Source organism: Pirellula sp. SH-Sr6A (assembly GCF_001610875.1).
Classification (GTDB): Bacteria; Planctomycetota; Planctomycetia; order Pirellulales; family Pirellulaceae; genus JBKCUI01.
In genome coordinates this window covers 6041695-6099018 of sequence record NZ_CP011272.1, presented here as the reverse complement: position 1 = coordinate 6099018, position 57324 = coordinate 6041695, and the positions used below count along the sequence as shown (strand labels likewise).

The window sequence follows — 57324 nt, the reverse complement described above, 5'->3', positions numbered from 1 at the left end:
TTAGAGCCAATAGACTATGTGAAGAAAAAGCTGCTGGAGTGTGCGAATCGCACTTCGAGAATTCCCTTGATCGCTGAAGATGTCACACGCGAGCGGATTCCTCTCTCGGCAGCGTATTCCGGAGCCGTTCCCAATTGGATTCGGCTTCTGGCACGGTTCCCAGTCTCTGGGGGGAGTCGAGTGGCTACCACGTTAACAGCGGAAGAGAATGGGGATCTAAGTCGTTTATTGAAGGCGCAGATTTCGTGGATCCTTGCGCGTCAGGATCGAGCATGGTATGCCCTCAGTTTGGCCTATGCCGATTTGACCAAGCTGAACCAATCCGAGGAACAGATTTTTGCACTCGATGGAGATTGGAAGTCGTTCACGCCCCGCGAACAGGCCCTGTTCGATATGGTCAAGAAGCTAGGAGATGCACCCGTGGTTCTATCCGCCGCTGAGGTAAAGCGAGCCGTAGATTTAGCGGGGCCGCGGGATACGGTTCAAGCGATCAACTATACCACCACCCGGACGGCGTTCAACCGGATTACCGAAGCGGCGGGACTACCGAGCGAGCCTGCCGCATCGAGCTACAAGATCGATCCCGTCCCTGTCACACGAGACGACGTGAAACGCGTTCTCGATGAATCGAAGATGGCTAAGCCGCGACTCCCCGCTCCACCCCTAACCGAAGCTGAGATTCAATTGATCGCAGCGCAAAAGTCAAAGGCCAAAGAAACGGGCGAGGCACCTCGACGCCTAGGGTTGGCCAATAACGCCAGGACACGGGCATATTATCTGAGCGAGTATGGGTTTTCCCTCGATGCCGACATCCAGCGAGCTTCAAACAACCAACCCCGTGTATCGGAATCAGGACTTGATCCCAGTTTTCGAACCATGATTTTCTGGATTGTCTCTCGGGGCAATAATTGCACCTATTGTTTAGGGCATCAAGAATCCGGATTGGCAAATCGAGGCGTTTCGGACGATACGCTCGCAGCTCTCGACGCCGACTGGAATTACTTTGAACCCCAACAGAAGGCTGCGTTCGAGTTTGCTAGTAAGCTGTCTTTCTATCCACATGAGTTTACGGCAGACGACGTAGCAGCATTGAAGAAGCATTTCAACGAGAAACAGGTGGTTGAGCTAATCGTGACGATCGCTGGTTTCAATGCCACCAATCGTTGGACCGGTCCGATGCGAATTCAGCAAGATGTTCTTTTCGAGTTCACACGCCCCACAAGTGAGAAGTTTGCAAAGAGTCTCAGCCGCGTTGCGCCAACGGCGCGAGGTTTAGGGACAGGTCTTGTACCCGCACACAAACGAACGCGTCCCGAATGGGAGAGCTGGGAAGAAGTACAGAAACAGCTTGCGTCAACCGCGGCACGAACACCATTGGTTTCGATATCGGATGAGGAAACGACTAGGTCATGGCTCGCATCGAATGACATGCCACCAGAATGGAGTAGCCAACACTGGACTAGGCTCCTGTCGACTCTTCCGAAGTCCGGCGCAGAACGCGCTGTTGCACTGTATAAAATTGAAACTTCCGGGACATTGGATCCTCGTTCCAAGGCGATCATCGCTTACGTTTCGGCGCGAGACGATCGAGCATGGTACGCGCTGGGCCATGCAGTCCATGGATTGAAAAAGCTTAGGTGGTCCGATTCGGATATACGCGCGTTGGACTCGCTAGGCGCAGAGTCAAAGTCCGAATCCAAAACTCCTACCAAACAGCAACAGCAAGATAAGATTCTCGTTCGATTCGCAAGAACGATTGCCGCCAATCCTGCCTTGATCAGCGATGAGGATTTTTATGCCATGCAATCGATCATGGACGACAAACGGGTTGCTGAGGCGGTTTATGTGACCACGCAAGCAGCGTTCTTCAATCGTCTGACAGAAGCGACACAGTTACCGCTGGAAGCTCTCGATCGCTGATAGGGGTGGGACTTCGCAGCAGGGTGAGTCATCCTGCTGCGACGCTGGGAGATGAGGAATAAGCCATCGAACGGCTCCATCCGAGATGGAGTTTTTGCAACGAGTTGAAGTCGATTAGGAACTTATCCAAAACACCTAGCGGAATCATCGCTCAAGACATCGGTGGGACACAATAGAGAGGATTGGTGGCCGACCAAGTGGTGGGTGATGGCGTGGCTCAGCACTCAAATCGACGCGTCCAAGTCGTTTTGAATTAACGAGGTTCTAGGCAACCTCCGAAGCTCCCTCGCGTTTTCGGTTCATCACCCGAGATGATCGAGTTTGGGGCGATGAAACGAGCCGTCAGCGATCGTGAGATGGCATCGATTCTAGGTTTATTCTGTTTACTACCAAGCGAAGCACTTACGGATCACCGTGACGGTAAACGCTTCATGAAAAGACAGTAACATCAGGCGAATACTATGAAATACCTTCGATTTGTTTTGGTAGCCGTGTTCTTTTTTGTAGGGGCCATGCAGGCGAGTTTAGGACAGGTACCGTCAAAACCGTGGTTCAATCAGGACTTCTCGTCGCTAGAGCGAGAATGTTTGTCCGTTTCTGACGACGACGAAGCGTGCAAGAGACTTGCGGATCGCATTGAAAAATCGATCGAGGGTAAACCGACTGAAGCGTTGGCAATGTTGCTCGGAATTCTGCGCGACGATGCGATGGGAATCGGAAACGGTTGGTTCAAAGACCCTCAATTGCTGCACTCTTGGAGTTGGTTAGCGGGTCGATTCAGGATTGACGAATCCATGGCTTTGGAAAAGAAGGGTTTCGTTGGAGATCCATTCTTGTTTGATCGCATCGATAGGAACGGAGATGGAAAGCTCGAGTCAGGAGACTTCGATTGGTCCCCAGACAGTATGTACATGCGCGAAATGGGGGTAGCTAATCAATTCTTTCGATTCATAGATCAATCAGGCGACTCGCAGGTCAATCGAGACGAATGGATGGCGTTCTTTGATAGCGCGAGGAAAGACGAAACCCATCTCAGTATCGATTCATTTAGGCGAGCTATACCTATTGGTAAGGGGCGACCTCCCTATTTGCCAGGCGACGAGCCGACTCGAAGGAGATTGCTCGAGGGATTCTTCAAGAGCGAGCTAGGATCGTTTTTCGAAGGTCCATCTCTGAATGAGGTCGCACCGGACTTTGAGTTGAAAACTCAGGATGGTAAGGAGACCATTCGGCTATCTAAACACTATCATGATAAGCCGATCGTATTGATTTTTGGAAACTACACCTGCGGTCCGTTCCGTCGGTTCTACCGCGAGCTGGATGACGTGTGCCATTCCTTGAAGGGACGGATTCATTGCTTTGGAATCTACGTTCGCGAAGCCCATCCCGAAGATGGATGGATTATGGAGTCGAACTCTCGAATGGGTGTTAGGCTTCCTCAACCCAAGACCTTTGAGGAACGAATTGCCGTTGCGCAAACTTGTGCAACCAAACTCAACTATCGCATGCCACTTTTGGTCGACTCTATCGACGATACCGTTGGGAACCAATACAGCGCGATGCCTGGTCGCGTTTACGTCTTAGACCGCAATGGAAGAGTTTTGTACAGATCTTCTCGCGGACCGTTTGGTTTCCGACCCGGAGAAGTCGAGCAAGCAATCATGATGTCTGTTTTGGACAATGAAGCCAAGCAACAGCCTTTTGTTCCTTTGCTCAGTGATCAACAAACTTGGGAACGCTTACCCGAGTTAAAGGCGGGAGTGAAGGGGGCTTTGCCGATATGGGCGCGGGCCGTCGCAGCGGAACTTCCGAGAACTACAGCTGCTATGTTGGAGCTTGACGCCGCCCACCGGTTGCGAAGTCCGCTCGACCCGAAGTTGAGAGCCAAACTCCGATGGTGCATTGCACAGGCAAATCACTGCGACTATTCAATGGCGTATGCCTTAGCCGACCTGCGACGAAGTGGTGGCAAACAAGAGGACATTGGAGCTTTCATGCAAGGATTCCCTGCCGGCTCCAAGCCCGAGCAAGAAGCCATGCAGTTTGTGAAGCAACTTTCTACCGAAGCGTCCAAGATCGACGACGACCTCTTCGATCGGTTGAAGGAGCACTACGGCGATCGCGCGGTTGCTGCCATGGTTCTTCTGGCCGCCTATGGAAACTTTCAGGATCGAATCATTCTGGGACTAAATCTCTCGATAGAGGAAAACGGTCCATTGCCTCCCTGCGATGTTCGATTTGTGGATGGAGCACTGCAGATTGCCCCATTGCTTCCACCCGATAATGGGCAGGATCAATACATAGCAGATGGAGTTGCTATATCGCCTCCAGGTAAGGATTGGAACGGCATCACATTTGGTCAGTTGCAAAAAGGACTTGAGGTTCAGCGTGACCGAAAAGCGAGGCTTCCCATTCCCGCATGGGACCAGGTTCAGGACAAGTTACCGGCACCGATGTCATCAAAACCTACAGCGATTCGCTGGAGTCTTATCAATTATGGGTACGTTCCTGAGCTCGCAATTCCATGGACCATAAGCACGCGAACGCATTGGTCGGAGTGTCCATCGCCACGGATTTTGGAAGAGAGTTTGTTCTGGGTGCAGACGCGGGCTGTGGAATGTAGCTATTGCATGGGGCACTGCGAGATGTTGCTCGAGGTGGCCGGCTTGTCGAAAGAGGCAACAGCGAACCGAACGAAACTACTCGCCGAAAGCGATTGGTCTGCATTCCCTCCAGAAGAGCAGCGAGCGTATGCGTTCGCGAGAAAACTGAGTACTACCCCATGGCTAATCAGCCAGCAAGACTACCAAACGCTTCGCTCTGACTGGGGCGACAAGAAAGCCATGGGAATCTTCTGGTGGCTTTGTCGAGGACTCTACATGACCAGGATTTCGGACGGCTTTCAACTACCCCTGGAGCGTGAAAACGTCTTCGGGCCTTAAGGACTATCCTCCATCTGCGAAAGAACTTGGAAAGTCGCGGTCTCATCATCAGACGGATCCGATGGGAGGCCAACATAGCCACCTGCGCCTCGGGAAGACCATCGCGATCATTGCGTTCGAGAACAGGGCGACTCGATCATCGAGGGTTCTGGAAGCCAAGTACTGTTAAAATGGTCCTACCGTGTGGTTTGGTTTGCTTAACAAGTACATCACTGGTGACCGTGATGCACCGCTGCGCTGAACCACATCGGAAAACGATCTATCTCGTGCATTGCCAAGGGATTGACGCAGAATCGAAATGGATCGGGATGCCAATCCATAGGGATTCGTTATCGTTCGGTTGCAAAAAAGCGTAGCGCTACGACCGTTGCACCGGTAGATCCAATATCCCGTTCACACTCGAACCGGCGGTTCCCCGGGTCAAACTCAATTGCCCGGGAAGCCATGGACAAACCGCCCAGCCCCGGCTGCCCCTCTACCGACTGCGCTTCGTGTCGATGTATTCCTGTACTTGCACAGGGACATCACTGCAGATCGCGTCCACGCCTAAACCGAGCCCAAGAAAGTAATCGTTGAGATTATGGCCCGGCCAACCGGTCACGATGAAACCTTGCTTTTGGGCCTCTTTCACAGCCAATCGCGTCGTACCTTCCATCTTGGCCGCGATTCGCTTCGAGCCGATTGCTCTCGCCGCCGCCATTAGTTCGGGAGTCAGCGGACCTCCTTTGATCAGCATGATGTCGGCATTGGCGTCAACTTGCTTAATCGCCTTTAGGGGGCGTTGGTCGAACGAGGTGAATACGTAGGTAGAGCCTGCGGGAACAAACGCCGTGACTTTCTCATGCAACTTGGCGGCATACTCGGCTATGCGGGAATCAGGATAGAGATCCTTGTTGCTGGTCTTCATCTCAAACTCCACGTACATGCCTGGCTTGTCTTTCAAGAAGGCAAGCAGAGTGTCCAGGAACAGCAGCGGCTCGTTCTGTTTCTTGGAGTGAACTTTCCGGGCCTCGGCGGCCTTCAGCGATTCGACTGGCCCCGTACCGTGATGCGTCCGATCCAGGGAATCATCGTGCAATACGACCAATTCCCCATCGCTGGTCATGCGCACATCAAGCTCGAAACCCCGGATCCCTTTTTCGTAGCAACTTTTGAAAGCGAAGAGTGTGTTTTCTTCAAATTCGTGTGCGCCCCCACGGTGGCCAAAATGGAATGGCTCTTTTTCGGCAGCCTCGAGCGTGCTTACAGTGATCCATACCGTGGCGAGGAAAGCGATTCGGTAGAGAAATTGGGTAGTCATCATCGGTGCTGTATCTCTCTAAGAATACGGGAATTGCAATGCGATCTTGGCGCAGGTCTCGTGGATCCATTCCGTCTCGGAACACATTCGAAGTATTCAAGACCGATGTGGAGGATAGGGGAGGGCTGGAGGAAGGAAGGAAAGGTGGGGTGCATTCAAAGGGATAATACCGAAATGCAAGGCTGGCGACAACTTGGCCATCGATTTTTGCCAGTCGTCGTGGAGGGTGATGGGTGTTGTTTGAACTTTGCGTTTTGGATGGGTGTTCCCTGCGACCCGTATCTTACCATTTTTCGTTGGTCGCGGATCTTCAGTGCCGGACGGCGCGATCTTCGGCCCGGCGATCGGATTGAAGTGCAGTTATCATGGAGAGAAACGACTGCATCGATACCTTGTACATCAGGGTAGGCAGGCGACGAACCCTTTTTGAAATCAAGAAAAAAGAAATCCTTCACCACCATTGTGTAGAACACCGAACAGACCGGACTGCAGGTAGGGAGATGCTGGGGCGTCGAGTTCAGGGCGAAACTCGGGCGATCCGATTGTTTCTACGAGGTGGATGGTGTGTTGCATGAGGTCGTAGACGCCTGACGGCTGATAAGAGGGATGGGACCGGACGCAAACGCCCGCCAGCGGATTGGTGGACGGATGGAACCGCAAGGTGACGTGAAGCGGTGGATGGTGGCGGGAGAAGGAAACGATGGCTAGAAATGCGCCGAGCGAGGAGATTTGCTTAAGGGTAATGGGCCCCGTCTTGATAAAACTTTGATACCTCCGCAGACGCTTTTGATGCGCGCTTAATATCGACATGGCGATACTTCTTCTCAGTTTCTCGTACTGAAGGAGTTCGCAATGCCGACGCTAACCATGTTCCTGATCGCGACCTGTGGGTTCGCACTTCTCTGGTCACTGATCCACTGGATCGAACGATCGCGAGGTGCCCTATGAATGCCATCGTCATTTTGGTGGTTGTTCTGTCATTCGTCTATCTGACCTACGCGATGTTACGCCCTGAGAAGTTTTAGGAGAACGTGATCGTCATGAATACTTGGATTCCATTTGTTCTGATATTGGGCATGGCAGTCGCGATGGCTTGGCCGCTGTCTCGTTACATGCAATGGGCGTTCGATTCCCAGAGCCCCTCACCATTTATTCGACGCTGGCATCACTGGCTCGACTTGGGGCTGGGGCGAATCGATCTGTCTACTACAGGCACTTGGTCTGGCTATTGTCGTAGTATGCTCGTGTTCAACTACGGGATGTTCGTGCTCGTTTACGCTGTACTCTCGTTTCAAGACTACTTGCCCCTCAACCCAGATAAGAAAGTTGGCTTAGAGCCAACGCTCGCGTTTAACACAGCGATTTCGTTTGTCACCAATACGAACCTTCAGCATTACTCCGGTGAAGTCGCCTTAAGTTACTTCTCGCAACTATCTCTTATGTGGTTGCAATTCGTTTCGGCAGCCACTGGTCTCGCAGTGCTCGTGGCGGTTGCACGGGTCATGGCGGGCGCGAAGATTATGGGGGATTTCTATCGTGACGTGGCTACAGCTTCGTTTCTGGTTCTCTTACCCTTGGCAATCGTTGTGGCATTGTGTTTGGCTGTCAGTGGCGTGCCGATGGCATTGGCTGGTGCAGTGGAGGCAACGACGCTCGAAGGAGCGACACAGACCATTGCCCGCGGTCCAGTGGCTGCCTTTGTGGCAATCAAACAATTAGGCACCAACGGCGGTGGTTTTTTTGGCACAAATAGTACGCATCCATTGGAGAATCCGACTTTCTGGACCAACGTCATCAGCAACTTTTCCATCATTTTGATCCCAATGGCTAGTGTATGGATGTTTGGGCGCGTCACCGGACGCTTACGTCACTCGCATGCAGTCTTTGGAGTGATGCTAATCCTGTTCGTTGGATTCATCGCGTACGCGAGCATCTGTGAGCAGCAGTCGACAAAGGCTTTGGATAGCCTGCCCATTGCATCATCAAGCAATTTGGAAGGCAAAGAACTTCGATTTGGAACGTTAGCTGGACCTGTCTGGGCGGTATCAACGACTTCGACATCAAACGGTTCAGTCAATGCTATGCATGACAGCCTAAATCCTATGACTAGCATCGCTCCGTTGACCGGCATGTGGCTCAACGTGGAGTTCGGTGGTGTGGGCGTTGGTATGTTGAATATGTTCATGTTCATTGTTATGTCGGTGTTCTTGGCTGGCATGATGGTGGGGCGAACCCCTGAGTATCTTGCTAGGAAGATTGAAGCCTTTGAGATCAAGTTAGCTTTGCTAACGATTCTGTCCCATCCGCTGTTTATTCTGGGGGGAACAGCTCTTTTCGCTGCTACAGCATGGGGTAGGGGCACAATCAGCAATCCAGGCAGCCACGGCCTGACCCAAATTTTTTACGAGTTCAGCTCAGCCGCAGCCAACAACGGATCAGGCTTCGAAGGACTTGCAGACAACACACCGCCTTGGAACATTGCTACCGGTCTTGTGATGTTGTTCGCTCGCTTCATCCCGATCATCGCACCGCTGGCGATCGCCGGATCGCTCAGTAGCAAGCGGGCGACGCCTGAGGGCGCAGGCACCTTCCGTACTGACTCATGGTTGTTTTGTGTCATTCTGCTTGGAACGGTGTTGATAGTTGGAGCGCTCTTGTTCTTGCCGCTCGCCGTCTTGGGACCGATCGCCGAGCAATTGCAGACTGCTCAATAAACCATCGCAATCAACAATTGGAGTGAAAAAGATGTCTACCGTCTCCGTCGAGCCGAGCTCGAGCCAACCCAGTTCAGGTCAACCGGGACAACCTTCCCATCGACCAAGACCAGAACTGTTTAACTGGAGCATGCTCGTTCCCTCTATCTTCAGATCGTTCGAGATGCTCAACCCCGTGCGCATGGCCAAAAACCCAGTGATGTTCATCGCTGAGGTTGGAGCTGCGTTAACGACTTTGATCACGGCCGAAGCCATCTTTGCAGGAGGAGAGGCCGCTTCGTACTTCTTGGGATTGACCGTCATTCTCTGGTTTACCGTGTTGTTCGCAAATTTTGCAGAGTCGGTTGCAGAAGCCCGTGGGCGAGCTCAAGCTGCTAGTTTGCGCTCCGCTCGCAAAGATGTGACGGCGAATAAAGTAGCGGAGATCGCAGGACGTGTTATCGATGAAGTGCCGGCCTCCACGCTAAAGGTTGGAGATTACGTAGTAGTTCGTCCAGGCGAAACGATTCCGGCTGACGGCGAAGTTGTGCAAGGGATTGCGCTCGTTGACGAGAGTGCCGTCACTGGCGAGAGCGCTCCGGTAATTCGCGAGAGCGGCGGAGACCGGAGCGCTGTGACGGGCGGAACGCGAGTGGTCTCAGATCACATCGTCGTAAAAGTTACCGCCAAGCCAGGGGAAAGCTTTCTGGATCGCATGATCGCGATGGTGGAAGGGGCTAATCGCAGCAAGACACCCAACGAGATTGCGCTCACGATTCTGCTGGCAGGATTAACCATGGTGTTTCTGTTGGTCTGCGTAACGCTGTATCCCATAGCTACCTACTTTAACGTCACGATCGATATTCCTACTCTGGTGGCTCTGTTGGTTTGTTTGATTCCAACCACAATCGGCGCGTTGCTTGCCGCTATTGGGATCGCTGGTATCGCGAGACTTAGCCAAGCGAACGTGATGGCGATGTCGGGACGTGCTGTAGAAGCAGCCGGTGATGTGGACGTGTTGCTACTCGACAAAACGGGAACGATAACGCTGGGAAATCGTCAAGCCGCCGAGTTCATCCCCGCACCTGGAATCGACGAGAAGCGTCTGGCGACGGTCGCCCAGCTTGCTTCCTTGGCAGACGAAACAGCCGAAGGCCGCAGTATTGTTATTCTCGCGAAGAACCAATACAGTCTTCGGGGGCAATCACTCGAGGAAATGGCTGCCGAGGTTGTGCCATTTAGCGCTCGGACTCGAATGAGCGGACTCAATCTCGAAGGTCGCGTCATTCGTAAAGGTGCGGTCGATGCGATCGCAAACCACCTAGCGGCGCACGGTAGGGAACTGCCGCGCGAAGTGAAGTCAGAAGCCGAATGCATTGCAAAAGCGGGAGGGACGCCGCTCGTCGTCGCTGAGAATGATCAAGCCCTAGGTGTTGTCTATTTGAAAGATATCGTGAAGGGGGGAATCAAAGAGCGATTCATCGAACTGCGGCGAATGGGGATCAAGACGGTCATGATCACCGGCGACAACCCACTTACAGCCGCAGCGATTGCAGCAGAAGCGGGCGTTGACGATTACCTAGCAGAAGCGACACCTGAGGCGAAATTGGAACTGATCCGCCGTTACCAAAGCGAGGGGCATATGGTGGCCATGACCGGCGACGGGACCAACGACGCGCCCGCACTTGCTCAAGCCGATGTGGCCGTTGCGATGAACTCGGGAACGCAGGCAGCGAAAGAGGCTGGAAATATGGTTGACTTGGACTCTAATCCGACCAAGTTGATCGATGTTGTCGCGACGGGAAAGCAGATGCTGATGACTCGCGGTGCACTGACAACGTTCAGTATCGCGAATGATGTCGCCAAATACTTTGCGATCATTCCCGCGGTATTCATGAGTGCCATGCCACACCTAGCACCCCTCAATATTATGGGGTTAGCGACTCCCAGGAGTGCCATTCTCGCTGCCGTTATCTTCAATGCAGTGATCATACCGCTACTTATTCCTATCGCCATCAAGGGTGTGAAGTATCGTCCTATCGGAGCAGACGCACTGCTAGGAACGAACCTGCTTGTCTACGGGCTCGGCGGATTGATTGTTCCCTTTGTTGGTATCAAAGCCATCGATTGGATGTTGGTTGCGGTGGGTTGGATTTAAAATTTATCAACTTGAAGGAGAGAATAGGGTGTTTACTGAATTCATTCGTGCGCTTCGGCTGACAGGGCTGACAATCAGCGTTTGTGTTATCGCATACACGGCTCTGGTGCTTGCGGCTGCAACTGTGATTGCGCCAGAGAAACGCCTCGGCAGTTTGGTTTATGGGAGCGACGGAAAAGTCGTCGGTTCTCGACTAGTGGCGCAGAAGTTCTCCCGCCCCGAGTACTTATGGCCCAGACCATCGGCAGTCGATTACAATGCTGCGGGTGCGGGCGGAAGTAATATGTCGCCTACCAATCCTGATATTCGCAAACGGGCGAAAGCGATACTATCGAATTACGCCTTGAAAAATGGGGCTACGATCCCTGCTGATTTGGTCACGGCGTCAGGGTCAGGATTGGACCCCCATATAAGCCTTGCGGCCGCCCTGATTCAAGCAGACCGAATAGCCATGAGCCGACAGGTAGACATTTCCATCCTCCAAGATCTATTGCAAAGGCAGGCAGCTTCTGAGTTGACCAATACCGCAGCTCCCGAGGGGTTCGTCAACGTTTTCGAGTTCAATTTGATGCTGGATTCGATCCATCAACCGAAACGCGTTAGTTCCCGGTTTGGTGATTTGTCAGTTGCTGCAACTTTGTTGGAGAGGGTACCTGACGCTGACACGCTCCCGCTGGTTGCAACGGAAGATGTGGATCGGACGCGATGAACGAGCAAGAGCGACCGACGCCCGAGCAGATGCTGGCTCGAATTCGTTCGGATTCCGATGCAGCTCCATTCGCATCCTCGGCAGGCAAGTTGCGATTGTTCCTGGGCTATGCGGCCGGTGTAGGCAAGACCTATGCAATGCTTCAAGCTGCTCAGGCGATGAAGCGGGAGGGGCGTGACGTTGTGCTTGGATACATTGAGCCACATGCTCGCCCCGAGACTCAGGTCTTAACGGAAGGGCTCAAAGTATTGCCCCCACTAGAAGTTTCATACCGCGGTTCGATACTACGGGAATTTGATTTAGATACGGCGCTGGCCAGCAAGCCTGAGTTCATTCTGGTGGATGAGCTTGCTCATACTAACGCAATGGGTGGGCGTCACGCGAAGCGCTGGCAGGATGTGGAAGAACTACTCGCAGCAGGAATAAATGTCCTTTCAACTCTGAACGTACAGCATATCGAGTCGCTGAATAATGTCATTGCTGAAATTAGTGGAGTCCAGGTCCGCGAAACGGTGCCAGATTCCGTTCTGGAGCGGGCTGATGAGGTTACGCTTATCGACGTTTCCCCCGACGATCTCTTGGAGCGTTTACGCCAAGGGAAAATCTATGTTCCCACACAAGCCGCGTTCGCGCTAGAAAAGTTTTTTCGCAAGCATAACCTCGTGGCACTTCGGGAGTTGGCGTTACGACACGCTGCCGACCGAGTGCACGAAGACGTAGAAATCGCGAGGCTCGGAAGTGCAAGCAATCGTCCTTGGCCAACCAATGAGCGATTGCTGGTTTGTGTTGGTCCGAGTCCATCGTCAGCCAAAGTGGTGCGAGCAGCCAAACGGCTTGCGGATCGTCTTCAATCGCCCTGGATTGCATTGCATATTGAGTCGTCGGCTGCCGCTCGATGGAGCGACGGCGATCGCCAGCAGCTCCATCGCAATTTGAAGCTTGCCGAAAGCCTAGGTGGCGAAATCGTTCAGGCATCCGGTGACGATGTTAGCCAAGCGTTGATCGCGTACGCTTCGAGTCGCAATGTAACGAAGATTGTGGTTGGCAAGACAGGTGATACCGGGCATCACTGGTGGTCTCGCGCAGCGTCGTTGGTCGATCGATTGCTCCGCGACAGCGGCAATATGGACGTCGTTGTGGTTCGAGGTCTCGACGAAGCGCAAGACGCCAGCCCGGGTTGGCACCCAAACACGTCTCATGGTAACGTTTGGACTTGGCTTGAGGCGGGCTGCTACACGATTGTTGCGACCATCATTACGCTATTGATGAATCAAGTTGGGTTTTCAGAAGTCAACTTGGTGATGGTTTACTTGCTTTCGGTCGTAGCGACTGCAGCAAGGCTTGGAAGACTGCCTTCGATTTTTTCCGCCATCGCGTCGGTGTTGGCTTTTGATTTCCTGTTCACGCCACCTCACTACCGGATAACGGTCTACGATAGCCAGTACTTGGTCACTTTTGCCGTGATGTTGATCGTCGGCCTACTGGCCAGCTCTCTTACTGCTCGAATTCGAAATCAAGCGGAAATAGCCCGTCGAAATGAACGGAGGGCCGAGGCGCTTTATCGACTTAGTCGTCGGTTAGCCAATACCGCTAGAACAACGGATTTGTTGCGGGAAACGGAACAAATCATCGCGGAAGTCTTCGACGCACACACGGTGATTTATTTGCCTGACAAAGATCGCCAGGTACGCCCCATGCTGGGACATGCCGCCAGCTTTGCAGCGAGCGCGAAAGAGTTTGCGACAGCACAGTGGGTGCTGGACCATAACGATCCTGCCGGTGCTGGAACAAATACATTGCCCAGTTCCGAAGCGTTCTATATCCCACTCTCTACCCCTGACAACGTGGCTGGAGTGATGGCGATCCAGTCGTCGAAACCCAATCAACAAATTTCGATCGATGCGAAGCAGCTACTAGAGACGTATGCAACACAGATTGCGTTCGCGATCGAACGCAACAATTTGACAGAGAGGTCGCAGCGAGCTGAATTGGAGTCCGAGACAGAAAAACTGCGCAGTTCCCTTTTGAGCGCAGTCTCGCACGATCTTCGGACCCCCCTGGCGGCAATAGCTGGTGCCGCGAGCAGTCTCGATGCGAATATTCAAAGAGAGTCACTCGACGCTGGGAATCACGCATTGCTGGAGACAATCGTCGATGAGTCGCAACGGCTGACACGGTTGGTCGAAAACCTGCTGCACATGACCCGCTTATCAAGCGGTAACATCCAGATCCATCGACAGTGGTTGCCCGTCGAGGAAGTGATCGGTTCGGCGTTGCACCGGCTCAATCCCGTTTTGGAAGGTCGGGAGATCAAAGTGCAAATGGAAGGAGATATGCCACTCATTCATGGTGATGAGATTCTTCTGGAGACGCTACTCGTCAATCTGCTCGACAATGCGTTGAAATACTCGCCAAATCAGACGCCAATCGAAATCAAGAGCGAACAGGTCAACGATGGTATTGCCATCGAAGTTGCTGATCGCGGGAGTGGTATACGGCCAGGGGATGAGATTAAAATCTTCGAAAAATTCAATCGAGGGTCGGGCCCGAATATAGATCGTCGGGGCACAGGATTAGGCTTGGCCATTTGCGAGGCGATTGTACATGCCCACAAGGGTACAATCACGGCGAGAAACCGCGGAGGCGGCGGGGCGGTGATACGCTTTACCATTCCGCACGATTCCATTCCTCCCCGCATCACTCAGGACTTCGACGAGTAAAGTAATGGCTGACTCCAGTGCCCCGGTTATCGTCGTGATTGAGGATGAAGCTCCGATTCAGAAGTTCCTCACGGCTTCACTTCAAGTGGAGGGATTTCGTGTCGTGGCAGCAACCACGGCTAAAGATGGCTTGCGTCTCCTAACCCAGGAGCACCCCGCGATTGCGTTGCTGGATCTTGGATTGCCTGACTCGGATGGCATCACTGTCATTGAGTCGGTTCGCAGCTGGTCCACGATTCCGATCATCGTTCTGTCAGCGCGAGGCGAAGAGAAGAGCAAGATTCAGGCATTGGATGCCGGTGCAGATGACTATCTCACTAAGCCCTTCGGAGTTGGCGAGTTGCTTGCGAGGATACGTAGCGCGTTACGTCGTTCGATGCGTCCTCCGGGCGCAGATCAAGACCATACTTTTCACTTTGGCCAAGTCCATGGTGATCTAGCAACACGACAAGTGTTTGTTGACCAGACCGAAGTAAAGCTCACGAAGATTGAGTTTGATCTGCTTGCGATACTGGTTCGCAATTGCGGTCGAGTCCTGACTCACCAGTATCTTCTGAAGGAAGTGTGGGGGCCTGGCTCGGCTAATGAGCCACACTATGTTCGCGTATTCATGGCCAATCTGCGAAAGAAACTCGAACCCAATCCGAGTCGGCCGCAGTTCCTGCTCACGGAGCAGGGAATTGGGTATCGATTGCGCACTCCGACTTCGTTGTCGGAAAAGTAGCCAATGCGTTCCTGAACACTCCTGATGCGGGGCAACGTGTTAAGGATGGTCTGATTGGGTGATGTGCAATGGGTTTCTGTGCTGTTGGAGTGGAGGCACGACAAATTCGGATACCGTGCTGCGAGGGGAGAGATCCTCTAATGCTGGCCCGACACGTTCTCCGCGCGGGCGACAGTGGTTTCAAACCTCGTCTCGGGCTTTAGTAGTCCGTAGTACGACTCCCGATTCTTTGAGTAGGTTGACCGCGGATGTTGACCGCGGAGGTTGTTGGGGCGAGGGATCGTTCCCTGTTTTTGCCGCTTTTATCTTGATCGCCAAGCCATCGACGCACATACCTGCAGCAACGACTCTTGACGAAACCGGAGTCACGCAATAACATAAGTTGCATGAGACGCGACAGCAAGCTTTCCGGTGTACTTCACATCCTTCTGCACATGGCGGAGCGCGATGGGCCGGTGACGTCTGAAGATCTTTCCCGAATGATGGATACCAATCCCGTTGTGGTGCGCCGGATCATGGCGGGGCTTCGGGATCAGGGGTACGTTCAATCGGAAAAAGGGCACGGTGGCGGTTGGACCCTTTCATGCGATTTCGCCAAGGTGACTTTGAAAGATATCTACGACGCGGTTGGGAGTCCGTCGCTGCTTGCGATCGGCAATCGAACCGATGCTCCTAAATGTCTTGTGGAGCAGGCTGTCAACGCAGCGCTTCAACAATCATTCGACGATGCGGAAAGGATACTGCTGAGCAGGTTGGGTAATGTCACATTGGCCGAATTGAGTGCTGATTGTCGAGCGAGGATCGAATCGAGAGGTGGTGCCAAGCGAACCAAAACGAATTGGCATCGTGCTTCGGAGTAATTCGGAGCTTCACCGTGACGGACAAACACCTCATTTATCTCTGTTGATCTCGGCAGGTTGCATTTCCGAAACCGCGAGAGCATTCCATTTACCGAACGAGTCGTGAATCGATGAGAAGGTTTCAAGTCGTAATTCTATTGTCCGTATGGGTTTTGAATCATACAGGTTGCAGCCGAAAGGAAGATGTCGCCGTGGAAAAGTCGAAGATAAACACAACGCTCCATCAGGAGCTGGCGCACGAAGCCAAATCCACTCGAGACGAGTCCAGCTCTCATGAAAACCGACATGCGGATCATCGGCATGCTTTTGCCAATCCAAAGGAGCTTGCCAAGAAATGGAATGATCCCACTCGTGACGAATGGCAGCATCCCGAGCAGATTATTGGAGCTTTATCGTTGGAATCGGGACAGACAGTCGCCGACATAGGAGCAGGGACGGGGTACATGGTGGCGCATTTGAGCAAAGTTGTGGGGCAAGACGGTACGGTGATCGCCGTGGACGCAGAATCCGCGATAATCGGTTATCTGACCGACCATATGACTCAACTTGGCCCGGCCAAAATCGTACCGAATAAGGTCGGATTCCATGATCCTGAGTTGGCACCTGCAAGTGTCGATGCGGTTGTAACGCTCGACACCTGGCATCACGTGGCGGGTCAAGAAGCTTACGCTCAGAAGGTTTATAACGGATTGAGACCAGGTGGACGTTTCGTAGTTGTGGATTATGCGATTGATGCCGAAACGGGCCCACCGAAAGAGATGCGATTGTCGCCAGATGATGTAATCGTGCAGCTAGAAAAGGGCGGATTTAGGGCAGAGGTTGTGTCGGAAACAATGCCACGCCACTATATGGTTGTTGGAGTCAAGGACAAGAAACTCGAGTAGGAGATTCGGGGTGATTCGATAAGATGGGGATGGATGGAAACCCGTATTGCAATTTCGAATGGCGGGCGGCCCTCGGGTGAAAACTTTACGAGCTACGGCGTCCGGGTTAGCGCCAAGTGACAGTCTCGCTTGAGAATTTTTCTCCTAGTATTGGCCTTTTGAGTTGCCTAAAGAAGAGAGAATGCAATCGGTTGCGGCGTCACCGATAAGGACACGATCCAGCCGTCGATTGCCCGTTAGATCGCAAATCACTTTGTGAGGAGATAGCTAGATGACGAAGGTTCTGGGTGCCTGGATGATTCTGGTGAGTGGAATGCGATGGGATACGTTCACGGTTTTCTGTCGAGTCGCAGGAGTTCTGGTCATCGCGTCTGCTAGCGCGATGGCTCAAGATGAAGCCGACAAACTCCATGAAAGAGCCAAATCGATGTTCGGGGCGGTGGACGAATCGCCTGACGATCAGATGGAACGCCCCATTGTGGAGCTCGGCCACCGCTTGTTCTGGGATGAACGATTGTCTTCCAACGGTAAAGTGGCGTGTGCCAATTGCCACACAACTTCGGCTTGGGGGGCTGATTCGGCGCAATTCTCTTTGGATGCGAAGGGCAAGCGGACAAAACGCAACTCACAGACCGTTTTCAACTCGATGCTTCAACCAAATCTCCGATGGACGGCAGATCGGAAATCGGGAGCTCATCAAGCTGAGAAATCACTGACGGGCTCGATGGGATTCGCCCGTGCCGATGACGTGCTCCCGTTATTGACCCGATATGGTTACGAACCGCTGTTCAAGGCTGCGTTTCCGACTCAACCTAGTCCTGTTACACCCGTTAACTACGCGAAGGCTATCGAAGCGTATGAAGAGACGTTGACGACGCCCGCACCCTTCGATCGTTACCTGGCAGGTAATCGTGTCGCGATCGATGCCAAGCAAAAGGAAGGGCTTCGTCTCTTCTTGGATATTGGTTGTGCAGATTGTCACTCGGGTAAATTACTCGGTGGCGAGGACGTAGCGATGTTCGGAGTTTACGGAGATTATTGGACTCTTACCAATTCACAGGTCCCTGATGAAGGACTCTTCGAATCGAGTGAGAATGAAGCCGACAAGTTTCACTTCCGCATTTCGATGCTTCGCAATATCGACAAAACCGGTCCCTATTTTCACGATGGTTCGGTTTCCGATTTGAAAGCGGCTGTTACCATCATGGCTAGGCTACAAGTCGACCGGGAGTTACGTGGCAATCAGATTGACTCGATTGTGGTGTTTCTTAAATCACTAACGGGAGAAGTCCCGATGAACTACCAAAGGCCTGATGCGTTGATGTCACCACGATGACTGCTTTGCATACGAACGCAATTTCGGGAACATTGCGACGCGAAGTCGGAGTTTTCGGCGCTACGATGATGGGGCTGGGGGCCATTATTGGCACCGGCATCTTTGTAAGCGTGGGTTATGCGATTCGTGAGGCAGGCGATTGGATTGTAGTGGCGATTGGCGTGGCGGCTGTGGTGGCAACACTCAACGGATTGAGCAGTGCGCAGTTGGCTGCAGCACATCCTGTCAGTGGTGGGACCTACGAATACGGATATCGCTGGTTGCACCCGAGCCTTGGATTCACCGCAGGGTGGATGTTCCTATGCGCGAAGAGCGCATCGGCGGCGACCGCAGCCCTTGGATTTGCAAGCTATGGGCTTCGTTTGTTTCAAGTTGAAGCAGACAGCTTCAAAGTTCCGATCGGACTTGTTTTACTAGTTGTCGTCATGGGCATCGTTCTGCTCGGCGTTCGATGGAGCAGCATTTTCAATGCGTCAGTCGTGACAGTCACGCTTACTGCGTTGGCGATTTTTATTGTGATCGGGCTAATGACCGTTTGGTTTGCGCCCGATGGCAAGGCTACACTCGCAGGGATAGGAGAGGCTCGTTCCGATTCGCATTTCATGGGAATTCTCGAAGCATGCGCCCTAATGTTCGTGGCATATACGGGGTATGGTCGGATCGCGACTTTGGGTGAAGAGATTCGTAATCCACGTAAGAACATTTCCATCGCCATCATTTTTACTCTCGGGGTATCGATGGTGCTCTATCTATCGGTAGCGTGGGTTTCGGTCAACGTGGTAGGAGCGATTGCGTTCGAGGGTGGGGCTGTCGAGAGCGGGGCACCGCTCGAGATGGTTGCAAAGCGATTTTTGATCCCACAGGTAAGCTACCTTGTCGGTGTGGGGGCCGTCATGTCGATGCTGGGAGTCTTGATCAACCTAGTGCTGGGCTTGTCGCGTGTCGTATTAGCAATGGGGCGCAGGCGAGATCTTCCCGAGGTGTTCAGTCGGGTCGATATCTCTGGCCGAGCACCTACAGGCGCCGTTTTGCTGGTGGGGGGCTGCATTGCGTTACTTATCGTCATAGGGAATGGGAAGACAACTTGGTCGTTCAGTGCCTTCACCGTCCTGATCTACTACTCCATCACAAATCTGGCTGCGATTCGAATGTCGGATAGCGAACGCCGCTATCCCAGCCTGCTTGCTTGGTTGGGATTATTCTCCTGTCTCTTTCTGGCGTTCTGGGTTGAGCCATCGGTGTGGTTGGTCGGTGTGGGGCTGATCGGAGTCGGTTTGCTGTGGTGGCGGATTCGGAAGTTGCAATCGTGTTGAGTTATCGCTCACGAATCGGAAGCTGAGCTTTGGGGCTTCGATAATTCGGTGAAGGGAATCCAAACAAAGAAAAATCCCCAGAAGGGGTAATGCAAGAACCCAGGTCTGATCCTTTGCAAGGAAAGGGGTGATGCTCATGAAGGTGCAAAGAAATGTTCCGAACGCCAAAATCCACCGCAGAGCAACTGTTCGATGGGCAGGCTCGGCGATGCGTTTCACTGTTATTGTGTATAGAACAAACGTTGCAACGACTCCTATTAGACAGAAGCCAACTGCAGCAAAGGTGATGTGATCCATTCTCAAGCCTCTCGGATAAACCAACGACGTGACCCCTTGGTCCTTGTAATCAATGCATTCAGCGGACAAGAACTATATCGCGGGATGCAAGGTGCCCCAGTCATGAACATTGGCGTTGGGTGCTGTACGTTTGTGTGCGAGATAGAGTTGCTATGAAATACATGATACCACGAAGAAATTCATGCGGGCGAGGGGACCCGTCCATATGGGAGTGGAAGTCGCAGTGTGCATCCTTGGGCAGCATTTGGTCTTTCGATAGGGTGAAGGACATCAATCAACTGGTTAAAAATGGGGGACAGTCACCCAGCTTCGCATCTCCAATTCCTCCGCGTGACGTTGCCGAACCCCGGCGTTCAAGAGCAGTTACTGTTCATTCCCGGCATCAAGGAAGGCAAGCTTGAGATCTCCAAAAAGACTTTCCAACCGATGACTAAGCTCGAGGGTTGGGCGGAACAAAGATACCTGTTCGAACTTGGAGAGTGAGGCACAAATCAACGGGCAGCACATCCCATTCGAACAACTGGATAGCCAATAGCGAAAACGTTGCTCTGGTATTTCCTCGCATCGATCGTGCTCGTACTCGGTGGAACGTTGTTAGTGCTCGTAATCGAACCAAGGCAACCATGGCACATTACTTGTTTGACCATGAACGACTTAATGTTTATCGCCCAACGATCGTGTACGTCGCCGATGCATTTGATGCGTTGTGTTCGCTGAAGGGGCTTCATCGCCATGCCCGCGATCCACGGCTGCGTGTTGCACAATAGATTTTGCTACAATCAAATAGGCGATTCCGAGCACGAGCAGGAAGAATAGGCAGAACAAAACGATGCAGAAGACGGCCACGTTCGGCCGATTTGACTTGTGTTGAACCAACTCCTCGGCTTCGCGGATCGCCAGAGTTCTGCATATTTCAGATCCGTCCATACCAGATTCGGAGGGCTCCGAATGACCGATCGAAAATGGTAGTGCCACATAGCTTTTTCAACACTTGCCTCGTCGGGGGGAATATCACTCTGGCTTTACTCGCCTTTTGTTTTACTTTTGTACTCGGCGCGACAAAGTTACCCCAAATGATTGTGGTTCCTGGTGTGTGCGGGCTTAATCGATTTCGTTCTTTGGCGAGAGGGGAAGATCGGATAACTATCGCCAGACAAAGTGAAAAGGGAATTGGAAGCGAAACTAGATAGGAACGACTGCTCGATCTCCAGCTGACCAGCGTGCTGGTGGGGTGCCGTGTGCGTGGGAAAGAGTCGCCGCTAAATGTTCGAAGTTTCCAAACGTCAGTATTCGTTCCGAAGCAGTGATACCAAATGAAATGCTGTATAGGTTTGTCAATTGCCTTGGTGGTAGTGATGCTCGTGTGCGCCCCCTTGCGCGCTGAAACGATAACGCACTCCGGATCGCTCTTCATAATGGGCGGCTATGAACGATTCGAAAATAAGCTGGTATGGGATGAGTTTCTACGGCTGGCAGGCGGACCGGGCAAAAAGGTAGCTTTGTTGGCTGCGGCTAGTTCGGACCCGCAACACTACACTCGAATCATGGCATCGCATCTGAGGGAACTACAGAGCCGAAAAGCAGGTCGATGAATTCGAGAAGACCTGCAACTGCTGATCGCCCACGATCACGGATTCGAAATGATCTGTCATGTGCTATCGTTGGGATGGCATATGAATGGACGGGAGGGTTTTTGTCTCGTGTATGGAAGCGTGCCAGTCTTACAAGTTTTTGCTCTCATTAGACGCGAGCGGCCCTGCGTGTGAAAAGTGGTTTGTAGTTTGCAGCATCAAGTAGAATCCTCGCAGCTTGGATGCAAAGACTCAGAGGAGAGATGAACTGCGTCTTTGTCGCTGACAGATTTTTGTCGGATATTCACATACGAGCAAGTAGTTTGACCGAACGCAGAATTGGCAAGGATCATGAATCAACCTATGGCACGCGTGCAAGAGATGTTGACCGACGGACTGGCGGAAAATACTTGTTGACGTGCATTGGCCTGTGATGACTTCCTTATGCTGCGGACCATTCAATTGTGGTTCCAGAAGAGCCGATTTAGCGGCTCATTGATCCGAAGGTTTGTGGTCAACACCGATTTGTGATGGGTGTTACGTCGCGATCGCTTGTGAGAACCGAAGGGTTGTCTTCCCAAAGACCGCCTGGTATCTAGCGCGTGGAAATACCGAGCCCTGCATGGATGCGCGGCACTCTGTAAAAGCACTTTTCGGCAACTCGGCGTTTTGAAACTACCTGCGAGATCCATCACGATTACCAAGAATTGGAGGCGATTACCGACCGTTTTTGGCTCTTTGGTCGTTGAGCCTTGTCGGTGGGGGGGCTTCCTTTGAGGCTTTTGAGGAAACGTCGAGGCAGTCTAGAAAATGACTAGCCAAGAAGCTCGCAGACTTTCTGAATGGGATCGCGATCTGCAGATTCGATCGGTGGAAACGCATTCCTACACATCATCGAAAATGATTCACCAACCCGTCTGGCAGCTCGACTGAATTTTTTTGCAGTGACGAGCCCACGATCCCTTTCATAGTGCATCGCGAGGCTTCTTCCTACGAGACACCACTTGTAAGACCTCAATCGGATTCGTCGTCGAATCTTGTGGAATCGTCGATTGTTTCGGATGGGTGTAGAGTGCAACTTCTCCCGGATGCGAGAAGTGATCTTGACACCGGTCGGCCGGATTCGGATTCTGTCGCTCACAAGTTAGCTTAGTGGACGATTACTGCCTATTCGCTGTGAATTGACATCGGGCCTTTGTAGCTTGATTCCCAGGAAATTGCAGATGGCTATTCATCGAACGGCATGGATTGATGCTGCCGCGACGCTCCACGAAACGGTCGAAGTAGGACCGAATGTGGTCATTGATGGCCCCGTCACGATTGGAGCGAATTGTCGACTAGGTCCCTCTGCGGTAGTGCTGGGGGCAACGGAAATCGGCGAAGGCTGCTTGATTCATTCCCATGCAGTGATTGGCGATGAACCTCAAGACCTTAAGTCCGCGCCCGGTTTAACGCGATGTTTGGTCGGGAATCACTGTGTCATTCGAGAAGGGGTGACGATCCATCGCGCCACCATCGCAGGAGGCGCAACGGTCGTTGGAGATCGTTGTTACCTCATGACGAATTCCCACGTTGCCCATGATTGTGTGCTCGAGGAAGGGGTGACGCTGGTCAGTGGTGCTTTGCTGGGCGGGCATGTTCACATCGGTAAACGAGCGATCATCGCTGGTAATTCAGGGGTGCATCAGCACGTACGGATAGGCGAATTGGCAATGATTGCCGCGGTCACGATGATAAGTCAAGACGTTGCACCTTTCACGCTCACAAATCACGCTGGCGAAATTGTTGGACTGAACACGGTTGGGCTGATGCGGGCTGGCTTCACACCTTCGGAACGGTTAGAACTGAAGTCTCTGTTCAAGCTGATTTACCGAACCGATATGCCGCGAACGCAAGCGTTGGAGATTGCGTCCGAACTCGCGACCTTCGATTCTGCCAATCGGTTTTTGGATTTCTTTGCAGCGGATTCACTTCGCGGAATTCGTCGACTTCGAGTTGTCGGCAGCCATGCAGCCTAACAGCCCGTTGAAGATATCGCGATTTCGGGTGACCTGCTCAGTTTTTGAAATGGGCATTCCGAACTTGTAAAGCGGTTCCTAATTCTTCGATCGGCGCGGTAATGTGCGCCTCGATCGATTGGGAAGGCTTCATAATGCATTTGCACAGCCGTAAAAAAGGAAAAAACAGCCCGCATCACCCCCTGCAGGCTTCTCGAAGTGCCGACTCCAAAGAGCATGCGCATGACCACCCCCAGATTGTAAGCCGCTGTCATTAGAAAGTATCGCTTCTGGATCTTCACGGTTCCTCGCAACCGACACCGGCGACCTCCGCCCGTCTCTAGCAAATGGGCAAACGTCCTTTCCACTTTCTCACTTCGCGACCGTTGAAGCTTGCGGCCCTTGTTCCCTTTGGCTCTTCGTCTATTTGCAAGAACCGCTTGGCGTTGCTGGCAAGTGTACTTACTCCACTTACGTCCCCCAGGAAGTTTGGGCTCTGGGATATAGGTTCGGTAGTTGGTGTGCTCAGCCAATTCAGACAAGGTTTCTGTTGAATGGTAGCCCTTGTCGGCTGCTACCTCTTGAATCTCGGTATCGCTTCCAGCCTCGTTCAAGTGGATTTGAGCCTTGTGAAGACTATCTTCCAACGACTGAGAATCGGGGTTGTCAGCAGAGGTCACTTCCGCCCCCAAGATCATTCCCGATTTCATATCGACGACATGTTCGGCCTTGTAGGCAAGATGGGTTGTTCCATCTTTCATCCTTGCGATTTTGGCACTCGGATCCGTGCTGCTCACCCAATCTTCATTAGAAACTTTCTTCCCCTTACGATTCTTATCGAAGCGACGAATCTCTTCATCCGAAGGCTCTTCATTCTCCTTCACGAGGCCCTCAGCTCGCATCAGGCCGATCACATAGGAACGCCAGTCTTCGCCGGTATCCCTTCGAACGATGCTCTTCATAGCAGCATCGGCTTCGAGAGTTGTTGAGTCTACGGCTACCGTCTTCCCTCCGAGAAGCTTCTTTTCGCTAGCGAGTTTTAAAACCCATTCGAAAACAGATTCGTGTACCGTATCGGGTAAGCGTTCACGGATCACAGTCAGCGAGGAGTGGTCCGGCGAGTGATCGGTCAATTTAAGGCCAAGGAACTGTCGAATCGACAGGCTATCTGCACATCGCCAAGCAATACCGCGTTGAGACTGAATCCCTTCGAAGTAGCCTACCAAGAGCATTCGAAAGTAAACTCCGGGTGGAATACCGGGACGGCCGCGGGCTTGGCTGTAATAGGGATTGCAGAGCTTCTCGATCCAGGAATCGAATCCTGCCTCATCGAGAAGTCGATTTAATTTCGTATAAAAAACATGCCCGACTGAGCGGGGAAGATCTTCCGCTGTAATAAAGAGATCTTGCTGCTGAACCGATTTGCGTCGACCAAGGGCCATCGTGCTCTCCTCCATGGCATCTGCGATGATCGATATAACGTAGCGCGAATCCAGACTTTTTCAACGGGCTGCTAAGTGACCGCCTCGTCGCATAGGTAGGATCCCAGGATAGTCGTAGCAGTAGTTTGCAGGATGTTCCCAATCGGTACTGCTCAATGCGCGCCAGCGATCGGGGGAGTGTTCGATTTTATTTTCTAATCCCGTAAACGATCTTCACGGCGCTTCATAGCCGTCCTCAAACTTTAGTCGATCGCGTTTGACCCAAGCACGCCTTGTTGCCAACGGTGAAAGCGCTCTTAGGATATCGCACCAGTCACTCGAATTCGTGCGTTTTTCCATGGACTACATTGGAGTGGAATGTCGTCGCCCTCGTCTTGGATCGGCGAACAGGGGATGTGATAATAATTGTTGAATTCTTGACGCCTCTATCAGGTCCTGATCCATTGTAACTGGCGATTGATCTTCTGTTGTCAGCAGTTGGCTACGGGTGCATTTGCGTTTATGGTTTAAAGCTAGCACGCCTGGTCTGATGCTAGCAAACAGTGTTGCGACGGCTTTCGCATTATAATGATCACTACCGCTTACCGTGCTGTGATGATTGGGGTTTCTTCCCAACGACATGGAGGCGATCATGCGAAGGTGGAATGTGTTCGACCGCGTAGGACCTGAAGTCAATAATCCCAATCAAACAATGGGGATGTTTCTTGCCGAGGCGTATCAAAAAATTGCCCAGCTACAAGTGATTCTCAACAATGACCCCATGCAAATGGAGTTCGTCGAACAGCAGGTCAAAGAATTGTTCGACCTCGGAGCGGGGCTGTGTCTTACTGGGATGATTGCCAATTCCATGAATTCCAAGGAGCACGATAAGCGTTGCGAGGAAACACGATTGGGATACGCAATACCGCTGCGAGCTGGACATGAACGACAAGTCGAAGTCCATCTCGGCGCTGGCCATATCAGCTACGCAGCTACCCTCTACTGTCAACCGAAATCTCCAGCCGCAAGTCGCGAAGATCATACGCCGGGACTCGATATCGATCTAAGCCAGTATGGCTTTTCAGAGAACGTTTCTCCTTGGCTTGTATCGAAAGTGTGTCGGACAGTGGCGTTGGCCCCATCGCTTGATCAAGCATACGTCGAATTGCAACGAGACGGTATTCAGTTAACGCGAACAACGATCGACCGTATCGTCTCTCGCGCAGGATCGGAATCCCTAACCGTCCGGGAACGAATGCTGGAGCAATTTGAGCGCGGCGATATGAAGCAAGGTTGCGAATTCACTGGAAGGCGAGTATCGGTGCAAATTGACGGTGGCCGGACGAGAACACGCGGCGTCCTGGAATGGATCGATCCTGTGGAAAACTTTGGAAAAACCCAATCGCAAGTCACAGGCGAGCTAAGTGCGGGACGCTCCAAGGAAACGCGTAGATCCAGTCGTTTTCAGGCCGATTGGCGAGAACCAAAACTGCTAATCATCTACGCGCACGATGACAATGGACGAAGAGACGAAGCGGTTCGAGTTCTGATCGATGGCTCATTCGGTGACGCAGACTATATGGAACGACTAATCAGCATGCACCTCCATCGCTTGGGAGCCAATAAAGCAAAGACGATTACGTTCAATAGCGACGGTGCGACTTGGATCTGGGGACGGATCGATTCGATACTTGCTAAAGCGAAGGTGGAATCCGCAGTGGTTGTCAATCAAGTGCTTGACGTGTGCCACGCCGTAGAGAACCTAGGCAAAGCCCTCCAGCCCTTGGATCGTTCTTTGAATGCTGCTGGGGAAAGTGAACCATCGAATTCCAATGAACTGCGAAGTCGATTGCGAGATGGTCAATGGTCGCAGGTTGTCGAAGTGCTCACTGCTCGGCTAAGTCAGGCCGAGGATCTATCCTCTGCCGATCGATCAGAAATCAAACGAGTCATCGAATACATTCGTAGCCACGGGGAGGCAGGACGCCTGGACTATCCGAAGTTCAAGCTGATGGGACTCCCACTTGGAAGTGGATCGATTGAGAGTGCGATACGTCGAGTGATCAATCTTCGGATGAAGAACAGCGGAACGTTTTGGCGAATTCAAAAGGCAGAGAAGATACTTACGATCCGATCATCGATACTGAGTGGCAGATGGGATGATGACCGAGCGGTGGTCAAGTACGAAATGAAGCGGAACCGAAAGCAAGCACTCCCAAAACTTGACGAGTCGCCAAGACCGAAATCCGATGCGCGTCAAAGAACTCAGAAATCTCAATGATTACCACACCGCAAAAGTGCCATAAAAGCAAATGCACCCGTTGGTCCACAACTGCACCATCTGTTACGTCAAATACGAATCCGTAACTTGCATCAAATCCAGCGTATTGAGCACCGCTATGAATCAAGGTTGCAGTTTTCGGAATCGCAGACTTAGAGTGAGCACTGAATGCGAGACGCCGGTCCGTGCGATTGCATCCGGTCGTAGCTAGCATCACAACCAAGCCAATGAGAACAAGGGGTCGGATCAACATGGCCTCATTCGGGTAACGCGACGGATCACCAAGTCGACGGAGTGATCGCTCCATTGTCAAAACGCACCGTTCGGCGACTTTGGTGCTTCCAATTGTTCGCCCGATACTTGGGTGATAGCGGAACGGATGAAGTCGTTGACCTCTCGTGGATGTGTCAGCGAAATCACGTGGCCGCCACCAGCAATCTTCGTATCGGCATTAGTATATCGTATTGGCAGAACGAGGTCACGATCACCGTGAATGTGAAACACTGGGCAATCCAACACAGGAGCAACATTCCAGTCAAGAATTCGGGCAAGCGACCATATAAACACCGCTGGATCGGCGCTGCGGAATTGACGAGCTAGACCGCAATGGTGTGGGCACCATTGTCGAGCAAGTTGCGATGCAATCGGAGCACAGAGAATTTGAAGCAGTCGAACCGGAATCAGCGGAATCAACGGTTTCAGTGGACGGCAAAACCGTATCCAACGAGGCAGTTCGGAAGGCGATCGAAGACTACCAATCAAAATCAATGCTGCGGGCCTAAAGTATTGCGCGACATGTATCGCAATGATGCCACCGAACGAAGCACCTCCGATGAGTGTGCCAACGTCCGGTCGAATGATGTCCGCAAGTCGTTCACAGTACGAGTCTAGCGTATCATTTGATCGAGGTTTCGGCCATGCGGGAACGATTAATTGCGGAAAGGTGAGTTTCTGCGAAACGAAGACATTGGCGTCGGCGGCAAGTCCGGAAAACAGTATCAACCGCATTGATTCATGCACTGCCAAAAGGCTTCCTCGATGGGCGAACGGCTGGGTTCAGTGAGCCCGAGCAGTTGACTCTACGCAAGTCGAAACGGCTTATCGAGGGCTTCGTCTGCAACCATTTGTTCTGTTGTGTTTTCGATTTCAATGACGATTGTATAGTTCACTGGACGCGGAACTGCGGATTTACAAGGTGCTCTGCGACTGGTTGAAACGTCGGGCTATCGATATCGATTGGGGTTTTGGTTCCGGAGTAGTAAACCCGCCCCCCCAATTGCACAAACGCTCTCAGTATCTGACGCGTATTCTCTATTGCTAAACTCAATGCCATCAAGGAATCAGTTCCACACGCTCCCATTTCTCGGTACACGTTAAGAGGCAATACGGCTACAGAGCAACTGTAGTCTATCGATCCGCTTTTTGATTCGAACGGTTTTGGGACGCCAATTTCCACTGTTGTCACGAAGGCGTTGCCCTTTTGGTCGATGCAGTCGAAGGATGTTTTGGCAATGATATCGTTCATTGATGTGTCGGCACTAATTCTTCGTCCTGGACCGTACTGCTTGAGGGTTTCACAACGGAACGCCAACATTCCCCGAGCCGCCGAACAAGAATCACCATCCCACAGCGCACCGTCGGCGGCTTCGGTACAATGTTTTGTTATTTGGCTTTTGGGGGTATCTGATCAGTTTGAATCACGTCGATCGGTTTCGCATCACCTGGATATGCAGCAAGGATAATGGGCACGTCATCAGCAGGGACATGCTCTAATTCAAGTCGGGCGAGCACGTCCTTGTCGGGCATCATTGATCGCATCAGGACGATCCTGAAGACCTCTCTTCGTGTCTCAAGTGGCAGTTCGCGTTGGTTGCAGTATGAATTGTAAGCAACCTGCATGTCTTCCCATACGCGGATGTTACCTTCCGGGTCGAGGTCACGCTTGAAGTCGTCAATCCACTTTTCAAGCGGTGTTCCATCGACGTCAGCAAATGTTTCATGGACCGCTTTGATTCGAGTCAGCAATTCAGCCGGTAATGTGTCGTGTAGTGTTGGGCCTTGCTGGATCTTGTTTGGGTCGATCCATTCTACAGTCGATTCAGGTGGTGACGTGGTGGTACCGCAGCCAAGTAAGCAGACGGCTACGGCTGCCGATACGACGAAGTGTGGTATCGTTCGAGGTTTGAGATTCGCTGTCATGCCTTTGCCAAATAACGACCGGCGTCACTGAGTCCGAGCGATTGACTCTACGCAAGTCAAAAACGGCTGATCGAGGGCTTCGTGTGCATGCCATTGTTACGCTTTTAGTACTGGTAGTCCACAGCGATCGCTTCCCAATCCAGCTTTCGAATTGCATTGAGGACAGGGGCATCAATGGGAAAAGCAAAGTCGCTTTGGAACCACACGATGGTCAATTCAGATCCATCCATGTTCTTGTCACGCGCTGGTTGCAAGGATGAGAATCGACCAAAGCAGACCGTACCAGGGAGCATCGCGGGTGTACCAAAAGGATACTTCCCATCGTACTCGATTGGGGTCTCCGACGGTTCGATCAAGTGAACCTTGAGTTTCCACAGATTCTGGGCTTTGTTGCAGAAGTATGGAATCCGTCTCGCATTGCGCTCTCGTGTTGGCAAGCCTTCGATCAGTCCCTCGTAAGCTCTGGACTGATAGATTCGCCCAATCGCGATCTCACGTCCGGACGCAAGTTTGATAGTTGACGGTTCTGTCAATCGCATCTCCTGGCGTAACGGCACCCATCACCTAGCCCCCGGAAGAGATGCCTCTTAAGCTAGTAATGCACCAGCGGGGGCTTAGGTGCATGGGACGGTTCGTCCTGTTTATGCTAAAGCGGTGTCGAACTCCATGGTACAAACCTAAGCGATCTAGTCATTTGCATTCTGCTCGAATTCCTTTTAACGTTGGATGTCATAATTTTCAAGCCGCTTCGAAGTTGAGAGCATAACGGCTACGCATGCGGCGATGGTCGCAACGCGAATATCAAACCAGACTCCAGTGATCTCGAATACATATGTTGTGGCAAGCGTCACGCGTTCAGACGATTCTTGTGGCGGGATTAACGCATTCTCCACCAACTCTTTCACAACAAGAGGAGTAGAATGACACAAGTCCTGCGTAACGACGAAGATCCCCCAAGTAAGGCAAAACACTTGAATCCTACCCGACGATAGAATGCCGGTTGTCAATGCGGCCGCCGAGAGAAAAACCACGATGAATTTCGTGACGTCGAGAATCATCCGTCCGTTGTCCTGGATGGCTGCTGTTATTGTTGTCGCCAATGCAACTCCGACCACTGTGGTCAGAAGAAGCAGCGAAAACAGGGAGAATCGCATATGCAAATAACTATGGCGAGGAACTGCATTAAATTGGACGAACGACTGGATTCAGCAAGTGCGAGCAGTACACTTAAAGCAAGCCGGTGCGGCTGATCGAGCGCTTTGCTGTAATCCTTTGTTCGTCGATTGTACCCCAGAGCAAGCCACATGTCACAAAAACGAGAATTGAATTTGATGCGACGAGTGGATTAGCTCTCCGTCTTGTATTTCGACTTCGACCGCACCGCGGTAGCCCGATTCGAAGTAGCAATCAACTGTGTGGCGCTTGGTCGTTCCGTCAGTTAGCTGGTATGAAATCTCCACGTGTGATTCACTCGTTGGGTTTGTTTTGCATTCTCTTATTGAACCGCTAGCAATGTCACCGAGTTCGCAGGACCTGCCGGTTACATGTACCTTCAGATCAACGAGTGTTGAAAAACCTCTATTTCGTACCGTCACGGTAACACCCGGCGAGAACCAAGTGTATGAAGCAAGTAAAATCGCGATGCAGGCGGGCGTCGCGATCAGAGTTCTTAGCGAGAAGCGAGCCTTCACTCTAGCGATCTTCTTTCGACGAACGCAACCCATCACCTAGCCCCCGCAAGAGATGTCTCGAAAGTCAGTAAAGCACCGGCGGGGGCTTAGGTGCATAGGATTGTTATCGCTTGTCATGTGCTTGGTTGACGCTGATTGAAGTAGTTGATCGTATCGTACCAAGTATAGCACAACCAACAGTCAGTATCGCGATCGCCGAGGCCAACACCCAACGTATCCAAAGCGGGAAATTGGAATTTTCTGTTCTCACGATAGCATCGCCAACAAGTAACGCAGGGGAGATCGAAACTCCCATACAAATAATTAGCATCAACCAACGATTTCGCGAATAAAAGAGTGTGTCAGTCGCCTGCTCGATGTTCGCATCGTTGAGCATCGCCATTGATGCAAACATGAGCATCGCCACCGGACTCATTGATCCTGATGTGGATAGGCTTGCTATCACCGCGAGCGTTACGATCACACCGGCGTATCCCCACCGAATTTGCTGTTCAGGAGTCAATGTGTCCCTCTGAGGTGTGCACTCGCTTCTGCGATAACTAGTAATTCTCCGGCGCCCGCGCCGGAAAACAAAAGTCGCATTGTAGCCCACCAAACAGGTCGAATGGGCTGCCTGCCCTCCTGATTTGCGCTCACCCTCTAGAAGGTAATCTGCGTCTTTTCTTGGGATTTCCGACCCGAAATGGCCTGAAGGCGTTCTAAGGACATCCCCAGCGGGTGCGGATGTGTGGTGGCGGCTCGCCGTACAGTATCTCGAATTATCCGGCGCTGATGGTAATCGGCTATCGAGCGGAGAGTCATTTCGGAGATCTCTTGTTTGCCTTCCGTGATGCGGGAGAAGAACAGTAGCTGCTCTTGAAGGTCCGGTGCAAGCTGAATAAAAACCATGATTTGGCTCATTCGTGGCTGGACTTCTGGGCAAGTATACATGTGCCCGAGACTGGGTCGCTGCGGGGAGATTCACCGGCACGGATAGAGTAAGGTCATCAACCTAACCAAGATGAGTTTGATGGTAAGATACGATCGCAGTCGAGTTCGCTGTTCGAAATGCCGTGGCAGAATGCTTTTCCGCTTCAATTGCAGACCAGTTGAATCGTAGAACGAAAAATTCTTATCTGGAGCAGTGTTCATGCGTCGAAGTTTCGTGGCTTTCATGGTCGGTCTTGTCGGAATGTTTTCCGCCCCAATCGCGTTGGCTTGTACGCGAGTGATATGTGTCGCAGGAGACGACCAAGTGTTTGTCGGTCGGACTCAGGACTGGACGGAAAAAGCTAACTCCGCATTCCGCGTCTATCGGGTTTGCCTTTAGTGGCCGGCAGATTTATTAGAGATTCTTGGATGTCCGGTGCCAGTTGGTTGAGGACCATGGTTTGGCTCATCCGCGGCTTAGTGACTTGCTCGCGGTCAGCTAGCTCGACCATGTCGGATACTTCTCCCGTTCGAAGCATCTTATCGAAATGGATCGCAACAGCCATCAGCCTGGAAATGCGAGCGACTCGGCCTGATGGTCTCTCTCTTCGTTTCGCTTTGTTCGGATCAATGGATCGGATCTGAATCCGGCCATGCGCTGCGATGTGGAGGCTCTGTTTCTATTTGATAGTGATCATCTAGACCTCCATGCCGGCAGCGTGAGCTAGCTAACTTTCCTTTTGGCTTTCCATGAGACGATCCCCCCGTGATACGTTAGGAAACAGGGGTTGTGAAATCGATGGGACCGGCAGCCGCTCCATGGCTTGCCGAGTTCTCGAACGCACTTTCCGAAATGTCCTATAGCGTCGGATGGTATCACGTGCCGCCCTTACGCGGAGCGCGATCCGCTGGCGTTCCGAGCTATAACCACGCTTCCGCATCCGACAGCATTTTTACCGTTGATCAAGGGTCATGACGGCGGGTGCCCATGTTGCCGGAGGAAATTCTAAGTAATCGACCGGTTTGTGTGACCGGAGCGCGTTAAGCGACCGGACAGAACGCACAGGACACGCCCTCCTGAACTAGCTATGCCAATGCAGATTTGGTCGTAAGGCCGCCAATCTACGAGGAAGTGTTTTCGTGCCCCGGTCATCTCCCACACCGCAGTCCAACAATCAGGAAGGTCGAAAAAAGAGAACTGCCCCCATTTATTCCCGAGTAGCGTCAAGCTCTAATTTCGGATTCGTCTATCGACTGGATTCAGGGGACTTTAGCTTCAACTTAAATGGCAGTGACATATGTGCGATCAAGATCATTTTGACGAAGATGCAAAGAAGTACTCACGCAGGGATTTAGGCGTGATGGTTTCAGCTGGCATTGGTGCCGCCTTGTTATTCCCAAGTACGGCACACGCAGTAGAAGTCGCTGAGAATGAAGTCGACATCAAGACGCCGGATGGTGTTTGTGATGCGTACTTCGTTACGCCCAAAAACGGCGCACATGCTGCAGTAACTGTTTGGCCAGATATCTTCGGCTTGCGCCCTGCGTTCAGACAGATGGGCAAGCGGCTTGCAGAATGTGGTTACAGCGTGCTGGTAGTCAATCCATTTTACCGATCCAAGAAAGCGCCAGTAGCACAGGATGCAAGCAGCACACCAATTCAAGATGTTTTTCCACTAGCGCGTACATTGAGCGAGAAGACGCATATCGATGATGCCAAAGCGTTAGTGGCGTGGCTCGACGCTCAGCCGCAAACCGATACGAAGAAGAAGATCGGCACGATCGGATATTGCATGGGTGGTCCAATTGTGATGCGAACCGCAGCGGCAGTTCCCGAACGCATCGGCGCTGGCGGCACGTTTCACGGCGGTGGACTCGTCACCCAAAGACCCGATAGTCCTCATCTGTTGATACCCAAGATGAAAGCGCGGTTTCTGATTTGCATTGCCGAAAACGATGACCAAAAAGAACCAGAGACAAAGAATGTGCTGACGGACTCTTTCGCTCAAGCCAACTTGCCTGCGGAGATTGAGGTCTACAAAGCAGGCCATGGATGGTGTCCTCCAGACACCAAAGTTTACAACCAAGAGCTGTCCGAAAAAGCTTGGGCGCGCCTGCTTGTTCTATTTGAGAACGCCTTGGCGTAACATGGTCTGGTATGCTTCTAGTTGCCAACATCCATAACGGCCTTCGTTTTTTGGGCCAGTTGATTTGGCAAACCTAGAGGCAAAAGCTCTCGGCGTTGTACACCCTCAGGACGAACGGTCCTGCCCTAGCCACTCGCACTTTTTAGTTTCCGATTCACTGAAACGTGTTCTGGAAACGCTACCCCAAGCCGAGGATTTCACTTTGACCGCCAACTCGCACCGGTTTGGCACGCCGGAGCGTCGGAGTCAATAACTTGTTTTGGATTGGCTACACGACCTCATGATTTCCGACGCTCTTCTCTGCTCGTCCCAGTCGTCAAGCATGGTTATTCCGCGGAGATTCTTCTCAGAGATCTCCGGTTTGCCTTCGGTGACGCGTGGCAAGAACAGTAGCTGCTCTTGAATGTCGGGTGCCAGCTGGTTGAGGGCCATGATTTGGTTCATACGTGGCAGAGTGACTTGCTCGCGGTCAGCTAACTCGACCTTGTCAGATACTTCTCCCGTTCGAAGCATCTCATCGAAATGGATCGCAAGGGCCATCAGCCGGGAAATGCGAGGGACTCGGCCTGATGGTCTTTCTCTTCGTTTCGCTTTGTTCGGATCAATGGATCGGATCTGAATTCGACCATGCTCTGCGATGTTGATGCTGAGTTTCTGTTTGATAGTTACCATTTAGACCTCCATAGGTTGTTGCTCAAGCGACTCGACGCAGCTGTCGTGACACGAGATGACGATGGTACTATCGCTATGGTCGAACTCGACTTTCGGAACAACCAAAGCAAGGAGCCGTGCTTTTTCCCGAGTCGTGAGAGGTTCCCAGATCCGATCGAAGTCGATGAGTGCCTCGTCGATCTCTTGAATGAAAAGCTCCCGCTTCTCCCAATCCGCGAGCTCGCGATTGACGTTGGCAAGACTCCTTTCCGCACCCTCGATGCGTAACTGTACGTCGGCGATTCGATGCGAGAACCACCACAGGACATTGAGGAGCAACCCGACTACGGAAACCACAGCTCGATGGAGGTTTGTATTAGCCGTACCAAGGGCGGCGACTAGAAAACTGCTGGGAACCAAAAAGATGTCGGTGATTTTGATCAGGTCAGGGGCCGGTGGAGGACGATCCATGTAGTCGATCATCATCAGGTTCGCGAACCAAGTATTTAGTATGGAAAGATTTTTTTGCCATAGGACTCACAACCTCAAGTCCAACAATCAATTTGCCCCTGAAGTGGCTGGTTTCTCTTGAAACCAGCTATACATCCAGCGCACTCGCTCATTCCGAGCTCTTCGCCAATGTGCCGATCAATAAACGACCGTCGGTATACCACGGGTCGCCGCCACCATTGCGCCCCTCCCGTATAGTGTGAAAATTCTTAACTTCCTGTTCGCTGGCAAGCCCACCGCTGGCTCGCAAGGTTTCGAAAAGATGGTCACGCTCGGCGTCAACGTCTGCTGCGATATGGTGAGTGATTTGGCCTGTCGTGTGACTAAGTCCAACATGCTTGTCGTAGGAGGCAGAACCCATCCAGGCTGGTTGCGAATCGGCATCGAGCTCAGATGATTGCCAGAATCGAACATGATGCCGTTTCCGTGGATCGTTGCCGACGGGTTGTTCAAACGCCACATCTTCCTTTCGCCCCCAAAGAAACAGATTGCTGACCGGAGCGTTGACGTAGGATTCCCCGAGCACCGTGTCCGCTGCGATCCTCAAATCGTCTTTGATGCTTAGTGGGTCGGCAACCAGCCACCCCGAAGCGAGCATGACTCGTCTCAAATCGCGTTCGGATCCAATCAAAGCTAAATTGATCGGATCGCCCGGATGATGATCCCTGGTAGTTATAACGCCTGGAGTTTGATCAATCGCCGGGTGTCGATATGCATAACCCACCCAGCCCAACGGAAGTACCACGTATGCAATGACGAAGTAGGCGGTAGCGATGACGCCAGATCAACTAATCGAGTTCGTGCTTGCGGAGCAACGGGAAAACGAGAAGCAACAGAAGATCTATAAACTGTTGTCGGATGATGCAATGAGTCATCTTGGCCGTGCGATCACGGGACTCATGGTGACTCGGACCGAGAAATCACCTGTGACCCTTGAATGTAAGCATAATGAATCACGCATCCGGCCGGGTAGCCATGTTGTGCTTAGTGCATCGGAACATGGACGCCTCACTGGTGAAGTGACTGATGTTGAAGAAGCGGGGCGAGTGTTGCGCATCACACTTTCTCGGGTGCCAGAGGATGTTTTCGCAGGGCCCTGGACATTGGTCGAACTCGATCGCGATTTTACACCACTTATCGTTCAATCGATTAAGAAGTTGCAACCTGGGCAGGCGGGGTGGTCATTCTTTCGGTGGCTAACAGAGGACGGCGCGACACCGCTGGTGAAAAAGATTACGAACGCGAATGAACGCCAGATGGTGGTTGAGAAAGTCGTTTCGGAGTTCCCCTTCGGTGTTGATGCTTCACAGAGGTGTGCACTCGAAGCGTGCGTCAACGAACCTTCTATTCTGGGAATCCAAGGCCCGCCAGGAACCGGTAAGACCAATCTGTTGGCCATGGTGGCAGAGGCACTCTCTCGGTTAGGCCGAAGAGTGCTGATCCTCGCGCCTACACACCAGGCGGTGAACAATGCCCTATCGGCCATCCGATCGTCATTCCCGAAACGAAAGTTGGTCAAGGTTGGTAACGCATTGCGAAGAGAGTCGCTGCCTGATGACATCGAGTGCCTTCTATTGAAAGACGCTGTCCGCCAAGACAGCAGTAGAACTGGTAGTGAGCAAATCATCGGTATGACGTTCCTGTCAGCGCTCCAGCACCTTGCCGTGCAATCTAGCGGGCTTGCGCCAAACGTCGTTTTGATCGACGAAGCCGGACAGTTGCCGTTTTGCCAAGGAATATGTGCTGGGCTTTTCGGCGCTGGCAGCACACTGCTATTTGGCGATGATCAGCAGATGCCGCCTGTCTTCAATTCAGAGGTGAGTTCCAGTCCATTGGCCACTTCACTTTTCGAGAAACTAAGACAGTCGCATCCTAGCTCGATTCTAATGTTGAACACATCCTACCGATTGAACGAGCCGATCTGTAATTTCATCGCCGATAGTTTCTATGGGGGAGTTGGCAAGGTTATTTCGGCGGCTTCATCGCGCCATCGCCGACTGGCGTTACCTGTGGGTCCAAATTCCACAACGGAATTCCCGGTCCTCGCTGTGTTAGAGAGCAAGGAATCGTTGGTCTGGATTCGATCTGAAGACAACGGATCGCAACAACTGAATCTCGCTGAAGCGGATGCCGTGGCAAAGCTAGTTTCGACGGCGATCAAGTCGGGACTACCAAGCGATCAGCTAGCTGTTGTGACACCGTATCGGCGACAAGCAGCAGCGATTCGACGATTGATCCAGTATGAGGTCGGCTCCGCTGTCGATGTTCCCATCGTTGACACGGTTGAACGCGTGCAAGGCCTTACAGTTGAATTGGTCACAATCTCAATGTGCACCACAGATCCAGAATATGCATCTGAAACGGCATCGTTCATCTTCTCGCCGAATCGCCTGAACGTCGCAGTAAGTCGAGCCAGAGCCAAAGTGGTCATCTTCGCGTCCGAGAGTTTGCTCGACGCCCTTCCTACCGAATACGACGGTCTCGTTGCGATGAAGAAGTTTCAAACAGCTTTGAATCGCATTGCGACTAAAGAGCCGTCCACCATCTGAAGTCCTTGCCACTAGCGACCGTTTGCTGGATTACCGGGTTCTGCCTTCCCTGTTCAGCAAATGCTGCGGAAAGACATCACTGGCGACACCAATCACTAGATACTCTTCAAATGCGAGTCTTGTAGTGCCATACTCTTTCCAGATACTCTGGCATTCGGGCCCCCAAAGCTTCGCCCAAAACAGCAATTCAGTCTTTGGCTTGACCACATCATTCTCGACAGAAAACAGTTTGTCTCGCCATGCTTTGTACTTGATCGATGCCTTCGTGTCTGGATGGCCAGAAAGAGTGACTGCGCTGAGGTCCCCTATGTGGTAAGCATAGTTGTATCCCCATCGTCCGAACATGGCGGTTCCGTTTGCCAAGTCTCTAATGTTCGCAGATAGATTGCGATCGCCCTTGCCGAAAGTCTCCGCCTTTCCGATGTAGAGCGGGACGAGGGTTTCGCCCTCGCGAGCCAGCATCATGTAGAGAATGCCATCATGAACGGACTTACCCTCTTTGTGTTCAGCGATCAACTGAGTACCGAGCTTGCGGAGACGCTGTTCCATTTCGTCTGATCGCTTCAGTACTTTGCGTTTGTTTGATCCATAGTTCATGACAACCACATTACCGTCTTGCATTGCGAACAAGGGAACACTTTGATCGTGAACTTGGTGCGCTGTGACAAATGTGTTCCATAGATCGAGTTTAGCTGGTTCAGATACTTCTACTTGCATAACGAGCAGGCTCATAACAATGAAAGAGAACATGACGATCTCACAAGATGTTGTCCCTTTTGAAAAAGAAGCATTCTACCATATCCCACTTGCAAGGCGGACGGCTTTCCATATGGCCCAACATCGGAGGCTAGCATTTTGTCCTGCGCAGGTGGAGCATACCTCTTGAGCTCGGTTTTCTTGAAATCAAAAACGCCCCAGTACAAATAGATACTGGGGCGTTTGGTTTCAGAGCAGGTTTACGACTTTGTCGGCAAGGCCTTTCTCGCCTAGCACGATGTTCATCTTTCCTGCCGAAGCGATCTTCTCGAGGACTTCGAGTTCACGAAGTCGCATCAAGGTTGGGTTGTCGGCCAAGAGCTTTGCCGTGTTGGCTTGGCTTCGCATCGCAGCTGTTTCCTCGCGGCGGGCGATCAAGTTGGCTTCGGCCGCTTTCTTAGCTTCGGTGACTCGGTTCATCAGATCCTTCATATCGCCAGGCAGGATCACGTCCTTGATACCAACCGAACGAACTTCTAAACCTAATGCTGTTGCCTGCTCACGGACTTGCTGTTCAAGTTCCTGAGCGACATCGTCCTTACCGGTCAGAAAACTATCGAGCTCTCGACCACCGATCACTGCTCGCAAAGCCAACTGTACTTCACGGTAAAGCGACTGACGCACATCACTGGCTGCCGAAACAGCTCGACGCGCATCCTTGATCACATAGGTCACCAGCGCGTTCATACGTAAAGTTACCTTGTCGAGCGTCATGATCTCCTGACCGCTAACGTCGATTTGTGCTTCTCGCATATCTAACTCGACCACGCGGGCATCTGCAGCTTCCTTCCAGAAAGCGTGCAAACCCGGATCGAGATGATCGACATATCGACCATCAACGAACAGGACGCCAACGCAATCGCGTTCGACTTTGCAGACGTCCAGCCAACGAGTTGCTTCGTTAGCTCGTACGATGGACTTGAGATCGTCATGCTCGAACTTGGCTTTTCGCGCGTCGATCACTTCAACTCGAACATCGCGAGTTCCAAGCCAGTAGGCATGTAGCCCTGGACCAAGTACACGAGCGAACCGACCGTCGATCCATACGAGTGCCCGCTGGTAATCTTTCAAATCGATAACTTCTGCCCGCCCCTGAATCGCTCCCGACTTCACGATCATATCTAGTTGATCATCGACCAACCAAGGTTCGCGAGCGGAGACTACGCGAACTCGGATCTTGTTCCATGGGTCGACGATCCAGTGCTTTCCAGTATGGAGTATTCCCTTGAACTCGCCATCGCTGAACTTAAGGCCGACCTCGTAGCTGCGGACCATAATCTTCTTAACTAACATTGGGATCGCCACCTTTCACGATGCGAGTGACTTACTTTGATTTCAGATGGATTCTAGAGACGCCTTAAGGCAACAGATTGTTCACTGATCGCAGTTTGACAACGCGGAGAAGAACTCTGTCTGCTGAGCTATGGGATTGCTTTCGAGGCTTTGAGGCAACGGTTGCTTTCGCATCCATTTCACATACTCTCGATTGAATCGCACTTATCAACAGCTTGCAGTTCATCTGCAAAGCTTGCTAGTCTGTTGCCTGTTTGGAACAGAGTCGTCCGATTCGGAGTTAGTTCACTCGTTAGAGTGTCGGTGTTCCTATCGGGTTTCTCTGTTCAACCAGGCGGATCAATTAAAACAACTGTTGCCCGCCAGCTACTTGGTGAACGCTTTCGCGCTCGGGTTGGTTTGCAGCCAACTTGTTGCGTCAGACGGGAGTCGAACCCGTGACCGTCAGTTTTCTAGACTGATGCTCTACCCACTGAGCTACTTCAATCGATGTCGTTTCTAGAGCCCGTTCCCGGAACACGATGATCTAACTGCCTATCAGCAGAGGCCACCGCGCCGTCGGAACCACATCGACCAAACGCTTGCTTATAAGCAGGAACGCAGTGATTCGAACACTGTCCATCGGCTTTGGAGACCGAGTCCGCTCCCAGGCGAACATTCCTGTATGACAGAAGCCCAGCGTGCTGAGCTTCTGCGTTGATTAATCTTCGAGCTCTACTATCCAATAGGCTTCGCTAATGAACTTGGACCAGCTCTTCACGCGATTCATTCGATCGGCGTAGATCGGCTTCCAAGCTGGACGCACTGGTTCCTTGCGGAGTTTCATGTGCGCCTGAGCCGGAGTACGATCTGCTTTTCGCGAATTGCAGTCGATGCAGGCTAATACGCAGTTCGTCCAAGTCGACTGTCCACCTTGGGCACGCGGGACAACGTGGTCAATCGTGAGCTCTTCGCTGCCAGGCTGCTTTCCACAGTATTGGCAGGTCATCTTGTCACGCTTGAATACGTTTCGGCGGCTGAAGGTAACCGTCTGCGTTGGCATTGCATCGAACTTGGTCAATGCAATGACCTCTGGGATACGGATACGCTGGCGTACCGACTGGATGAACGGCTCATCCCGATCCGGTACCAATCGGCTCCAATCGCTCCAGTCATACAGCTGGTAATCGATCGTGTCGACGATCTTGGCCGAATCGTTCCAAAGCATGACCAGAGCACGCGCAACCGTCGCTACGTTGATCGGCTGCCAGTTACGGTTCAGCACCAACGTTGGACGCTGAAGCGTTGGGCTCAGTCCGATAGGCGTTATGTAGTTGTCGAGGGTTGCTGCGATAGTGTTCATGCTTAGTCCATGGACGGTGTCCGATAAAAAAGGGTTTGCGAAACGTCAGTTACAAGAACAGCTCCAGCGTTCTTTGGTTCAGTAAAATTGAAAAAACACTTGACGAAATTGTGACCAGAGATATTCCCCCGACGGACGCTACGCGACCATCAAGGTTCCGGCCCATTGTTGAATCAACGAGTGGACCGGGCGGGAATCGAACCTGCTAAGCCATGTACTCCAAATCGGCAGTCAAGCGTTGTTTCAAAACGATCAACGAAGTTATGTGTCAGAGGATTTACGGCGCTCTACCACTGAACTACGGCGCAATGATCTAAATCAAAGTCGCGCCGGTGGGACTCGAACCCACGACTTCCGGCTTATAATGCTGTACTCCAACTCGGCAGTCGATCGTTGTCTCCATGTGTTTTCTATCGCAGCGGAAGGAGAGGGAGTCGAACCCTCAAGGCCTGTCATGCAAGCTCGGCCGGCTTCCAACCGGGTCCCGTCGCCTATCGGTTTGCCCTTCCATAGTGTGTTTCAGTAGCTCGACCAGGAATCGAACCTGGAACTTCTCGTTAGAAGCGAGAGATGATATCCGCTTCACCATCGAGCCATGTAGTCTTCGACAATCGGTTGAGCCAACGGAGCGGAAGGCAAGGGAGTTGAACCCTCACAACTTTTACGTTGCACTGTTTAGCAAACAGGCCCGGCAAACCATATCCGGCTACCTTCCATAAGTTTAAAGTGGAGTCACCGAGATTCGAACTCGGGTCCTTGCCATGCCATGGCAATGTCTTCCCGCTGGACCATGACCCCATTTCATGCAGAGGTTCGTTCGAGAATCGAACTCGATCTTCGTTCTTACCAAGAACGCGTGCTCCCGGAACACTTACAAACCATTTACCATCAGTGATCGCGGAAGGAATCGAACCTTCGATTTCCTGCGTGTCATGCAGGTGTCTTAGCCGCTGGACCACGCGATCATAAAACAAGGTGGTTGAGACAGGAGTCGAACCTGCAGAGTCACTTGGCTCTCGACCAAGTCGCTTTTCCGGTTTGCGTACTCAACCATATAAGTGGCGGGTCCAGGAGTCGCACCTGGCAGTCCGAGCTTATGAGACTCAGATGAGCACTAGCCCACCCGCAAGTTGCAAGCCCCGGAATCGAACCGGGTTGCCGACCTTATGAAAGTCAGCTCAGTCCCAACTAGCCTGCAATGAGAAAGTCACGAAGAGGAGAGTCGAACTCCTACGCCTTGATGGCACGACGTTCTGAGCATCGCGTGTCTACCAGTTTCACCACATCGTGATTAAGTAGTGACTCGGACCGGAATCGAACCGGTGAAGGCCAGCTTGAGGGGCTGACTGCAAATACCAACATCGCACCGAGCCATATTCACATGAGTGGGCGAGAAGGAATCGAACCTACATTGCTCATCGAGAGCGACTGTTTTACAGACAGCTTGGACTCCCAAGTCCAATCGACCCATGTAATACCGAGTGACGCAGGCGGGATTCGAACCCGCAATCGCGAAGGTTTAAGCTTCGCCGCTGTACCAGTTCGCGTACCACGTCATCCATTAGTGGTGAGGGTGGGACTCGAACCCACAAACACTGAGGTTTGAGCTCAGCCGCTATGCCAATTAGCGCACCGCACCATGCTAAAGTAGCTCGCCAAGGAATCGAACCTTGTCTAACGGTTTCGAAGACCGTCGTGCGAATCCATCACACTCGCAAGCCATGTTGTTTCCATCAGTGTCCATGTCAGGAATCGAACCTGATCTTCGACCTTCGCAGGGTCGCGTGCGTATCCACTACACTTCACAGACATTTTTCAAGCAGTGGTGCAGGAGGGATTCGAACCCACAAACACTTGTTCCTAAGACAAGCCGCTCAGCCGTTGGCGTACCACACCATTCTTCGAGAGACGCTATTGAGATTCGAACTCAAGTGAGCATGTTTTGCAGACATGTCCCGCACCAAGCGGAGTAGCGCCATCTATCAAGTAGTCCTGGACGGACTCGAACCGTCGATCGACTGGGTGTAAACCAGGTGCCTTCGCCGCTGGGCCACAGGACTATTTGTTTCTATCAAAGCGGAAGACCAGGGACTCGAACCCCGAAGCGCGTTAACGCCAGCTGTTTTCAAGACAGCGCCCTAATCCAGCCGGATGTCTTCCATAGGATTAAGCGCCCTTGACGAGGATCGAACTCGCCACGACTTGATCGACAGTCAAGCTCCACCACCAGATGGATTCAAGGGCTTCAATGTTGAAGGGTGACCGATCGGAATTGAACCGACATAAACTTGGTTCACAGCCAAGTTCCTGAACCAATACAGGACGGCCACAGCACCGGAGACAGGAATCGAACCTGCGAGCTTCTGGTTCAGAGCCAGACGCAACGACCAACAGTTGCTACTCCGGAGTATTGATTTGTTCTTTCAGCCCGGGCGGAAGGAGTTGAACCCTCATACCACTGCTTCAAAGGCAGCTGGCTTACCGTTAGCCGACACCCGAATATCTCTCTTCAAGCAGAGTGCCATGTCGGAGTCGAACCGACCTGACCGGATTGGAAGTCCAGGACCTTTGCCGCTCGGCCAATGGCACATTCATCTAACACAAGGCGGAAGGCGCGAGAGTTGAACTCGCAAGGCTTTAACGCTCGCTCCGCTTCGAACGGAGTGCCGTCGCCAGTCGGCTTGCCCTTCCACATAAAAAGCTCCGGCAGCAGGAATCGAACCTGCGTCTGGGCGATTAACAGTCGCCTTCCCGTACCAACACAGGACCCACCGGAATATGTTTCTCTAAAGTCAGGATGGTCGGATTTGAACCGACGATCTCGTGCTCCCGAAGCACGCGGAGTAGCCAGGCTTTCCCACACCCTGATAATTGAAGAGCGTCCAGCGAGAATCGAACTCGCAATTCCTCCTTGGCAAGGAGATGGGTTACCACTACACCATGGACGCCTTTTGTTGGCTCAACCAAATTGTCAAAGATCAAGAGCACCGAGTGAGAATCGAACTCACGCAGCCGCTTTACGAAAGCGGTGTCATTCCACTAGACCATCAGTGCTTATTCATTCAGTGGGATCGGTGGGTATCGAACCCACATCGACCGAATTAAGAGTCCGGTGCATTACATTGTCTGCCACAATCCCATTTGTGTTTGTTTGTCTTCCAAGTCGGCGTGGAAGGAATCGAACCTTCGACCTTCGTCTTATAAGGACGCTGCTCGGACCATCGAGCTGCACGCCGAACAAGTGAGGCCGGTGGGATTCGAACCCACGCTTTGCGGATTAAAAGTCCGCTGTGCTGCCGCTACACCACAACCTCATGAATGGTTATGGCTATGCGTTTCAAACGACTAAGTGTTTGCATCGTGTTCTACTTTATGGTTTGTTGTTAAGTGGTAGCCCTGAGAATTGAACTCAGCGCGATCCGCTTATCAGACGGATATGGGCTCCAGCCCTCGACTACCATCACTTCAGTCGGGTGTGTCGGAATCGAACCGCTCTCGATCGCCCCAAACGACCTGTGCCAGCCATTACACTTCACGCCCGATAGTTGTTATGTCAGTGGACAAGCAGGGAATCGAACCCTGTCGCCTTGATTGCAAATCAAAGCTCCGTTCCTACGGACAAGCCCATTAGTTTTGTCAGTGACTCGTGTGGGATTTGAACCCGACCTAGCTGGCTTGAAAGACCAGTGACCTCACCAGAAGTCGAACGAGCCGTTGTTGGTTGTGTAGGTGCGCACCTCTAGCGCAGTTGTTCTCATGTGAGTTTTTGCCAGATGCGCATCCAGTGGACTGGGAGGTGCTCGAACCCTCCTCTGCGGTTCTTCAGACCGCCGCTATACCGTCTCAGCTACCAGTCCATCTGTATGTAAAACGTTGGAAATAGGCATCGGGTAGGAGGCGGGATTACTCCCGCCGTCCTCCCACACCACCGTACGTACGGTTCCGTATACGGCGGTTCAGGTCTAACGACGATTCAGCTCAGTGCCTTTCTGGACGAGGCTTATCAGCCCAAGTTGCGTGAGGTGGCGAGTAGGCAGGGCCTGATTCATGTGGCTAGCGCCAGCATTCCACCAGGGGCCATGACCATTGCCAGCACAGACCCACGCTCGCACGCGGTCAATGCCAAGGCGAGTCAGTTCGCGGGCTCGTTTGGGCGGACGCTTCCATTGGCGCCAGTAGATGGCGCGTAACTTCCTGCGTAACCAGCTATCAAGTTCCTCGAACGTTTTCTTCACTTCACTCTTCCGGTAGTACGACACCCAACCGATCAGGACCGGCTGCAACTGAGCAAGCACCGTACGCACATTGCGACCTCGTGCCTTGCGGAGTTCCTCGCGTAGGCGACCCTTGAAGCGTTTGACCGATTCAGGAGACACCTTAAACTTCGGTTGGTGATGGTGCGTGAACGTATAGCCCAGGAACTTGCGGTTCCAGGGGCGGTCCACGGCACTCTTGGCTCGATTCACTGTCAGTCGCAGTTTCTCGCTCAGGAAGCGTTCGACACCATTAAGCACTCGCTCACCGGCGCGGTGACTGCGAACGTAAATGTTACAGTCATCAGCGTAGCGAACGAATTTGTGGCCTCGGCGTTCCAGCTCCTTGTCCAGCTCATCGAGCAGGACGTTGGACAGAAGCGGTGATAAGGGACCGCCTTGCGGCGTTCCCTCGCTGCGTGGACTCACGATGCCGCCTTCCATGATGCCAGCTTGCAGATACAAGCGGATCAGTTTCAGGATGCGTTTGTCTTGGATCTGACGTGCAAGGCGACTCATCAGGATGTCGTGATTGACGCGATCGAAGAACTTTTCCAAGTCCATGTCGACAACCCAGCGATGCCCTGAAGCAATGTGTTCCTTGGCACGATCCAACGCCTGATGCGTACTCCGGCCTGGGCGAAACCCAAAGCTAGAATCCGAAAACATTGGATCGTAGAGCCTCGTGAGCACTTGCAGTAAAGCTTGCTGGATCAAGCGATCTAGCACTGTCGGTATGCCCAGCATGCGCATCCCTTTGCCACCGGGTTTAGGTATTTCTACCTTTCGCACAGGGCTCGGACGATACGTTCCGCTGAACAGTTCTTCCCGGTGGCGTTCCCAATGCTCTCGGCAGTAGCCTGGCAGTTCATCGACGGTCACCCCATCAACGCCTGCGGCTCCTTTATTACCGACAACACGGCTCAACGCCTGCAACATATTGCTGCGGCTTAGCACCTCCTCCATCGTGACGGTGACTGAATGTTCAGTGTTCTCATTGCATGCCGGAAGTGTTTGACGCGCGTACGAATTACCCTCAGCGGTTCCGCCGCATACTCTTGTTCGCCGCTCAGGCTTCTCAGCCGTCATCTCTGCGTCTACCTCACATCACGAATACTTTGCACCAAACGGTTAAACTTGTTCGGCCCTTCGTCAGCTAAAGCCTCCGACTACTATGGCCTCTGCTGACTTCTACGGTGACATCGTAACCTCTTGCGAGGCAACTAGCTTTGCAGCATCCCCGTAGATCTCTCAGGGTAAGACGCGTAACTTTCCTCTCGTATATTCGCCGCATATACGCCGACTCGGTCCGAATGACATTGGGCTTTGAATCTTCGTGCCTTCTCGCCCACCGGGTCGTCGCCTCGTATACGGTTCGTGTACCTCGAACCGAGAGTTTGCCTGCTGCTTCCTTCAGATTCAGAGTTGCCCCTGACACCCTTGCAGTCGACTAGGAGTTCCTGTCATCAAGGCCTCCATCGGGACTTGCACCCGACAAGTTACTTCCTGGTTCACTTTCGCTTGCCAGTTGCGAGCGTCAGTCAATGACGCTCCGCGTCATGCCTGACGCACACGAAAAAACCCGGTGTCACTTTGGGGTAACACCGGGTTCGCCAACGTTTGCTTCGTTAGTACGGCCGAGTGTTACCTCCGATGTGGATGTAAGGGGAACGCATTCGCGTCTTGCAACACGATACAACCCTCATATCCATTAACTCGTTCGGTACTCAGCCGTATTGAAGTCATGATCTCGTATCCAGTGATTGATTGCTTTTCAGATTCCTTGTTCCGCGACCGTATTCGTCGCGTGCTGCAGATATAGACGCTCTACTCCTGCATTGGTTCGCGAAAATTTCTCGTTCACGAAAATAATCGCAGGTGACTTTCGTCAGTAGATTAAACGCATGTCAGCAGCAAAAGTATCCATGCGTTGAGATTATTTTTGCAACTTCCTAGTCAACGCTTACTATTGCCTAACCTCCGAGAACGCAAGCATCACGGAGCAATCACAGGATACGGTGGCATGCCTGGGTAGTAGTGACCTGGATGACCTTCGGGCAGATTGTCGGGGTAGTGATAACCTGGTGGCAAGTGATAAGGATGATCTGGTGGGAGCCGCGGCCAAATGATATTGGGTAGTGGTGGCGGCGCTTCGATAACCACTGGTTCATCTGGCGGTGGCGGCCAAGGCCAATCCTCAGGCCACCATGGTGGACGTGGGCCCGGGTCTTCGCTTGAGGATCCTTCATCGTCGCCTCCAGAACTCTCCGGTGGAATATACGGTGGTTGTTCTGCCGGCGGATCGAAGGGTGGAATGAACGGATACGGCAAACGAGGTAGTTTGGGCTTGAACTTATCAATCATTGCAAGTTACTCCTTTGCAAGGGACTGGGATGACGAAACGCGACGCGCCTACTGGGGCACAACGCGCACTGGGGAATCGACTTGGTTTCGAGAAATGAGCGAAGCTCGTCGTCGCTCGCTGTTGGCGGGCAAGCTTCATAACTACGGAACAAATCCCACTCCGAAATAGATTCGAGGCGGGCTTTTGTCTCTAGCTGTGGCCAGTAAGCAAGCGCAGGACATTTTGCGAGGCGGCCATTCACAAGCTGAGTGCAAGTGCGCTGCATACAGACGCGATACGCAGCGTCTGGCTCGGAATTGAATGGCATCGGCATGCCATCGACGATCTTGTATTGCCGCATCCAGCCCTTGTGCGACTTGCGAATGTTGATGCAAAGCTTGGGATACTGCGTACGCCAACTCCACACTATCGCTTTCACGTCGCGGAACCTTTCGAGGTAGTCTTGATGTGTTCCATGCTGGCTTATTTCAAGTTGACACTCCGTATCAACGAGAACCCGCGGCAACTCAGGGAAGCGGTGCAGGAAGAATCCATTGGTGACCAGCATCAGGTCGCTGTCGTACCAGTGTTTCCGTGCTAGTTGAATGTGCTCCAAGATCGCAGGGTTGAGCAACGGCTCACCTCCAAGTAATGCGAATCGCGTTGGCTTAAGTCGATGAGACCACCGCGAGTACTCGGACTCCGCGTCAGCAAGCGTTGGCAACTTGCCTGCCAAGTGAAAATTGCCGTAGTGGCTACACTGCTGGCAGGACAAATTGCAACCATGAGCAACGTGGTACTCAAGAGCGAGCAAGCTGAAGCGTTGCATCGTCGCCCTCCTTAATACGAAGTTTGAATCGACGAGCATTCACGCCAAGACGGATGAGAAATCGAGTAAGCACCAAGTGAGACGAAAACGTTTCATCCAAGCTGCTCAGTCTTTCGTCGTAAACCGTCAGCTCATCGGACCACGTTCCTGAGACAATCAGATTCGGATAGGTCGCCAGTAGGTTCGCCGCTAGATCTGGTCGAAATATCGAGCCAATGTCGTAGCTCGCTGGCGGATCATCTTTCCACTCGCTTATCAGTTCGATCGATTGACGGTTGTCGGGAAAAGGCAATTCAGTTGGATTGCTTCGCTGCCAGCGACATCGATCCAGATGCGGCTTGCTGGGACCGATGAAGTGGTAGACAAAGGACTGCATCACTGGATTGGTTGCCCACTCGGGCGTCTGCAACATGCTGACGTTGAAGTCAGGCGGCAGGAAAGCAATCAAATCAGCGTGATCGTTCCACAATTGGTTGATGATCAACGACTCGTCGGTGGCTTGATCGTTGGCTCCGAAGGTGACGATCAAGTACTGAATGATGCGCTCGAACATGCAAGCGAACGTTTCGGTGTCATAGAGATACAGTCCACCGTTTGGATGCATCCAGGTCGGCGCGGGATTGAGTCGACAGCGTTCGGCCCAAATCTCGTGCGCTGTCTTTTGCCACCCGCCGTTGTCGATTCGGTTCTGGGCGCACTGCCTTTCGGCAACCATTGCGAACTTGCCAGGCTTAGCCAAATCGAACGGAGATGGGCAGTCGCTGCGAATAACCATGTCGTTGTCGATTTGCAGGACATGCGACGGACCGAACCGCTTTGCAACATCACCACAGACGAACATCTTTTGCCAAAACGGATGGCATGGCTGCAGAGGACGGCGAATCCATTGCAGCTCGGCGTTCCATCGCTCAGCAGCCGCTTCGACACTCTCCCGTACTGTCGGTACCGCACGGCGCGGTGGCAGATCCAGAATTGCGATGACTCGTTTCATTTCCAAAGTACCTTCCTTAATCCGTGTTTGCGAAGTGCAGCTCTTAAGAACACTGGTCGATGCCGCTTGTAGGCCGGCGGATCGACGTGGATGTGCGGGAATACATGGTCCATCGCCACGCCAACCTTGACGCCGGCAATCTTGGCTCGCCAGAAGAAGTCCCAGTTCTCATCGACCTTGAGGTCTTCATCCCAGCGAATCGCCTGCAGGATGTCGCGATATGCAACGAAGCAGTTACAGACGAACGCGCACACGGCAATGTCGCCGATGCGTCGATACTCGCCACGCGGAATGTGAAGCACTCCGCCTGACGAATTGAGCAACCTGGGCGTTCCGTCAGGATTAGGACGATGGGGTTGCTTGCTGAGTGTTGCGAGTAGATCGAGGCGACTCGATTCGAACTTGCGAACGAGATCATTCAGTCGCGTCTGCGGACCAACCACATGATCGTCATCGGAAAAGATCACCATGCGCGTCTGTGCCGCTTCCACGAGGCGATTGCGACCAGCAGATAATCCAATGTCGTATTCAGTCTCGATTAGCCGGTCGACCATCGCCGCTTCGTCAGGACAGGTCAGCGAGAATCGCAACTCAGGCTTCCCATCGTCTAGGACGTAGATCAGCGGACGATCATCGCCACAGTGTTCGTAAATGCTACGCACAAGCGTTGCGCAGCAATGAGGACGATGGATGGTCTTGATGCAGAATGTGACGCGATCACGCATGAACGATACCTCCTCCTGGATAACGCAGTGAATCAAAGCCGTGTTTACGAAGCCCCAATCGGCGGAACTTGGGTCGGGCTCGCAGAGCTCCATAAGGCTTGGCCGCCACATGGTCGTGGACTACCGAGCAATCGAGTGCCACAGCTATTTGCAGATGTTCAATTTGGGACGCCCGGTAGAAGAACTCCCAGTGCTCGTACGTCTTGATCTCATCGTCCCAACGAAGGCGGGCGATCGTGTCGCGACGGGCGAGGAACGCGTTACTGACCATGTCGCACCAGCAAGTTTCGCCGATGCGTTTGCGTTCGCCTCGATGCATCCAAATCCGTGTGCCATTCATCAGGGGGCTAAAGAGCATTGGCCGGCCGCCATCTCCCTGTCGCACAGCCAGGATGTTGAGGTCGTACTCCATGAACCTCTGGTAGACTCGATCGAGGTGTAGATCGGGCGTTACAATCTGATCATCATCGAGCAAGAAAATGAACTCGGTTTCTGCCGAGTCGATTGCTGTATTGCGCCCGACGCCGACGCCCACATCGTGTTGCTCGAGATCAATCACTTTGCAGTGCTTGGCGGTCTCGGGATACTTAAGCGAGAACCAATGTTCGGGCAGACCATCGTCCACGACGACGATCTTGGGATCGCCGAACTCCTTTCGAAGCGACTGTACGAGTCGATGGCAGGCCCAAGGCCGATGAATGGTCTTTATGCAAAAAGTAATGTCTTGCAGGGCAGGCCCGAGGCGTGAGGCTTGAGGCGTGAGATTGTTATGATGTTTTATTTCCATTTTTATTCTCTCTCGTGAGGCAGATATGCGGGACCACAGAAAGCTGCGGGCATTTGAATTGGCGGATGATTTAGTGATTGCGATCTATCGAGCTACCAAGTTATTTCCAAAGGAAGAAGTGTTTGGACTGACGTCGCAGCTGCGCAGAGCTTCGGTTTCAATCGCATCGAACATAGTCGAAGGCAGCGCAAGAAATTCACTTGCTGACTACATTCGTTTTCTGGATATGGCATTCGCCTCGACTCGCGAAGTTGAATATCAAATCTCAATCGCCCATCGGCTCGATTACTTCGAAGCTACTGTGTATTCCGAATTACAACAGAAGGTCGAAGAGACCGCCAAAGTTATGGCTGGCCTAATTCGCTCATTGCGATCGGATAAATAACCTCAGGCCTCAAGCCTCGGGCCTCACACCTTCTAGCCGAACTTCCTCAATTCCGGGTTCACGTGTGCGATCGCTGAATCGATCTCTTCGGCAGTTGGTGAGATTCCCAGGAATGCGATCAGTTCATTGATCACGGTCTCAGGATCTTCAGTAAGCTTGGCGAAGTTGATCCGATGTACGGGGACTTCGGGATGTTCTTGGATAAACCTTTCGCGATGTTCCAGCAGCGAACGCTGGAGTTTGTCGCAGGCATCATCGCCGGCCGCGAACCATTGGCCTGGATGTCTGCTACTTCGATCTTGGAGCGAACGAATCGAGGCTTCGATTGGTCGATCGACGGCGACGATTCGCAGCGAGTTACCGAGGGCTTCGTAGAGGTGATTTGCGAATCGGCAAAGGTGCGGATACTTGCCACCAGCCACAGTTCGATCGCGAATGGCTTCTGCTTTGCGGGTTACGATCCAAGCTTTCAGTTGCTTGGCGAGCTGACCGTCAGGGAGCTTGGGATCAATCGCTGGGAATCGCATTGCCTTTTCACAAAGGTTCGCCGTACAGTATCTCGAATTATCCGGCGCTAATGGAAATTGGCTAACCCGCTCGAATTAGCCATTTCAGATGGCATCAGAATCGTTGCGGCTAGGTGTCCCGAACACAGTCTCGAACAGGTATCGTTGTTCCTCCCAATCATCGAGCAGGGTAATCGGGCGGAGAGTCTTTTCGGAGATCTCGGGCTTGCCTTCGGTGATGCGAGGAAGGAACAGCAGCTGCTCTTGGATGTCCGGGGCCAGCATCGTCAAGCTGAGGATTTGCGAGATACGAGGCTGGGTGACTTTGCCTATCCGGGCAAGTTGAGTCATGTCCCGCACCTTGCCCGTTCGAAGCAACTCCTCACCGCGAATCGCTAAGGCCATCAACCGGGTGATACGAGGCAGTCGGCCAGGCAATTTTGGATCGTCACACTCGGGGCGCTCTTCCCTGCGCGTGCAGGGGATCTCGATCTTCTTCTTTTTACGAACCATCAGGCTACCTCCTCCACGTTTTCTAACAATGCGGAAATGGCTGTCGGGTGATAGTCGATCGAGAGTGTTCCATCCGTGCGATCGTACTCCACTTTGGAGATCAGTAACCCGAGAAGCTCGTGCCGCTCTCTGGCCTTCATCAGCCCCCAGAGACGATCAAAGTCCGTGATCGCTTCTTCCACATCGGTTCTCTCGAACCTGCTGTCCATCAGGCGTTCCAGCTCCGATTCCAATTCCAACAACCGAGCATTCGTTTGGGAAATCCTGTTGATCAGTTCTTGCCGGCGCACCTCATTGAGATCGCCAAACTCCACCTCTGTGGACATGCGTTGTAGTTCAGCCTGGTCGCGCGAGCGTTGCATCTTCGATTGACGCAGCTGGATCTCTTGCCTTTGGATCTTGGCCTGCCGCAGGCGTTCCGATTGTTCAAAGATTTCACGTCTCAAACCCTCGTCCGTCACAAGGCATTTGATTTCTTCGATAACCGCGTTCTCGATGGCTGGGGCGGAGATGGAACCCGTTTGGCAAAGCTCCCGCCCTCGTTTGATCGATGTCTGGCAAACGTAGTAGCGATAAATCTTGCTCTTCTTCTTGGTTGGACAATGCACCATCGAGTAGCCACAGTTGGGACAGTACAAAAGTCCCTTGAGTAGCGCATTGTGACGATTGGTCAGTCGGTTCCCTAACCCTTTCCCATGTTCCTTCAGCTGCGCTTGCACCCTTTGGAACTGTGCCTTATCGATCAAAGGCTCGTGCTGACCATCGTATACTTGGTCTTTGTGTCGAATCATTCCAATGTAGATTTGGTTGGTGAGCAGGGCGTGCAACGAGCATTTATCGAATGGACGTCCCCCCTTCATTCTCCCTTGGCGAGTGAGCCAGGTTTTGTTGCTCCAACCAACCTCGCTCAGCTTTTGGACCACGGGAAGAAGAGAACCCAGCTTCAAATACAAATCGAAGATGGTCCGAACCATTTCGGCTTCCTTTGCATTGATCACCAGCTTGGGGCTCGTCGAGGATCGATCGACGTCGTATCCCAACACGGGTTGGCCTCCACACCACAAGCCCCTCTGTCGTTGCAGAGCGATTTTGTCGCTGATGCGTTCGCTAATGATCTCGCGTTCGAACTGTGCGAACGACAGGAGAATGTTCAGCGTGAGACGCCCCATCGAATTGGTCGTATTGAACTGCTGGGTTACCGAGACAAAGGATACGCCATAGGCATCGAATGCTCTCATGGTCTGTGCGAAGTCGAATAGCGAGCGACTTAATCGATCGGCCTTGTAGACAATGACACAGTCGATTCTCCCTGCCTCGACATCCTTCATCAATTCGTTGTACGCAGGTCGATCGAGGTTACCCCCTGAGAAACCTCCGTCGTCGTAGCGTTTGGGCAAACAGACCCAGCCTTCGGATTTCTGACTCGCAATGAACGCCTCGGCCGCTTCGCGCTGGGCGTCGAGCGAGTTGAGTTCAAGGTCCAATCGCTCTTCGGTCGATTTGCGTGTGTAGATCGCGCAGCGAACGATTCGCCGATCCTCTTCTGGTTTTTTACGATTCATTTGGACTCCGTGACTGAGACAAAGGTTATCCCACAGGCTTCGAAGACGCTCATGATGTGGGCGAGGTCCGATGGAGACCGACTTAATCGGTCAACTTGGTAGACGACCAAGCAGTCGATCTCTCCTGCCTCGATATCCTTCATCAGCTCGTTGTAGGCAGGTCGATCGAGGTTGCTCCCTGAGAAACCTCCGTCGTCATAGCGATTAGGCAAACAGACCCAGCCTTCGGATTTCTGGCTTTCGATGAAGGCCTCGGCCGCATCTCGCTGAGCATCGAACGAGTTGAGTTCGAGATCCAATCGCTCCTCGGTCGATTTGCGTGTGTAGATCGCGCAGCGAATGACTCGGCGATCCTGTTCTGGTTTTTTACGATTCATTTGGATTGTCCTAACTTGAAAAAGAGAAAGCCGTTGCAATGGGAGCCGGTGATCGCACGCGCCACGGCTGTTAGCGACTTGTACTGCTGCCCGTCGTACTCAAAGCCATCGGTTAGAACCGTGATGCACAAGGTCTTCCCCTTGTAGGTTCGCTCGATGACATGGCCAGGGGGTGGGAGCCGTTTGTCCCAATTGGCGGGTCGAGCCACCTCCATGGTCGGTTTCTTTGCTCGAGGCGGGGTAACTCGAAAGAGGGACTCTCCCGCAATCGCGTTGGCTCGGAGAAGGGTACGCTCGCTTAGTCCGCCTTCATCATCGGCCTGCAGCTTCCAAGCAAGTCGGCGGTAGATGTAACGCCTGTTTCTCGAACGGCATTGCTCTCCGAAGAGAGTCTCGTACTTGGAAACCAGCTGTCGCATAGGAAGCTCGGACAGCTCAATCAATTTCTTCTTCGTATCAGGACTCATCGGATACCTCCTTGTTGCTGCTCGCTCGCTGTCGCTGCTGCGACGTGGACTTGGCGGCTGCCGCTATCTCGTCTGCTCGCCTGCTGGCTTGTCGCCAAATGGCTTCGACGATCAAGTTCGCGATCCTCTCTCTTTTCTCCTCGCACATGGTTCATCGGTTTGTTTGCAGTCATGGAACTGGTCTGTTGGGGGCCCGTTGCCCCGGGTTTTGGACCAGTCACAGAGAGCGAGGAAACCGAACGAGAATCAAGGCGTTCGGGTAAAGAGTCGGAGAGATTCTCCGAGGTTTCTTCCACAAGTTGTTGTTGTTGTTGTTGTTGACGTTTCCATCGCAACACCGCGTGCCCCAACAAAGTAGCCACGCGTGTGATCTGGTCTGCAGGGGAGACCGTCTCGCTCATATAACCTCCTGAGGTGGGTTGAAGTCTTTTAGAACTCCTCCGAACCGGACTAAACCGCTTCTCAGGACTATCTATGCAAATTGGTGGATCGAGCGCCCCAAAAATCGATTGAAAGATGCCAGAGAGGGACGTCTTGCGCCGAGCCATGGAGAGTCTCTAGCTATTACCCGTAGCTTATAACCTCGCGGTTCGAGAGGCGAGAGAGTGCTGAGAGGTTTGGGCTAAAGGGACGGAAGAAGGGGGGCGACCGTTTTTGTAGAGAGTCTCTCTGCAGAGACGATCCGTCGCGTGAGAGATAGGGGGCGAGTGCGTTCGGCCTTGTAAAACACTGGGGAAATAAATCGGGTAGGAGGCGGGATTACTCCCGCCGTCCTCCCACACCACCGTACGTACGGTTCCGTATACGGCGGTTCAGGTCTAACGACGATTCAGCTCAGTGCCTTTCTGGACGAGGCTTATCAGCCCAAGTTGCGTGAGGTGGCGAGTAGGCAGGGCCTGATTCATGTGGCTAGCGCCAGCATTCCACCAGGGGCCATGACCATTGCCAGCACAGACCCACGCTCGCACGCGGTCAATGCCAAGGCGAGTCAGTTCGCGGGCTCGTTTGGGCGGACGCTTCCATTGGCGCCAGTAGATGGCGCGTAACTTCCTGCGTAACCAGCTATCAAGTTCCTCGAACGTTTTCTTCACTTCACTCTTCCGGTAGTACGACACCCAACCGATCAGGACCGGCTGCAACTGAGCAAGCACCGTACGCACATTGCGACCTCGTGCCTTGCGGAGTTCCTCGCGTAGGCGACCCTTGAAGCGTTTGACCGATTCAGGAGACACCTTAAACTTCGGTTGGTGATGGTGCGTGAACGTATAGCCCAGGAACTTGCGGTTCCAGGGGCGGTCCACGGCACTCTTGGCTCGATTCACTGTCAGTCGCAGTTTCTCGCTCAGGAAGCGTTCGACACCATTAAGCACTCGCTCACCGGCGCGGTGACTGCGAACGTAAATGTTACAGTCATCAGCGTAGCGAACGAATTTGTGGCCTCGGCGTTCCAGCTCCTTGTCCAGCTCATCGAGCAGGACGTTGGACAGAAGCGGTGATAAGGGACCGCCTTGCGGCGTTCCCTCGCTGCGTGGACTCACGATGCCGCCTTCCATGATGCCAGCTTGCAGATACAAGCGGATCAGTTTCAGGATGCGTTTGTCTTGGATCTGACGTGCAAGGCGACTCATCAGGATGTCGTGATTGACGCGATCGAAGAACTTTTCCAAGTCCATGTCGACAACCCAGCGATGCCCTGAAGCAATGTGTTCCTTGGCACGATCCAACGCCTGATGCGTACTCCGGCCTGGGCGAAACCCAAAGCTAGAATCCGAAAACATTGGATCGTAGAGCCTCGTGAGCACTTGCAGTAAAGCTTGCTGGATCAAGCGATCTAGCACTGTCGGTATGCCCAGCATGCGCATCCCTTTGCCACCGGGTTTAGGTATTTCTACCTTTCGCACAGGGCTCGGACGATACGTTCCGCTGAACAGTTCTTCCCGGTGGCGTTCCCAATGCTCTCGGCAGTAGCCTGGCAGTTCATCGACGGTCACCCCATCAACGCCTGCGGCTCCTTTATTACCGACAACACGGCTCAACGCCTGCAACATATTGCTGCGGCTTAGCACCTCCTCCATCGTGACGGTGACTGAATGTTCAGTGTTCTCATTGCATGCCGGAAGTGTTTGACGCGCGTACGAATTACCCTCAGCGGTTCCGCCGCATACTCTTGTTCGCCGCTCAGGCTTCTCAGCCGTCATCTCTGCGTCTACCTCACATCACGAATACTTTGCACCAAACGGTTAAACTTGTTCGGCCCTTCGTCAGCTAAAGCCTCCGACTACTATGGCCTCTGCTGACTTCTACGGTGACATCGTAACCTCTTGCGAGGCAACTAGCTTTGCAGCATCCCCGTAGATCTCTCAGGGTAAGACGCGTAACTTTCCTCTCGTATATTCGCCGCATATACGCCGA

General features: G+C 52.6%; 48 protein-coding genes and 28 tRNA genes (1 of these 76 only partly in view). 19 read left to right on the top strand and 57 right to left on the bottom strand.

Annotated features, from left to right (window positions below; translation table 11 throughout):
- Both VN12_RS26290 and VN12_RS23760 read left to right on the top strand, forming a co-directional pair.
- A protein-coding gene (locus VN12_RS26290) for a hypothetical protein (protein WP_205855132.1) crosses the window boundary here: on the top strand, window positions 1-1920 show its 3' portion. It extends 972 nt beyond the left edge of the window; only the last 1920 of its 2892 coding nucleotides appear in the window; the start codon falls outside the window, past its left edge; its stop codon occupies window positions 1918-1920.
- A 461-nt stretch (window positions 1921-2381) separates the two neighbouring features.
- The gene (locus VN12_RS23760) at window positions 2382-4862 is read left to right on the top strand and encodes a deiodinase family protein (RefSeq protein ID WP_146679299.1); all 2481 of its coding nucleotides are present in this window, start codon (window positions 2382-2384) and stop codon (window positions 4860-4862) included.
- A 475-nt stretch (window positions 4863-5337) separates the two neighbouring features.
- On the opposite strand, the gene VN12_RS23755 is transcribed toward VN12_RS23760, so the two are convergent.
- A complete protein-coding gene (locus VN12_RS23755) occupies window positions 5338-6165 on the bottom strand; it encodes a glycerophosphodiester phosphodiesterase (RefSeq protein ID WP_146679297.1) in 828 nt (275 codons plus the stop codon).
- A 429-nt stretch (window positions 6166-6594) separates the two neighbouring features.
- Window positions 6595-6972 carry a hypothetical protein gene (locus tag VN12_RS23750; protein ID WP_146679294.1) on the bottom strand — a complete coding sequence of 126 codons (378 nt, stop codon included), beginning with the start codon at window positions 6970-6972 and terminating at the stop codon, window positions 6595-6597.
- A 134-nt stretch (window positions 6973-7106) separates the two neighbouring features.
- Between VN12_RS23750 and VN12_RS26930 the strand changes: the two genes are divergently transcribed.
- The 13 genes from VN12_RS26930 to lpxA all read left to right on the top strand — a co-directional run bounded on the left by VN12_RS26930 (window position 7107) and on the right by lpxA (window position 23445).
- Window positions 7107-7187 (top strand): potassium-transporting ATPase subunit F, encoded by an 81-nt coding sequence (locus tag VN12_RS26930; RefSeq protein ID WP_146680057.1) that lies wholly within the window; start codon window positions 7107-7109, stop codon window positions 7185-7187.
- Window positions 7188-7202: 15 nt separating this feature from the next.
- Complete coding sequence (kdpA, locus tag VN12_RS23740; RefSeq protein ID WP_146679292.1) at window positions 7203-8876, top strand: potassium-transporting ATPase subunit KdpA; 1674 nt, start codon at window positions 7203-7205, stop codon at window positions 8874-8876.
- A gap of 31 nt (window positions 8877-8907) precedes the next feature.
- Window positions 8908-11013, top strand: coding sequence for a potassium-transporting ATPase subunit KdpB (kdpB, locus tag VN12_RS23735; protein WP_146679289.1), 2106 nt, complete (start codon window positions 8908-8910; stop codon window positions 11011-11013).
- A gap of 28 nt (window positions 11014-11041) precedes the next feature.
- Complete coding sequence (locus VN12_RS23730; RefSeq protein ID WP_205855131.1) at window positions 11042-11722, top strand: potassium-transporting ATPase subunit C; 681 nt, start codon at window positions 11042-11044, stop codon at window positions 11720-11722.
- Window positions 11719-14442, top strand: coding sequence for a sensor histidine kinase (locus VN12_RS23725; protein WP_146679287.1), 2724 nt, complete (start codon window positions 11719-11721; stop codon window positions 14440-14442). The genes VN12_RS23730 and VN12_RS23725 overlap by 4 nt, the downstream gene beginning before the upstream one ends.
- Before the next feature lie 4 nt (window positions 14443-14446).
- Entirely contained in the window at window positions 14447-15166 is a 720-nt protein-coding gene (locus VN12_RS23720; RefSeq protein WP_146679285.1) for a response regulator, read from the top strand.
- Window positions 15167-15552: 386 nt separating this feature from the next.
- Entirely contained in the window at window positions 15553-16026 is a 474-nt protein-coding gene (locus VN12_RS23715; protein ID WP_146679283.1) for an Rrf2 family transcriptional regulator, read from the top strand.
- 110 nt (window positions 16027-16136) lie between these two features.
- Window positions 16137-16910 carry a class I SAM-dependent methyltransferase gene (locus VN12_RS23710; RefSeq protein ID WP_146679281.1) on the top strand — a complete coding sequence of 258 codons (774 nt, stop codon included), beginning with the start codon at window positions 16137-16139 and terminating at the stop codon, window positions 16908-16910.
- A gap of 271 nt (window positions 16911-17181) precedes the next feature.
- The gene (locus tag VN12_RS23705; protein WP_146679279.1) at window positions 17182-18246 is read left to right on the top strand and encodes a cytochrome-c peroxidase; all 1065 of its coding nucleotides are present in this window, start codon (window positions 17182-17184) and stop codon (window positions 18244-18246) included.
- Entirely contained in the window at window positions 18243-19559 is a 1317-nt protein-coding gene (locus VN12_RS23700; RefSeq protein ID WP_146679277.1) for an APC family permease, read from the top strand. Before VN12_RS23705 ends, VN12_RS23700 begins: the two co-directional genes overlap by 4 nt.
- Window positions 19560-20479: 920 nt before the next feature.
- Window positions 20480-20623, top strand: coding sequence for a hypothetical protein (locus tag VN12_RS26095; protein ID WP_168164610.1), 144 nt, complete (start codon window positions 20480-20482; stop codon window positions 20621-20623).
- Between the two features lie 1614 nt (window positions 20624-22237).
- Window positions 22238-22360, top strand: a complete 123-nt coding sequence (locus VN12_RS26665) for a hypothetical protein (protein WP_256388115.1) — start codon at window positions 22238-22240, stop codon at window positions 22358-22360.
- Window positions 22361-22650: 290 nt separating this feature from the next.
- Window positions 22651-23445, top strand: coding sequence for an acyl-ACP--UDP-N-acetylglucosamine O-acyltransferase (gene lpxA, locus VN12_RS23690; protein WP_146679272.1), 795 nt, complete (start codon window positions 22651-22653; stop codon window positions 23443-23445).
- Here lpxA and VN12_RS23685 read toward each other — a convergent pair.
- Entirely contained in the window at window positions 23442-24866 is a 1425-nt protein-coding gene (locus VN12_RS23685) for a transposase (protein WP_240491250.1), read from the bottom strand. The genes lpxA and VN12_RS23685 overlap by 4 nt on opposite strands.
- 631 nt (window positions 24867-25497) lie before the next feature.
- On the opposite strand from VN12_RS23685, the gene VN12_RS23680 reads away from it, so the two are divergent.
- On the top strand, window positions 25498-27126 hold the full coding sequence (locus VN12_RS23680; RefSeq protein ID WP_146679270.1) for a hypothetical protein: 1629 nt from the start codon (window positions 25498-25500) through the stop codon (window positions 27124-27126).
- A gap of 309 nt (window positions 27127-27435) precedes the next feature.
- On the opposite strand, the gene VN12_RS26925 is transcribed toward VN12_RS23680, so the two are convergent.
- From VN12_RS26925 to VN12_RS23645, 7 genes are all read right to left on the bottom strand, one after another.
- Window positions 27436-28134, bottom strand: a complete 699-nt coding sequence (locus VN12_RS26925; RefSeq protein WP_146680055.1) for an alpha/beta fold hydrolase — start codon at window positions 28132-28134, stop codon at window positions 27436-27438.
- 157 nt (window positions 28135-28291) lie between these two features.
- Window positions 28292-28651, bottom strand: coding sequence for a hypothetical protein (locus VN12_RS23670; protein ID WP_146679268.1), 360 nt, complete (start codon window positions 28649-28651; stop codon window positions 28292-28294).
- 137 nt (window positions 28652-28788) lie between these two features.
- Window positions 28789-29325, bottom strand: coding sequence for a hypothetical protein (locus VN12_RS23665; RefSeq protein WP_146679266.1), 537 nt, complete (start codon window positions 29323-29325; stop codon window positions 28789-28791).
- A gap of 104 nt (window positions 29326-29429) precedes the next feature.
- A complete protein-coding gene (locus VN12_RS23660) occupies window positions 29430-29858 on the bottom strand; it encodes a hypothetical protein (protein ID WP_146679264.1) in 429 nt (142 codons plus the stop codon).
- A 183-nt stretch (window positions 29859-30041) separates the two neighbouring features.
- Window positions 30042-30425, bottom strand: a complete 384-nt coding sequence (locus tag VN12_RS23655; RefSeq protein WP_146679262.1) for a hypothetical protein — start codon at window positions 30423-30425, stop codon at window positions 30042-30044.
- 694 nt (window positions 30426-31119) lie between these two features.
- Window positions 31120-31518, bottom strand: a complete 399-nt coding sequence (locus VN12_RS23650) for a hypothetical protein (RefSeq protein WP_146679260.1) — start codon at window positions 31516-31518, stop codon at window positions 31120-31122.
- 137 nt (window positions 31519-31655) lie between these two features.
- A complete protein-coding gene (locus tag VN12_RS23645; protein WP_146679258.1) occupies window positions 31656-31904 on the bottom strand; it encodes a hypothetical protein in 249 nt (82 codons plus the stop codon).
- Window positions 31905-33223: 1319 nt separating this feature from the next.
- Here VN12_RS23645 and VN12_RS23640 point away from each other — a divergent pair.
- Window positions 33224-34072 (top strand): dienelactone hydrolase family protein, encoded by an 849-nt coding sequence (locus VN12_RS23640; RefSeq protein WP_146679256.1) that lies wholly within the window; start codon window positions 33224-33226, stop codon window positions 34070-34072.
- Window positions 34073-34318: 246 nt separating this feature from the next.
- On the opposite strand, the gene VN12_RS23635 is transcribed toward VN12_RS23640, so the two are convergent.
- From VN12_RS23635 to VN12_RS23625, 3 genes are all read right to left on the bottom strand, one after another.
- A complete protein-coding gene (locus VN12_RS23635; protein WP_146679255.1) occupies window positions 34319-34744 on the bottom strand; it encodes a hypothetical protein in 426 nt (141 codons plus the stop codon).
- Window positions 34745-35209: a hypothetical protein gene (locus VN12_RS23630; RefSeq protein WP_146679252.1), complete on the bottom strand. Its 465-nt coding sequence runs from the start codon at window positions 35207-35209 to the stop codon at window positions 34745-34747.
- Between the two features lie 133 nt (window positions 35210-35342).
- The gene (locus tag VN12_RS23625) at window positions 35343-35957 is read right to left on the bottom strand and encodes an LssY C-terminal domain-containing protein (RefSeq protein WP_256388152.1); all 615 of its coding nucleotides are present in this window, start codon (window positions 35955-35957) and stop codon (window positions 35343-35345) included.
- 49 nt (window positions 35958-36006) lie between these two features.
- Between VN12_RS23625 and VN12_RS23620 the strand changes: the two genes are divergently transcribed.
- Complete coding sequence (locus VN12_RS23620; RefSeq protein ID WP_146679248.1) at window positions 36007-37782, top strand: DEAD/DEAH box helicase; 1776 nt, start codon at window positions 36007-36009, stop codon at window positions 37780-37782.
- Between the two features lie 30 nt (window positions 37783-37812).
- Here VN12_RS23620 and VN12_RS23615 read toward each other — a convergent pair whose 3' ends face one another.
- From VN12_RS23615 to VN12_RS23480, 37 genes are all read right to left on the bottom strand, one after another.
- Entirely contained in the window at window positions 37813-38532 is a 720-nt protein-coding gene (locus tag VN12_RS23615; RefSeq protein WP_146679246.1) for a hypothetical protein, read from the bottom strand.
- A 195-nt stretch (window positions 38533-38727) separates the two neighbouring features.
- Window positions 38728-39831, bottom strand: a complete 1104-nt coding sequence (locus tag VN12_RS23610) for a slipin family protein (RefSeq protein WP_146679245.1) — start codon at window positions 39829-39831, stop codon at window positions 38728-38730.
- 700 nt (window positions 39832-40531) lie between these two features.
- Entirely contained in the window at window positions 40532-41173 is a 642-nt protein-coding gene (locus VN12_RS23600) for an HNH endonuclease (protein ID WP_146679243.1), read from the bottom strand.
- A 523-nt stretch (window positions 41174-41696) separates the two neighbouring features.
- Window positions 41697-41768 (bottom strand) — tRNA-Arg (locus VN12_RS23595).
- A gap of 34 nt (window positions 41769-41802) precedes the next feature.
- Window positions 41803-41888 (bottom strand) — tRNA-Ser (locus VN12_RS26090).
- A gap of 12 nt (window positions 41889-41900) precedes the next feature.
- Window positions 41901-41971, bottom strand: a tRNA-Ala gene (locus VN12_RS23590).
- Between the two features lie 94 nt (window positions 41972-42065).
- Window positions 42066-42138: transfer RNA gene (locus VN12_RS23585), tRNA-Val, on the bottom strand.
- Between the two features lie 11 nt (window positions 42139-42149).
- Window positions 42150-42225, bottom strand: a tRNA-Leu gene (locus VN12_RS23580).
- Window positions 42226-42380: 155 nt separating this feature from the next.
- Window positions 42381-42463, bottom strand: a tRNA-Leu gene (locus tag VN12_RS26085).
- 9 nt (window positions 42464-42472) lie between these two features.
- A tRNA-Glu gene (locus VN12_RS26080) sits at window positions 42473-42546 on the bottom strand.
- A 13-nt stretch (window positions 42547-42559) separates the two neighbouring features.
- Window positions 42560-42642 (bottom strand) — tRNA-Tyr (locus tag VN12_RS26075).
- Window positions 42643-42655: 13 nt separating this feature from the next.
- Window positions 42656-42729, bottom strand: a tRNA-Leu gene (locus VN12_RS23575).
- 9 nt (window positions 42730-42738) lie between these two features.
- Window positions 42739-42812, bottom strand: a tRNA-Leu gene (locus VN12_RS23570).
- A gap of 184 nt (window positions 42813-42996) precedes the next feature.
- Window positions 42997-43069 (bottom strand) — tRNA-Leu (locus tag VN12_RS23565).
- 91 nt (window positions 43070-43160) lie between these two features.
- A tRNA-Val gene (locus VN12_RS23560) sits at window positions 43161-43233 on the bottom strand.
- Window positions 43234-43250: 17 nt separating this feature from the next.
- A tRNA-Ser gene (locus tag VN12_RS26070) sits at window positions 43251-43333 on the bottom strand.
- Between the two features lie 11 nt (window positions 43334-43344).
- Window positions 43345-43417: transfer RNA gene (locus tag VN12_RS26065), tRNA-Asp, on the bottom strand.
- Between the two features lie 13 nt (window positions 43418-43430).
- Window positions 43431-43503 (bottom strand) — tRNA-His (locus VN12_RS26060).
- Between the two features lie 2 nt (window positions 43504-43505).
- Window positions 43506-43579 (bottom strand) — tRNA-Gln (locus tag VN12_RS23555).
- Window positions 43580-43600: 21 nt separating this feature from the next.
- Window positions 43601-43672 (bottom strand) — tRNA-Gln (locus VN12_RS23550).
- 18 nt (window positions 43673-43690) lie between these two features.
- Window positions 43691-43762, bottom strand: a tRNA-Gly gene (locus VN12_RS23545).
- 17 nt (window positions 43763-43779) lie between these two features.
- Window positions 43780-43864, bottom strand: a tRNA-Ser gene (locus VN12_RS26055).
- 10 nt (window positions 43865-43874) lie between these two features.
- Window positions 43875-43949 (bottom strand) — tRNA-Asn (locus VN12_RS26050).
- A gap of 16 nt (window positions 43950-43965) precedes the next feature.
- Window positions 43966-44040, bottom strand: a tRNA-Pro gene (locus VN12_RS23540).
- Window positions 44041-44050: 10 nt separating this feature from the next.
- A tRNA-Gly gene (locus VN12_RS23535) sits at window positions 44051-44121 on the bottom strand.
- A 35-nt stretch (window positions 44122-44156) separates the two neighbouring features.
- Window positions 44157-44227, bottom strand: a tRNA-Thr gene (locus VN12_RS23530).
- 12 nt (window positions 44228-44239) lie between these two features.
- Window positions 44240-44312: transfer RNA gene (locus VN12_RS23525), tRNA-Lys, on the bottom strand.
- 24 nt (window positions 44313-44336) lie between these two features.
- Window positions 44337-44409, bottom strand: a tRNA-Ile gene (locus VN12_RS23520).
- Window positions 44410-44415: 6 nt separating this feature from the next.
- Window positions 44416-44487: transfer RNA gene (locus tag VN12_RS23515), tRNA-Lys, on the bottom strand.
- Between the two features lie 326 nt (window positions 44488-44813).
- Window positions 44814-44886, bottom strand: a tRNA-Glu gene (locus tag VN12_RS26045).
- 72 nt (window positions 44887-44958) lie between these two features.
- Window positions 44959-45030: transfer RNA gene (locus tag VN12_RS23510), tRNA-Phe, on the bottom strand.
- A 105-nt stretch (window positions 45031-45135) separates the two neighbouring features.
- The gene (gene ltrA, locus VN12_RS23505) at window positions 45136-46392 is read right to left on the bottom strand and encodes a group II intron reverse transcriptase/maturase (protein WP_205855087.1); all 1257 of its coding nucleotides are present in this window, start codon (window positions 46390-46392) and stop codon (window positions 45136-45138) included.
- Between the two features lie 1029 nt (window positions 46393-47421).
- On the bottom strand, window positions 47422-47790 hold the full coding sequence (locus tag VN12_RS23500) for a hypothetical protein (RefSeq protein WP_146679241.1): 369 nt from the start codon (window positions 47788-47790) through the stop codon (window positions 47422-47424).
- Window positions 47787-48599 (bottom strand): radical SAM protein, encoded by an 813-nt coding sequence (locus VN12_RS23495; protein ID WP_240491248.1) that lies wholly within the window; start codon window positions 48597-48599, stop codon window positions 47787-47789. The genes VN12_RS23500 and VN12_RS23495 overlap by 4 nt, the downstream gene beginning before the upstream one ends.
- Window positions 48571-49590, bottom strand: coding sequence for a hypothetical protein (locus tag VN12_RS23490; protein ID WP_240491247.1), 1020 nt, complete (start codon window positions 49588-49590; stop codon window positions 48571-48573). The genes VN12_RS23495 and VN12_RS23490 overlap by 29 nt, the downstream gene beginning before the upstream one ends.
- Complete coding sequence (locus VN12_RS23485; protein ID WP_146679235.1) at window positions 49587-50315, bottom strand: glycosyltransferase family 2 protein; 729 nt, start codon at window positions 50313-50315, stop codon at window positions 49587-49589. Before VN12_RS23485 ends, VN12_RS23490 begins: the two co-directional genes overlap by 4 nt.
- A complete protein-coding gene (locus VN12_RS23480) occupies window positions 50308-51102 on the bottom strand; it encodes a glycosyltransferase family 2 protein (protein WP_146679233.1) in 795 nt (264 codons plus the stop codon). The genes VN12_RS23485 and VN12_RS23480 overlap by 8 nt, the downstream gene beginning before the upstream one ends.
- Window positions 51103-51127: 25 nt before the next feature.
- Between VN12_RS23480 and VN12_RS23475 the strand changes: the two genes are divergently transcribed.
- A complete protein-coding gene (locus VN12_RS23475) occupies window positions 51128-51487 on the top strand; it encodes a four helix bundle protein (protein ID WP_146679231.1) in 360 nt (119 codons plus the stop codon).
- 32 nt (window positions 51488-51519) lie between these two features.
- On the opposite strand, the gene VN12_RS23470 is transcribed toward VN12_RS23475, so the two are convergent.
- The 7 genes from VN12_RS23470 to ltrA (VN12_RS23440) all read right to left on the bottom strand — a co-directional run bounded on the left by VN12_RS23470 (window position 51520) and on the right by ltrA (VN12_RS23440) (window position 56987).
- Window positions 51520-52014: a sulfotransferase gene (locus VN12_RS23470; RefSeq protein ID WP_146679229.1), complete on the bottom strand. Its 495-nt coding sequence runs from the start codon at window positions 52012-52014 to the stop codon at window positions 51520-51522.
- Between the two features lie 84 nt (window positions 52015-52098).
- On the bottom strand, window positions 52099-52506 hold the full coding sequence (locus VN12_RS23465; protein WP_146679227.1) for a hypothetical protein: 408 nt from the start codon (window positions 52504-52506) through the stop codon (window positions 52099-52101).
- Window positions 52506-54068, bottom strand: coding sequence for a recombinase family protein (locus VN12_RS23460; protein WP_146679225.1), 1563 nt, complete (start codon window positions 54066-54068; stop codon window positions 52506-52508). The genes VN12_RS23465 and VN12_RS23460 overlap by 1 nt, the downstream gene beginning before the upstream one ends.
- Window positions 54065-54445, bottom strand: coding sequence for a recombinase family protein (locus VN12_RS23455; protein ID WP_146679095.1), 381 nt, complete (start codon window positions 54443-54445; stop codon window positions 54065-54067). The genes VN12_RS23460 and VN12_RS23455 overlap by 4 nt, the downstream gene beginning before the upstream one ends.
- Window positions 54442-54912, bottom strand: coding sequence for a DUF2924 domain-containing protein (locus tag VN12_RS23450; protein ID WP_146679223.1), 471 nt, complete (start codon window positions 54910-54912; stop codon window positions 54442-54444). Before VN12_RS23450 ends, VN12_RS23455 begins: the two co-directional genes overlap by 4 nt.
- On the bottom strand, window positions 54909-55313 hold the full coding sequence (locus VN12_RS23445; RefSeq protein WP_146679222.1) for a hypothetical protein: 405 nt from the start codon (window positions 55311-55313) through the stop codon (window positions 54909-54911). The genes VN12_RS23450 and VN12_RS23445 overlap by 4 nt, the downstream gene beginning before the upstream one ends.
- Before the next feature lie 417 nt (window positions 55314-55730).
- Window positions 55731-56987, bottom strand: a complete 1257-nt coding sequence (gene ltrA / locus VN12_RS23440) for a group II intron reverse transcriptase/maturase (protein ID WP_205855087.1) — start codon at window positions 56985-56987, stop codon at window positions 55731-55733.
- Window positions 56988-57324: the final 337 nt, after the last annotated feature.

What these genes read in the sequence shown, in the direction of transcription:
- VN12_RS23620 (WP_146679248.1), top strand. Translation starts at nt 36,007, where the DNA reads ATGACGCCAGATCAACTAATCGAGTTCGTGCTTGCGGAGCAACGGGAA.
- VN12_RS23495 (WP_240491248.1), bottom strand. Translation starts at nt 48,599, where the DNA reads ATGCAACGCTTCAGCTTGCTCGCTCTTGAGTACCACGTTGCTCATGGT.
- VN12_RS23645 (WP_146679258.1), bottom strand. Translation starts at nt 31,904, where the DNA reads ATGGTTTTTATTCAGCTTGCACCGGACCTTCAAGAGCAGCTACTGTTC.
- ltrA (WP_205855087.1), bottom strand. Translation starts at nt 46,392, where the DNA reads ATGGAGGAGGTGCTAAGCCGCAGCAATATGTTGCAGGCGTTGAGCCGT.
- VN12_RS23755 (WP_146679297.1), bottom strand. Translation starts at nt 6,165, where the DNA reads ATGATGACTACCCAATTTCTCTACCGAATCGCTTTCCTCGCCACGGTA.
- VN12_RS23455 (WP_146679095.1), bottom strand. Translation starts at nt 54,445, where the DNA reads ATGAATCGTAAAAAACCAGAACAGGATCGCCGAGTCATTCGCTGCGCG.
- VN12_RS26095 (WP_168164610.1), top strand. Translation starts at nt 20,480, where the DNA reads ATGGCACATTACTTGTTTGACCATGAACGACTTAATGTTTATCGCCCA.
- VN12_RS23470 (WP_146679229.1), bottom strand. Translation starts at nt 52,014, where the DNA reads ATGCGATTCCCAGCGATTGATCCCAAGCTCCCTGACGGTCAGCTCGCC.
- VN12_RS23635 (WP_146679255.1), bottom strand. Translation starts at nt 34,744, where the DNA reads ATGGTAACTATCAAACAGAAACTCAGCATCAACATCGCAGAGCATGGT.
- VN12_RS23500 (WP_146679241.1), bottom strand. Translation starts at nt 47,790, where the DNA reads ATGATTGATAAGTTCAAGCCCAAACTACCTCGTTTGCCGTATCCGTTC.
- VN12_RS23610 (WP_146679245.1), bottom strand. Translation starts at nt 39,831, where the DNA reads ATGTTAGTTAAGAAGATTATGGTCCGCAGCTACGAGGTCGGCCTTAAG.
- VN12_RS23640 (WP_146679256.1), top strand. Translation starts at nt 33,224, where the DNA reads ATGTGCGATCAAGATCATTTTGACGAAGATGCAAAGAAGTACTCACGC.
- VN12_RS23490 (WP_240491247.1), bottom strand. Translation starts at nt 49,590, where the DNA reads ATGAAACGAGTCATCGCAATTCTGGATCTGCCACCGCGCCGTGCGGTA.
- VN12_RS23465 (WP_146679227.1), bottom strand. Translation starts at nt 52,506, where the DNA reads ATGGTTCGTAAAAAGAAGAAGATCGAGATCCCCTGCACGCGCAGGGAA.
- VN12_RS23445 (WP_146679222.1), bottom strand. Translation starts at nt 55,313, where the DNA reads ATGAGCGAGACGGTCTCCCCTGCAGACCAGATCACACGCGTGGCTACT.
- VN12_RS23715 (WP_146679283.1), top strand. Translation starts at nt 15,553, where the DNA reads ATGAGACGCGACAGCAAGCTTTCCGGTGTACTTCACATCCTTCTGCAC.
- lpxA (WP_146679272.1), top strand. Translation starts at nt 22,651, where the DNA reads ATGGCTATTCATCGAACGGCATGGATTGATGCTGCCGCGACGCTCCAC.
- kdpB (WP_146679289.1), top strand. Translation starts at nt 8,908, where the DNA reads ATGTCTACCGTCTCCGTCGAGCCGAGCTCGAGCCAACCCAGTTCAGGT.
- VN12_RS23630 (WP_146679252.1), bottom strand. Translation starts at nt 35,209, where the DNA reads ATGATGATCGACTACATGGATCGTCCTCCACCGGCCCCTGACCTGATC.
- VN12_RS23750 (WP_146679294.1), bottom strand. Translation starts at nt 6,972, where the DNA reads ATGTCGATATTAAGCGCGCATCAAAAGCGTCTGCGGAGGTATCAAAGT.
- VN12_RS23615 (WP_146679246.1), bottom strand. Translation starts at nt 38,532, where the DNA reads ATGTTCTCTTTCATTGTTATGAGCCTGCTCGTTATGCAAGTAGAAGTA.
- VN12_RS23680 (WP_146679270.1), top strand. Translation starts at nt 25,498, where the DNA reads ATGCGAAGGTGGAATGTGTTCGACCGCGTAGGACCTGAAGTCAATAAT.
- VN12_RS23710 (WP_146679281.1), top strand. Translation starts at nt 16,137, where the DNA reads ATGAGAAGGTTTCAAGTCGTAATTCTATTGTCCGTATGGGTTTTGAAT.
- kdpA (WP_146679292.1), top strand. Translation starts at nt 7,203, where the DNA reads ATGAATACTTGGATTCCATTTGTTCTGATATTGGGCATGGCAGTCGCG.
- VN12_RS23485 (WP_146679235.1), bottom strand. Translation starts at nt 50,315, where the DNA reads ATGCGTGATCGCGTCACATTCTGCATCAAGACCATCCATCGTCCTCAT.
- VN12_RS23665 (WP_146679266.1), bottom strand. Translation starts at nt 29,325, where the DNA reads ATGACAGCGAATCTCAAACCTCGAACGATACCACACTTCGTCGTATCG.
- VN12_RS23720 (WP_146679285.1), top strand. Translation starts at nt 14,447, where the DNA reads ATGGCTGACTCCAGTGCCCCGGTTATCGTCGTGATTGAGGATGAAGCT.
- VN12_RS23475 (WP_146679231.1), top strand. Translation starts at nt 51,128, where the DNA reads ATGCGGGACCACAGAAAGCTGCGGGCATTTGAATTGGCGGATGATTTA.
- VN12_RS23480 (WP_146679233.1), bottom strand. Translation starts at nt 51,102, where the DNA reads ATGGAAATAAAACATCATAACAATCTCACGCCTCAAGCCTCACGCCTC.
- VN12_RS26665 (WP_256388115.1), top strand. Translation starts at nt 22,238, where the DNA reads ATGACTAGCCAAGAAGCTCGCAGACTTTCTGAATGGGATCGCGATCTG.
- VN12_RS23670 (WP_146679268.1), bottom strand. Translation starts at nt 28,651, where the DNA reads ATGAACGATATCATTGCCAAAACATCCTTCGACTGCATCGACCAAAAG.
- VN12_RS26925 (WP_146680055.1), bottom strand. Translation starts at nt 28,134, where the DNA reads ATGCGGTTGATACTGTTTTCCGGACTTGCCGCCGACGCCAATGTCTTC.
- VN12_RS23685 (WP_240491250.1), bottom strand. Translation starts at nt 24,866, where the DNA reads ATGGCCCTTGGTCGACGCAAATCGGTTCAGCAGCAAGATCTCTTTATT.
- VN12_RS23450 (WP_146679223.1), bottom strand. Translation starts at nt 54,912, where the DNA reads ATGAGTCCTGATACGAAGAAGAAATTGATTGAGCTGTCCGAGCTTCCT.
- VN12_RS23460 (WP_146679225.1), bottom strand. Translation starts at nt 54,068, where the DNA reads ATGAATCGTAAAAAACCAGAAGAGGATCGGCGAATCGTTCGCTGCGCG.
- VN12_RS23705 (WP_146679279.1), top strand. Translation starts at nt 17,182, where the DNA reads ATGACGAAGGTTCTGGGTGCCTGGATGATTCTGGTGAGTGGAATGCGA.
- VN12_RS23700 (WP_146679277.1), top strand. Translation starts at nt 18,243, where the DNA reads ATGACTGCTTTGCATACGAACGCAATTTCGGGAACATTGCGACGCGAA.
- VN12_RS26930 (WP_146680057.1), top strand. Translation starts at nt 7,107, where the DNA reads ATGAATGCCATCGTCATTTTGGTGGTTGTTCTGTCATTCGTCTATCTG.
- VN12_RS23600 (WP_146679243.1), bottom strand. Translation starts at nt 41,173, where the DNA reads ATGAACACTATCGCAGCAACCCTCGACAACTACATAACGCCTATCGGA.
- VN12_RS23760 (WP_146679299.1), top strand. Translation starts at nt 2,382, where the DNA reads ATGAAATACCTTCGATTTGTTTTGGTAGCCGTGTTCTTTTTTGTAGGG.
- VN12_RS23725 (WP_146679287.1), top strand. Translation starts at nt 11,719, where the DNA reads ATGAACGAGCAAGAGCGACCGACGCCCGAGCAGATGCTGGCTCGAATT.
- ltrA (WP_205855087.1), bottom strand. Translation starts at nt 56,987, where the DNA reads ATGGAGGAGGTGCTAAGCCGCAGCAATATGTTGCAGGCGTTGAGCCGT.